Source organism: Streptomyces chlorus, from assembly GCF_042655885.1.
Lineage (GTDB): Bacteria > Actinomycetota > Actinomycetes > Streptomycetales > Streptomycetaceae > Streptomyces > Streptomyces chlorus.
In genome coordinates this window covers 1-50380 of the sequence record NZ_JBHSOA010000094.1, presented here as the reverse complement: position 1 = coordinate 50380, position 50380 = coordinate 1, and the positions used below count along the sequence as shown (strand labels likewise).

Annotated in this window: 46 protein-coding genes and 3 pseudogenes; 21 read left to right on the top strand and 28 right to left on the bottom strand. The window is 71.5% G+C overall.

Annotation, left to right across the window (positions count from 1 at the left end):
• Nucleotides 1-104: 104 nt before the first annotated feature.
• Nucleotides 105-1691 carry an acyl-CoA mutase large subunit family protein gene (locus tag ACFPZI_RS31715; RefSeq protein WP_381370455.1) on the bottom strand — a complete coding sequence of 529 codons (1587 nt, stop codon included), beginning with the start codon at nucleotides 1689-1691 and terminating at the stop codon, nucleotides 105-107.
• Nucleotides 1692-1791: 100 nt separating this feature from the next.
• On the opposite strand from ACFPZI_RS31715, the gene ACFPZI_RS31710 reads away from it, so the two are divergent.
• The 3 genes and pseudogenes from ACFPZI_RS31710 to ACFPZI_RS31700 form a co-directional block, all read left to right on the top strand.
• The gene (locus tag ACFPZI_RS31710) at nucleotides 1792-2475 is read left to right on the top strand and encodes a TetR/AcrR family transcriptional regulator (RefSeq protein ID WP_355898817.1); all 684 of its coding nucleotides are present in this window, start codon (nucleotides 1792-1794) and stop codon (nucleotides 2473-2475) included.
• Between the two features lie 173 nt (nucleotides 2476-2648).
• A complete protein-coding gene (locus ACFPZI_RS31705) occupies nucleotides 2649-3449 on the top strand; it encodes an electron transfer flavoprotein subunit beta/FixA family protein (RefSeq protein WP_381370452.1) in 801 nt (266 codons plus the stop codon).
• A 64-nt stretch (nucleotides 3450-3513) separates the two neighbouring features.
• Nucleotides 3514-3642: pseudogene (locus tag ACFPZI_RS31700) on the top strand (electron transfer flavoprotein subunit alpha/FixB family protein); the annotation flags it as partial.
• A gap of 243 nt (nucleotides 3643-3885) precedes the next feature.
• Here ACFPZI_RS31700 and ACFPZI_RS31695 read toward each other — a convergent pair.
• The gene (locus ACFPZI_RS31695; protein WP_381370449.1) at nucleotides 3886-5232 is read right to left on the bottom strand and encodes an IS701 family transposase; all 1347 of its coding nucleotides are present in this window, start codon (nucleotides 5230-5232) and stop codon (nucleotides 3886-3888) included.
• A gap of 1091 nt (nucleotides 5233-6323) precedes the next feature.
• Complete coding sequence (locus ACFPZI_RS31690; protein WP_381370446.1) at nucleotides 6324-7289, bottom strand: pirin family protein; 966 nt, start codon at nucleotides 7287-7289, stop codon at nucleotides 6324-6326.
• A gap of 138 nt (nucleotides 7290-7427) precedes the next feature.
• Here ACFPZI_RS31690 and ACFPZI_RS31685 point away from each other — a divergent pair, with 138 nt between their 5' ends.
• The 3 genes from ACFPZI_RS31685 to ACFPZI_RS31675 are packed head-to-tail and all read left to right on the top strand — an operon-like array spanning nucleotide 7428 to nucleotide 8823.
• The gene (locus ACFPZI_RS31685) at nucleotides 7428-7943 is read left to right on the top strand and encodes a MarR family winged helix-turn-helix transcriptional regulator (RefSeq protein ID WP_381370443.1); all 516 of its coding nucleotides are present in this window, start codon (nucleotides 7428-7430) and stop codon (nucleotides 7941-7943) included.
• Nucleotides 7940-8398, top strand: coding sequence for a MarR family winged helix-turn-helix transcriptional regulator (locus ACFPZI_RS31680; protein WP_381370440.1), 459 nt, complete (start codon nucleotides 7940-7942; stop codon nucleotides 8396-8398). Before ACFPZI_RS31685 ends, ACFPZI_RS31680 begins: the two co-directional genes overlap by 4 nt.
• Before the next feature lie 50 nt (nucleotides 8399-8448).
• Nucleotides 8449-8823, top strand: a complete 375-nt coding sequence (locus ACFPZI_RS31675) for a tetratricopeptide repeat protein (protein ID WP_381370437.1) — start codon at nucleotides 8449-8451, stop codon at nucleotides 8821-8823.
• Nucleotides 8824-8943: 120 nt separating this feature from the next.
• Here ACFPZI_RS31675 and ACFPZI_RS31670 read toward each other — a convergent pair whose 3' ends face one another.
• Nucleotides 8944-10410, bottom strand: a complete 1467-nt coding sequence (locus ACFPZI_RS31670) for a PepSY-associated TM helix domain-containing protein (protein WP_381370434.1) — start codon at nucleotides 10408-10410, stop codon at nucleotides 8944-8946.
• A gap of 145 nt (nucleotides 10411-10555) precedes the next feature.
• Here ACFPZI_RS31670 and ACFPZI_RS31665 point away from each other — a divergent pair, with 145 nt between their 5' ends.
• Entirely contained in the window at nucleotides 10556-11200 is a 645-nt protein-coding gene (locus tag ACFPZI_RS31665; RefSeq protein WP_381370431.1) for a peptide deformylase, read from the top strand.
• A 172-nt stretch (nucleotides 11201-11372) separates the two neighbouring features.
• Here the strand turns inward: ACFPZI_RS31665 and ACFPZI_RS31660 are convergent, their stop codons facing one another.
• A complete protein-coding gene (locus ACFPZI_RS31660; RefSeq protein WP_381370428.1) occupies nucleotides 11373-12824 on the bottom strand; it encodes a dihydrolipoyl dehydrogenase family protein in 1452 nt (483 codons plus the stop codon).
• 120 nt (nucleotides 12825-12944) lie between these two features.
• Between ACFPZI_RS31660 and trxA the strand changes: the two genes are divergently transcribed.
• The gene (gene trxA / locus ACFPZI_RS31655; RefSeq protein WP_381370425.1) at nucleotides 12945-13352 is read left to right on the top strand and encodes a thioredoxin; all 408 of its coding nucleotides are present in this window, start codon (nucleotides 12945-12947) and stop codon (nucleotides 13350-13352) included.
• A gap of 60 nt (nucleotides 13353-13412) precedes the next feature.
• On the opposite strand, the gene ACFPZI_RS31650 is transcribed toward trxA, so the two are convergent.
• The 3 genes from ACFPZI_RS31650 to ACFPZI_RS31640 all read right to left on the bottom strand — a co-directional run bounded on the left by ACFPZI_RS31650 (nucleotide 13413) and on the right by ACFPZI_RS31640 (nucleotide 17049).
• A complete protein-coding gene (locus ACFPZI_RS31650) occupies nucleotides 13413-14849 on the bottom strand; it encodes an aldehyde dehydrogenase family protein (protein WP_381370422.1) in 1437 nt (478 codons plus the stop codon).
• A 275-nt stretch (nucleotides 14850-15124) separates the two neighbouring features.
• A complete protein-coding gene (locus ACFPZI_RS31645; RefSeq protein WP_381370419.1) occupies nucleotides 15125-16264 on the bottom strand; it encodes a LacI family DNA-binding transcriptional regulator in 1140 nt (379 codons plus the stop codon).
• Nucleotides 16265-16383: 119 nt separating this feature from the next.
• On the bottom strand, nucleotides 16384-17049 hold the full coding sequence (locus tag ACFPZI_RS31640; protein WP_381370417.1) for a TetR/AcrR family transcriptional regulator: 666 nt from the start codon (nucleotides 17047-17049) through the stop codon (nucleotides 16384-16386).
• Between the two features lie 157 nt (nucleotides 17050-17206).
• Here ACFPZI_RS31640 and ACFPZI_RS31635 point away from each other — a divergent pair, with 157 nt between their 5' ends.
• Nucleotides 17207-17770 carry an NADPH-dependent FMN reductase gene (locus ACFPZI_RS31635; RefSeq protein ID WP_381370414.1) on the top strand — a complete coding sequence of 188 codons (564 nt, stop codon included), beginning with the start codon at nucleotides 17207-17209 and terminating at the stop codon, nucleotides 17768-17770.
• 142 nt (nucleotides 17771-17912) lie between these two features.
• Here ACFPZI_RS31635 and ACFPZI_RS31630 read toward each other — a convergent pair whose 3' ends face one another.
• Genes ACFPZI_RS31630 through ACFPZI_RS31615 form a run of 4 tightly spaced genes read right to left on the bottom strand, consistent with a single transcriptional unit; the run spans nucleotide 17913 to nucleotide 22774 of the window.
• A complete protein-coding gene (locus tag ACFPZI_RS31630) occupies nucleotides 17913-19046 on the bottom strand; it encodes an XdhC family protein (RefSeq protein ID WP_381370411.1) in 1134 nt (377 codons plus the stop codon).
• Nucleotides 19039-21171: a xanthine dehydrogenase family protein molybdopterin-binding subunit gene (locus ACFPZI_RS31625; RefSeq protein WP_381370463.1), complete on the bottom strand. Its 2133-nt coding sequence runs from the start codon at nucleotides 21169-21171 to the stop codon at nucleotides 19039-19041. The genes ACFPZI_RS31630 and ACFPZI_RS31625 overlap by 8 nt, the downstream gene beginning before the upstream one ends.
• Nucleotides 21172-21227: 56 nt before the next feature.
• On the bottom strand, nucleotides 21228-22220 hold the full coding sequence (locus tag ACFPZI_RS31620) for an FAD binding domain-containing protein (protein WP_381370408.1): 993 nt from the start codon (nucleotides 22218-22220) through the stop codon (nucleotides 21228-21230).
• Complete coding sequence (locus tag ACFPZI_RS31615) at nucleotides 22217-22774, bottom strand: 2Fe-2S iron-sulfur cluster-binding protein (protein ID WP_381370405.1); 558 nt, start codon at nucleotides 22772-22774, stop codon at nucleotides 22217-22219. Before ACFPZI_RS31615 ends, ACFPZI_RS31620 begins: the two co-directional genes overlap by 4 nt.
• A 305-nt stretch (nucleotides 22775-23079) precedes the next feature.
• On the opposite strand from ACFPZI_RS31615, the gene ACFPZI_RS31610 reads away from it, so the two are divergent.
• Both ACFPZI_RS31610 and ACFPZI_RS31605 read left to right on the top strand, forming a co-directional pair.
• A complete protein-coding gene (locus ACFPZI_RS31610; protein ID WP_381370461.1) occupies nucleotides 23080-23703 on the top strand; it encodes a TetR/AcrR family transcriptional regulator in 624 nt (207 codons plus the stop codon).
• 392 nt (nucleotides 23704-24095) lie between these two features.
• On the top strand, nucleotides 24096-25238 hold the full coding sequence (locus ACFPZI_RS31605; RefSeq protein WP_381370402.1) for a peptidoglycan DD-metalloendopeptidase family protein: 1143 nt from the start codon (nucleotides 24096-24098) through the stop codon (nucleotides 25236-25238).
• Between the two features lie 89 nt (nucleotides 25239-25327).
• Here the strand turns inward: ACFPZI_RS31605 and ACFPZI_RS31600 are convergent.
• A pseudogene (locus ACFPZI_RS31600) lies at nucleotides 25328-25657 on the bottom strand (P1 family peptidase); the annotation flags it as partial.
• 46 nt (nucleotides 25658-25703) lie between these two features.
• On the opposite strand from ACFPZI_RS31600, the gene ACFPZI_RS31595 reads away from it, so the two are divergent.
• On the top strand, nucleotides 25704-26894 hold the full coding sequence (locus tag ACFPZI_RS31595; RefSeq protein ID WP_381370458.1) for a CaiB/BaiF CoA transferase family protein: 1191 nt from the start codon (nucleotides 25704-25706) through the stop codon (nucleotides 26892-26894).
• An 86-nt stretch (nucleotides 26895-26980) separates the two neighbouring features.
• Here the strand turns inward: ACFPZI_RS31595 and ACFPZI_RS31590 are convergent, their stop codons facing one another.
• From ACFPZI_RS31590 to ACFPZI_RS31580, 3 genes are all read right to left on the bottom strand, one after another.
• Entirely contained in the window at nucleotides 26981-27409 is a 429-nt protein-coding gene (locus tag ACFPZI_RS31590; RefSeq protein ID WP_381370399.1) for a VOC family protein, read from the bottom strand.
• A gap of 400 nt (nucleotides 27410-27809) precedes the next feature.
• Nucleotides 27810-28034 (bottom strand): hypothetical protein, encoded by a 225-nt coding sequence (locus ACFPZI_RS31585; protein ID WP_381370396.1) that lies wholly within the window; start codon nucleotides 28032-28034, stop codon nucleotides 27810-27812.
• 259 nt (nucleotides 28035-28293) lie between these two features.
• Nucleotides 28294-28833 (bottom strand): cysteine hydrolase family protein, encoded by a 540-nt coding sequence (locus ACFPZI_RS31580; RefSeq protein WP_381370394.1) that lies wholly within the window; start codon nucleotides 28831-28833, stop codon nucleotides 28294-28296.
• A gap of 308 nt (nucleotides 28834-29141) precedes the next feature.
• Between ACFPZI_RS31580 and ACFPZI_RS31575 the strand changes: the two genes are divergently transcribed.
• Both ACFPZI_RS31575 and ACFPZI_RS31570 read left to right on the top strand, forming a co-directional pair.
• Nucleotides 29142-29570 (top strand): pyridoxamine 5'-phosphate oxidase family protein, encoded by a 429-nt coding sequence (locus ACFPZI_RS31575; RefSeq protein WP_381370391.1) that lies wholly within the window; start codon nucleotides 29142-29144, stop codon nucleotides 29568-29570.
• Between the two features lie 118 nt (nucleotides 29571-29688).
• Nucleotides 29689-30135 (top strand): type II toxin-antitoxin system PemK/MazF family toxin, encoded by a 447-nt coding sequence (locus tag ACFPZI_RS31570; RefSeq protein ID WP_381370388.1) that lies wholly within the window; start codon nucleotides 29689-29691, stop codon nucleotides 30133-30135.
• Nucleotides 30136-30233: 98 nt separating this feature from the next.
• Here ACFPZI_RS31570 and ACFPZI_RS31565 read toward each other — a convergent pair.
• Nucleotides 30234-30490 (bottom strand): annotated as a pseudogene (locus ACFPZI_RS31565) (TIGR02452 family protein); the annotation flags it as partial.
• A 335-nt stretch (nucleotides 30491-30825) separates the two neighbouring features.
• Here ACFPZI_RS31565 and egtA point away from each other — a divergent pair.
• From egtA to ACFPZI_RS31540, 5 genes are all read left to right on the top strand, one after another.
• Nucleotides 30826-32190: an ergothioneine biosynthesis glutamate--cysteine ligase EgtA gene (gene egtA, locus ACFPZI_RS31560; protein ID WP_381370385.1), complete on the top strand. Its 1365-nt coding sequence runs from the start codon at nucleotides 30826-30828 to the stop codon at nucleotides 32188-32190.
• On the top strand, nucleotides 32187-33503 hold the full coding sequence (gene egtB, locus ACFPZI_RS31555) for an ergothioneine biosynthesis protein EgtB (protein ID WP_381370382.1): 1317 nt from the start codon (nucleotides 32187-32189) through the stop codon (nucleotides 33501-33503). The genes egtA and egtB overlap by 4 nt, the downstream gene beginning before the upstream one ends.
• Entirely contained in the window at nucleotides 33503-34321 is an 819-nt protein-coding gene (gene egtC / locus ACFPZI_RS31550; RefSeq protein ID WP_381370378.1) for an ergothioneine biosynthesis protein EgtC, read from the top strand. The genes egtB and egtC overlap by 1 nt, the downstream gene beginning before the upstream one ends.
• The gene (gene egtD / locus ACFPZI_RS31545) at nucleotides 34318-35280 is read left to right on the top strand and encodes an L-histidine N(alpha)-methyltransferase (protein ID WP_381370375.1); all 963 of its coding nucleotides are present in this window, start codon (nucleotides 34318-34320) and stop codon (nucleotides 35278-35280) included. Before egtC ends, egtD begins: the two co-directional genes overlap by 4 nt.
• Nucleotides 35281-35609: 329 nt before the next feature.
• The gene (locus ACFPZI_RS31540) at nucleotides 35610-35825 is read left to right on the top strand and encodes a dodecin (RefSeq protein ID WP_381370372.1); all 216 of its coding nucleotides are present in this window, start codon (nucleotides 35610-35612) and stop codon (nucleotides 35823-35825) included.
• Between the two features lie 95 nt (nucleotides 35826-35920).
• Here ACFPZI_RS31540 and ACFPZI_RS31535 read toward each other — a convergent pair whose 3' ends face one another.
• Nucleotides 35921-36412: a phosphatase domain-containing protein gene (locus tag ACFPZI_RS31535; RefSeq protein ID WP_381370369.1), complete on the bottom strand. Its 492-nt coding sequence runs from the start codon at nucleotides 36410-36412 to the stop codon at nucleotides 35921-35923.
• Nucleotides 36413-36518: 106 nt separating this feature from the next.
• Here ACFPZI_RS31535 and ACFPZI_RS31530 point away from each other — a divergent pair, with 106 nt between their 5' ends.
• Nucleotides 36519-37568: an LLM class flavin-dependent oxidoreductase gene (locus ACFPZI_RS31530; RefSeq protein ID WP_381370366.1), complete on the top strand. Its 1050-nt coding sequence runs from the start codon at nucleotides 36519-36521 to the stop codon at nucleotides 37566-37568.
• Nucleotides 37569-37602: 34 nt separating this feature from the next.
• Here ACFPZI_RS31530 and ACFPZI_RS31525 read toward each other — a convergent pair whose 3' ends face one another.
• The 6 genes from ACFPZI_RS31525 to ACFPZI_RS31500 form a co-directional block, all read right to left on the bottom strand.
• Nucleotides 37603-38661, bottom strand: a complete 1059-nt coding sequence (locus tag ACFPZI_RS31525) for a DUF2382 domain-containing protein (RefSeq protein ID WP_381370363.1) — start codon at nucleotides 38659-38661, stop codon at nucleotides 37603-37605.
• Between the two features lie 86 nt (nucleotides 38662-38747).
• Nucleotides 38748-39647, bottom strand: a complete 900-nt coding sequence (locus ACFPZI_RS31520; protein ID WP_381370360.1) for a lysophospholipid acyltransferase family protein — start codon at nucleotides 39645-39647, stop codon at nucleotides 38748-38750.
• Nucleotides 39644-40417, bottom strand: coding sequence for a GNAT family N-acetyltransferase (locus ACFPZI_RS31515; protein ID WP_381370357.1), 774 nt, complete (start codon nucleotides 40415-40417; stop codon nucleotides 39644-39646). Before ACFPZI_RS31515 ends, ACFPZI_RS31520 begins: the two co-directional genes overlap by 4 nt.
• Nucleotides 40418-40657: 240 nt before the next feature.
• Entirely contained in the window at nucleotides 40658-41407 is a 750-nt protein-coding gene (locus ACFPZI_RS31510; RefSeq protein ID WP_381370354.1) for a succinate dehydrogenase/fumarate reductase iron-sulfur subunit, read from the bottom strand.
• Nucleotides 41404-43353, bottom strand: a complete 1950-nt coding sequence (locus ACFPZI_RS31505; protein WP_381370352.1) for a fumarate reductase/succinate dehydrogenase flavoprotein subunit — start codon at nucleotides 43351-43353, stop codon at nucleotides 41404-41406. The genes ACFPZI_RS31510 and ACFPZI_RS31505 overlap by 4 nt, the downstream gene beginning before the upstream one ends.
• Before the next feature lies 1 nt (nucleotide 43354).
• On the bottom strand, nucleotides 43355-44026 hold the full coding sequence (locus ACFPZI_RS31500; RefSeq protein WP_381370350.1) for a succinate dehydrogenase: 672 nt from the start codon (nucleotides 44024-44026) through the stop codon (nucleotides 43355-43357).
• Between the two features lie 131 nt (nucleotides 44027-44157).
• On the opposite strand from ACFPZI_RS31500, the gene ACFPZI_RS31495 reads away from it, so the two are divergent.
• A complete protein-coding gene (locus tag ACFPZI_RS31495; RefSeq protein ID WP_381370347.1) occupies nucleotides 44158-45042 on the top strand; it encodes a LysR family transcriptional regulator in 885 nt (294 codons plus the stop codon).
• A gap of 9 nt (nucleotides 45043-45051) precedes the next feature.
• Here ACFPZI_RS31495 and ACFPZI_RS31490 read toward each other — a convergent pair whose 3' ends face one another.
• The 4 genes from ACFPZI_RS31490 to ACFPZI_RS31475 form a co-directional block, all read right to left on the bottom strand.
• The gene (locus tag ACFPZI_RS31490; RefSeq protein WP_381370344.1) at nucleotides 45052-45450 is read right to left on the bottom strand and encodes a nuclear transport factor 2 family protein; all 399 of its coding nucleotides are present in this window, start codon (nucleotides 45448-45450) and stop codon (nucleotides 45052-45054) included.
• 48 nt (nucleotides 45451-45498) lie between these two features.
• On the bottom strand, nucleotides 45499-47643 hold the full coding sequence (locus tag ACFPZI_RS31485; RefSeq protein WP_381370341.1) for a putative bifunctional diguanylate cyclase/phosphodiesterase: 2145 nt from the start codon (nucleotides 47641-47643) through the stop codon (nucleotides 45499-45501).
• Nucleotides 47640-48458, bottom strand: a complete 819-nt coding sequence (locus ACFPZI_RS31480; protein WP_381370338.1) for an SAM-dependent methyltransferase — start codon at nucleotides 48456-48458, stop codon at nucleotides 47640-47642. Before ACFPZI_RS31480 ends, ACFPZI_RS31485 begins: the two co-directional genes overlap by 4 nt.
• Before the next feature lie 407 nt (nucleotides 48459-48865).
• Nucleotides 48866-49792: an SCO0930 family lipoprotein gene (locus tag ACFPZI_RS31475; RefSeq protein ID WP_381370335.1), complete on the bottom strand. Its 927-nt coding sequence runs from the start codon at nucleotides 49790-49792 to the stop codon at nucleotides 48866-48868.
• Nucleotides 49793-50380 lie beyond the last annotated feature (588 nt).

The window sequence follows — 50380 nt, the reverse complement described above, 5'->3', positions numbered from 1 at the left end:
GGCGTGCGTCGCCTCGTGAATGCGACGCTGGAGATCCGCGAGCTTGCCCGCGGTCGTATGAATGTTGATGTCGGTCACTCGTTGCTCCACCCGGGGTTCCGTGATCAGAAGGTCTCGTGGGGTACGTGCACACCCCAGATGTCGCGCAGGGCATGAGAGATCTCGCCCACGGTGGCGCGCTGTCGCAGGGCTTCGCGCATCGGGGGCAGGACATTGTCGGTACCCTTCGCGGCGACACGCAGGGCGTCCAAGGCGCGCTCGACCGCATCGTTGTCACGTTCCGTGCGCAGGACTGCGAGGCGCTCGCACTGGTCGATCTCGATCTGCGGGTCGACCCGTAGCGGCTCGTACGGTTCTTCCTCGTCCAGGACGTACTTGTTGACCCCGACGACGGTCCGCTCCTGGTTGTCGATCTCCAGGGCGGTCCGGTAGGCGGACTTCTCGATCTCCGACTTCTGGAAGCCTTGCTCGATCGCCACCACCGCTCCCCCGCGGTCCTCGACGGCCTGCATGAGCTCCAGAACCGCGCCTTCCAGGTCGTCGGTCATCGACTCCATGACACAGGAGCCGGCGAAGGGATCGACGGTCTTGGTCACGTCGGTCTCGTAGGCGATGACCTGCTGGGTGCGCAGGGCCAGTCGCGCTGCCTTCTGGGTGGGCAGGGCGATGGCCTCGTCGTAGGAGTTGGTGTGCAGCGACTGCGTCCCGCCCAAGACGGCGCCCAGACCCTGCAGGGCGACCCGGACGAGATTGACCTCGGGCTGCTGCGCGGTCAGCTGCACACCGGCGGTCTGCGTGTGGAAGCGCAGCATTTGCGACTTGGGATTCTTCGCGCCGAATTCCTCGCGCATGACATGCGCCCAGATACGGCGGGCGGCGCGGAACTTCGCGATCTCCTCCAGCAGCGTGGTCCGGGCGACGAAGAAGAACGACAGGCGCGGAGCGAAGTCGTCGACGTCCAGGCCCGCGGCGATCGCGGCGCGCACGTACTCCTTGGCGTTGGCGAGGGTGAACGCGATCTCCTGCGCGGGCGTGGCTCCGGCCCCGGCCATGTGGTAGCCGGAGATGGAGATCGTGTTCCAGCGCGGCAGCTCACGGTGGCAGTAGGCGAAGATGTCACTGATCAGCCGCAGGGACTGCTTGGGCGGGAAGATGTAGGTGCCGCGGGCGATGTACTCCTTGAGCACGTCGTTCCGGATCGTCCTGGTCAACTGATCGCTCGAGACGCCCTGTTCGGCTGCGACCAGCTGGTACAACAGGAGCAGCGTGGAAGCGGGGGCATTGATCGTCATCGACGTCGACACCTTGTCCAGGGGCAAGCCCTGGAACAGCGTGCGCATGTCCTGGATCGAGTCGATCGCCACACCGACCTTGCCGACCTCACCGCGGGCGATGGCGTCGTCGGAGCCGTAGCCCATCTGGGTCGGCAGGTCGAAGGCCACGCTCAGGCCCCCGGTGCCGACGCCGACCAGCTCGTGGTAGCGCTCGTTGGACTCCTTCGCCGTGCCGAACCCCGCGTACTGCCGCATCGTCCACGGCCGCCCCGTGTACATCGACGGATACACGCCGCGGGTGAACGGGAAACGGCCGGGCGCGCCCAGCTTGGCGTCCGCGTCGAAGTCCATCAGCGACCAGCCGTCGTAGAGCGGCTGGATCGGCAGACTGGACTCGCTCGTTGCCACGGAATCCACACGGACCTCCTTTGGCACTGAATCTACTCTAGACGGTACTCAGTACCATTCAGGGTGGCAAGTGGTCTCCGAAGGCCGGGACAGGGAAGGATGAGCGCCCATGAGCAAGCCACCTGCGCGGATCCGACTCGCGGACGCCGCGTTCGCCCTCTTCGACGAGCGCGGATACGAGCAGACCACTGTTGACGACATCGCCGAGCGAGCAGGGCTCGGGCGTACGACGTTCTTCCGGCACTACCGGTCCAAGGAAGAGGTCATCTTCCCCGACCACGACCGGCTGCTCGCACTGATCCGGGACCGCTTGACGACCTCCAGCCATAGCACCGCCCTGGTCGCCGTCTCGGACGCGGTCCGCCTGGTGCTGCTGCACTACATTGAGGAGGGCGACCTGGCGCGCCGACGGTACCGGCTCACCAGCAAGGTAGCCGCTCTGCGGGACCGCGAGATCGCCAGTGTTGCCCGCTATCAGCGGCTGTTCCGGGAGTTCATCGCGGACTGGATGGGCGACCCCACACAGTCGGCGTCGCTGCGTGCCGAACTCATGGCCGCGGCGGTGGTCGCCGCCCACAACCATGTGCTACGCCGATGGCTGCGGAGCGAGTCATCCGATCCGGTCGCGGAGGTGGAGGACGCGATGCGTGAGGTGCTCTCTCTCTTCCCGGCACCCGGTTCCGCTCCGGAGCCCAGCGGCGGCACGACCGTAGTCGCGTTCAGGACGGGGCAAGACATTGACGTCCTGCTCCCTTCACTGCGACGCCTCGTCGAGGGCGGCGCCCAGCAGTGAAGAATCGACAACAGTGAGCCAGCAGCCCGCCCTGTGACCGACTACAAGATCGCCAATTGGCGCTCCGTGTACACAATGAGGTACCGAGTACCATTGGTGATCGTTGGCTTCTCTCTGCACCAGCACGAACTCGCGTCGACGGCACGCACATCAACACTGCAAAGAGGCGTTCGGTGAGCTTGAGGATCGTTGTCACCGTGAAGTACGTGCCCGACGCCACCGGCGACCGGCACTTCGCCGATGACCTGACCGTCGACCGCGACGAGGTGGACGGTCTGCTCTCCGAGCTGGACGAGTACGCGGTCGAGCAGGCGCTGCAGATCGCGGAAGACCGTCGGGACAAGGGAGACGGCGACGTGGAGATCACCGTGCTGACGGTGGGCCCCGAGGACGCCAGGGACGCGCTGCGCAAGGCGCTGTCCATGGGCGCCGACCAGGCCATCCACGTCGAGGACGACGACCTGCACGGCAGTGACGCGATGGGCACCCCGCTGGTGTTGGCCCGGGCGATCGAGAAGGCCGGCTACGACCTGGTCCTCTGTGGCATGGCCTCCACCGACGGCGTGATGGGTGTGGTGCCGGCGCTGCTCGCGGAGCGCCTGGGCGTGCCGCAGGTCACCCTGCTCTCCGAGGTCGCGGTCCAGGACGACACGGTCACCGGCCGCCGGGACGGGGATGCCGCCTCCGAGCAGCTGCAGGCGTCGCTGCCGGCGGTGGTGTCGGTCACCGACCAGTCGGGCGAGGCGCGCTACCCGTCCTTCAAGGGCATCATGGCGGCGAAGAAGAAGCCGGTCGCCTCCTGGGACCTGTCCGACCTCGACCTGCAGGCCGACGAGGTCGGCCTGGCCGGCGCCTACACCGTGGTCGAGGCCGCGACCGAGCGTCCGGCCCGCAGTGCGGGCACGATCGTCAAGGACGAGGGCGAGGGCGGTCGGCAGCTCGCCGCCTTCCTCGCGAGCCAGAAGTTCATCTGAGCCACCAGGCCCCCGCTCGCTTTTCGCCCCCTTCACACCTCTCAAGCAGGAGAGAAGAAGTCCCATGGCTGAAGTTCTCGTCTACGTCGACCACGTGGACGGCGCCGTCCGCAAGCCGACCCTGGAGCTGCTCACCCTGGCTCGCCGCCTCGGCGAGCCGGTCGCCGTCGCGCTGGGGGCCGGCGCCGCCGACGCCGGCCGGCTGCCCGGCCTCACCAACTTCGCCCGCCACCTCCTCCGGGACCTCGACGCCGTGACCGCCGGACTCACCCTGCACTGGAGTTCCGGCGGCACCGAAGGCGCCGTGAACCGCATCAAGAAGATCAAGGAACAGCTCTACGGACGAGCCGGATTCGAACCACTCCGCAAGATGATCCTGCTTCAGTGACCCTCCGCGACCGCTCCCCAAGATCTGTCACGACAGCTGTAGTTCTGGTCATGGCTGGTCCTGGAGAGCGTGTCGGCGCTGGTGGCAGGCTTGTGCGGTGGCTTGATTGTGGCGACGCCAGGCAATCCAGCGCAGGACGTGTTCCGCGTCCCGCACTGGTGGTGTGAGGACGAACGCCCGGAGGAGTCGGACGAGTTCGGGACAGGTCAACGGGACGAGACGGACCGGTCCGGCGGGGCTGGCCGTGGTCGTGGCGGCGGCGGTCAGGGCGAAGACGGCGGATGCGGCAAGGGAGAACAGCGTCCAGCGCATCCAGGAGTTCCAGCAGGTCACCTGCCCTTCATCCAGGCCGGTGAAGGTCTTGCCGAGTTGGAAGGTCTCCTCGATTTGCCACCGTCGGCAGATCACCTCCACCAGCTGGGCGAGGGTGACATATCCGGGCGACCAGCAGCGGAAGAAGGAGATCTCGCCGGTGTACCGGTACCGACGAGCGACCAGGACGCTGGTGCCGTCATCCTGGTGTCCGTTGGGGGCGTCGTCCGCGCGGACGTCGAGCCAGGCCCAGTCGTACTCGCGGGTGCCCTTCGTTCCGTGTCCGGTCTGCAGGCGCATCCACTGGCCGGGCAGCACCTTGTTGATCATCTGGCGGGCCTTCCACCTGCGGCCCGTTCCGTCGGTCACCACGTGCGTGTGGGACACGCCCACCGCATAGCCGAGCCCCAACGCCCGCAGTCTCACGCGCAGCTCCCGCCCCGAGTACACCTCGTCACCCGCGCACCATCGCGCCCTCACACCCAACTCGAGCGCGTTCTCGACCATGACGGCGGTCTGCTGCAACTTGGTGGCGAACATGATCTCGTCCGGGACACCGGTCATCTCGCGGCGTTTCTCGTCCGCGGCCCAGTCCTTCGGCAGATACAGCGCCCGGTCGCTCACCACCCGCACCGACGCGGTGCCCGCGGCCAGGTGCACGGCGACCTGACACAGTCCGACGCCTTTGATCGCACCGGAGTACTGGCGGCCGGCGCCAACGCAGTCGGTCGAGGACTTCGCGTCCCCGGTCTCGTCCGCGACCAGCACCACGTCCTGACCCGCGAGTTCATGAATGACCAGGCGGGCGATCTCCTCCCGGGCCCGGTCATGGTCGAACCTCGCCCGTGACAGCAGGTGCTGCAGCCGGTGCGGGCCTGGATGCCCCAGCGCCTGAGCCAGCGTCCAGCAGTTTCGCGGGTCCACCTCCGCGAGCAGCCCGGTGATCATCTCCGCGGCCGTCGCACGTGTCTCACGCCGCGCTAAGCAGCCCGCGATCGCATCCATCGCCGCCCCGAACAACCGACCCCAGGCGGCCTGGGCTATCGCGACCTCCGCGGCCACCGCTTCTTGAAACGTCGTCACAAACGTTCATGATCACGGTGGCCGTACCCATGCCCGAACCCAGCCCCCAAGCTGCTGAACAGCACAGACACCGGAACTACAGCTGCCGTGTCTGTGCCAGAACCGAGAAATGACAGCACAGTCGTGTCTGTAAGGCGTCGCGGCCGGCCCCCATCAGGGGATGGGCTTTGCGGGAGCGAAGGATACGTCCCTGTGGGCCGCGAAGAGTTCCCAAGTCGCATGCTGCGCATCGGCCGTGAGAGTCGTGTCGTCGACGCGCTCTCGCTTCGGGTACTCGCGAGAGGAGAACCCGAGTGCACCAGTGCCCACGGCGGACACTCAAACCCACCTGCTCAAAAGCCCCACCGGGCCGCACCTGCAAGGCTCCTCGTCGAACGCCGCTGTCACACGCCTGTCACCGACTGCGTCGACTCCCCCAGACCGAGAGCCTCTGACCTGGCATTACGTGCCCATCCTGGACCGGCTTGGACGCCTGCAGACGATCGTTACAACCTGTGCCATGTGGTACCGCGGCCCACTCGCTAGCACCACGTACCACTCATCAAGATCCGGACCAGGTGCGGACCGACACAGCCTGGCACTCGATGTTTCCACTCTTTGTCGCAGGTCAGGAGCGAGGTCAGGCGTGTACCACCAGCAGACGAAGAACCCATTGGTGGCGCTCGGACAGCACTTCTCTTACTGGATCAAGGAAAGCAGCGTTCACCAGCAGGCCTCTACGGCCCCCGAATCTTGTCGACTCTCCACAAGACGACAGGGCAAGTGCCGAGTTCACGCACCGGCACCCGGCTCAGCCGCCCGCCGGGTCAGCATTCGTCCGGCCGCCACCGGGTCCGCAAAGGCCACCGCGCGCGAGGGAGCTGCGAAAAGAGTGCCTCAATCGCAGCTGACGAGGCGTCAGGAAAGTCAGCATCAGGTCAGCAAGAGTCCTGCCACAGCTGCCCACAGACGGCCACACCGGGGAATCGCCCGCCCTCCCGGCTCCGGTCCGCACTCCGCTCAGCTGTCCTCCCGCGAGCGGGCGGACAGCGGGAGGCAGCGCCCGACCGCCGCCCGCCCGCCCGCCACCAGGGATCAGGCATTCCCGCAGGTCAGCGCACCCTCCCCCGCGGCTTCAGCCGCACCGCCGGCAGCTCGGGGGCCGGCAGCGGAGCGCCGTCGCACCCCTTCACCTCGCCGAACCGGGTGCCTTCCATCCAGTCCCGGCGGGCCTGTTCGATCTCTTCCTGGGTGCGGCCGATCCAGTTCCAGAACATGATCAGTTCCTCCTCGAACGGCTCGCCGCCCAGGAGCATCACGGACGCGTCGGACTCGGCCCGCAGCGGGAGTTCGTCGCGGCCGCAGCCGAGGTAGAGCATCGAGCCCGGGAGCACCGGTACGCCGTCCACGTGGACCTCGCCGGACATCGCGAGGACCGCGTACTCGAAGTCGCGCTCCAGCGGCAGGCGGACGTCCGCGCCGTCGGCCAGGGACAGGTCGGCGCCGACGATCGGGGTGTACGCCGTGCCGGGCGAGGTGGCACCGTCGAGGCTGCCGAGGATGAGCGTGGCGTTGACGCCCTGCGCCGTGACGACCGGCAGGTCGGCGTGGTGCTCGAAGTGGGGGTCGGTGTGGCGGTGGCCGTCCGGGAGAGCGACCCAGAGCTGGGCGCCGTGCAGGAAGCGGGCGTGCGAGCGGGGGCTCTCCTCGGAGTGGCTGATCGCCCTGCCCGACGTCATCAGGCCCAGTTCGCGCGGGCGGATCATCTGGAGGCTGCCCGTGGAGTCACGGTGCAGAACCTCGCCCTGGTGCAGCCAGCTCACCGTCTGCAGACCCATGTGCGGGTGCGGTGCCACCTGCATGCCGGGCTCGTCGGCGATGTCGTCGGGACCGTAGTGGTCGACGAAGCACCAGGCGCCGACCATACGCCGTCCCAGGTTCGGCAGCAGCCGCCGGACCTCGCTGGACTCTCCGAGCTTGACCTTCCGGGGACTGAGGAGTTCACGTACCGGCTCTGCCACCACGAAGCCGCGCCCACCGCACAGGGACGGAACGGCCTCCCGCTCAAGATTGCTCATGCCGCCCAACTTAGCCTCGCGAGGCGGTGCGTCAATCCGCCGCCGCGCCACGCGGAAGGCGGCGGGAGGCGTTGCAGCAGTACGAAGGACAACGTAATTAGTAGCCATAGCTATAGTTGCCATGTACTGTATCGACTCATGAGTTCGGTACATTCGGCGCCCGAGGGCGCGACGCCGGGGTTTCTGGTCTGGCGTCTGTCCATGAAGTGGTGCGTCGCGGTCGACCGCGCGGTGGCCCCGCTGGGGCTGACCCACGCGCAGTACTCACTGGTCGCGTCGCTGTACGGGATGGGACGTGCCGGAGAGCGGCCCAGCCAGCGCCGGCTCGCCGACCACACGGGACTCGAAGCGCTCTACGTGTCGAAGCTCGCTCGCGCCCTGGAGGCCGCCGGCCTCCTCGAACGCACCCGGGACCCGCGCGACCCGCGCGCCATGCAACTGGCGCTCACGGAACGGGGCACCGAGGTCACCCGCCAGGCGATCGACGTCGTGCACGTGCTCCTGGGGCAGTTGCTGGAGCCCCTCGACGGCCTCGACGGTCCGCGCACCCGCGCGTTCACCCGCGATCTGATGGCCCTCCTCGACACGCCCCTCGCCGCATCGGCGGACGCCGTCGGCGACAACGCCAACGCTCACGAGACGGAGCAGTCATGACCACCACCGCACCCCCTGTCGACGGCCGTGCCATCGGCCTTGCCCACTACGCGAGCCGCGCCGTCCTGGAGAGCGTGCTGGCCCATCACGGCATCTCCTTCCAGCAGTCGGTGACCCTCCGGCTCGTCGCCGTGGCCGAGGGGCCGGTCGACCGCGCCCGTCTGGCCGAGGACATCACCGGCGCCCTGAAGACCGGCCGCCCCGAGGCGGACGGCGTGGTCGACGGGCTGATCGCCGCGGGGCTGCTGGCCCCGGACGGGCATTCCCTGGTGCGGATCACGGACGCCGGGAGGAAGCTGCACGCTGCGACGTCCGCCGAGACCAAGGCGATCGCTGCCAGGATCTACGCCGGCATTCCGTCCGACGAACTCGCGGTCACCGGACGGGTACTGGCCCTCGTCACCGAGCGGGCCAACCGGGAGCTGGCCGCAGCATCAGCAGCTCCGGGCCAGTAGTGGAATATTCAAGCAACCTCGTCCGTTGTCGGCATCGAAGGAGGTCACGAGTGGACACCACGTACTACTACGACCACGGAACCCCGGCCGAGCGCTGGGAGCGTGCCGGGCTGTTCTTCGACGCCAAGGACTACGCCGCCGCGGCGCGCGTCCTGAGCGGGCTGGTCGAGGAGGTGCCGGAGCAGACCGGGCCGCGGCTGCTGCTGGCGCGTTCCTACTACCACTCGGCCCAACTGCGCCGCGCCGAAGCCGAGTTGCGCGTCATTGTGGAGCGTGACCCGGTGGAGCACTACGGCCGGCTGATGCTCGGCCGCACCCTGGAGCGGCAGGGTCGGAGCGAGGAGGCACAGTCCCACCTGCGGATCGCCGCCGCGCTGGCGGGCGACTTCGACGGCAGCGTCGACCGCGAGCCCGACCCCGCGTAGGCAGCGAGCCCGGGATCGGGCCGGCCTTGCGCGGTGCTGTCACGCGCGCCGGTGCCCGGTTCCCCCCGGAGGGAGGCCGGGCACCGGCGCGCGTGCGGTTCGTCCGGGGGTGCGCTCCGACTACGGCGTCCGCACCGCCCCGGCCGGTTCGCCTCCCTCGGCTCCGCCGGCTCCCTCGGTTTCCCCGGCTCCCCCGCCCCCTCCGTCCTTCCGGCCCCGCCGGTGTGCGATCTCCCCGAGGACGATGTCGACGGCGAGGAAGGCGGCCAGCGGGATGCCGAGGAGCGGGACGAAGTAGCCGAGTACGGCGATCGCCGCCAGCAGCGGGACGAGGATGTACGGCGGGACCTGCTGCCAGGCGCCGCGTGGGATCGGCCGGCCGAAGGCCGAGCCCCGGCCGCGCTGCCACCACATGCGGTAGCCCCACAGGATCAGCAGGATCAGGGAGGCCGCGAGCAGCATCAACGCGATCTGGTTGGGCAGGCCGAAGAGGCTGCCGGTATGCAGGTCGATGCCCCAGCGGCTGAGTTTGGCGAGCACCGGATAGTCGGCCCACCGCACGACGTCGGTGACCTGGCCGGTGGCCGGGTCGACGGCGACGGCGTCCTGCTTCTCGGGCCAGCTGCGCTGGATCTGCTTCACGACGTACGCGGAGGCCGCGTCGGCGGGCGGGACGATCTCCACCGGGTTGTCGAGCCGCTCGGCCCGTGCCGCCGCGAGGACCCGGTCGAGGCCGACGCCGTACTCCGCGTCGCCTCCCATGCCCCCGGCCGCGCTGTGCTCCGCGTGTTCGCCACCCGCCGCGGCCGACACCGAGGGCGTCTCCTGGCCGAGTGAGGTGCGCAGATCGGCGATGTTGGCGCCGGTGTACGTGGACCAGGTCAGCCCGGTGACGGAGAGGAAGATGAAGCCGACCGCGGCCCAGGCGCCGATGCCGCCGTGCAGTCCCAGGGTGCGCCGTCGGCCGCTGGTGCCGCGGATTTTGCGCAGGGCCCGGCGGCGGGAGAACCACAGCACCAGGCCGCCGCCGGCGATCACCCACAGCCAACTGGCCGCGAACTCGCTGTAGAGGCGGCCCGTTTCGCCGAGGTGCAGGTCGCGGTGGAACTCGTCGATCCAGGTGCGCAGCGGCAGCGCGCCGCTGGAACCGTACTGCTCCAGCGTGCCGCGCACCTCCCCGGTGTACGGGTCGACGAACACGGCGAGGGTGTGGTCCGGGTCGACGCCCTCCACGCCCGACAGCATCACCCTGGTCGTGGCGTCCGCCTCGGGAGAGGGGCGTATCGCGGACACCGTGCCCTCGGGGTGGGCCTTGCGGGCGGCGGCGACCTGTTCGGAGAGGGGCAGTTCGCGGTCGCCGACGGGGACGGTCAGCTCGTGGTCGTAAACGATCTTCTCGGCCTGGAAGGACGCGGCGTACAGCAGGCCGGTGAGGGCGGCGACGAGCAGGAACGGGGCCACCACCACGCCCGCGTAGAAGTGCAGGCGCAGAATCAGGGGGCGCAGGCTGCTCCAGCCGGATCTCTGCCGTGCGGGGGTGGGGGGTTGGGTGGCCTCGTCCGTGGTGGTCGAGGGGATGGCGGTCATCGGTGGGCTTCTCCCGAGGGCGTCTTGGCGGCCGTGATGCTGCTCCAGTGGTCGGGGCGGCGGGGCGCCGAGTTCCCGGGACGACCGTGTGAGCTGCGCCACTCACGACGGCGGCGGTCCGTCGGACACATGGCATCCTGACTCGATGGGAACTCCGAACGATCGTGAACCCCTGGCCGAGCGGGTCGAGCAACTCCTGGCCGGCGACGGGCCGTTGCCCATCGTCGCAGCCGGGGATCCGGTGCTGCGGCGGGCGTCCGAACCCTTCGACGGCCAGTTGGAGCCCGCGCTGCTGGCCCGGTTCGTCGAGGCGCTGCGGGTCACCATGCACGCCGCGCCGGGGGTCGGGCTGGCGGCGCCGCAGGTCGGGGTGGGGCTGCGGATCGCGGTGATCGAGGATCCGGCGCCCGTCACGGAGGAGGTGGCGGTGGCGCGCAGTCGGGTGCGGCAGCCGTTCCGGGTGCTGGTCAATCCGGTCTACGCGCCGGTCGGCGGTGAGCGGGCGGCGTTCTTCGAGGGGTGCCTGAGCGTGCCCGGGTACCAGGCGGTGGTGGCGCGACACGCCGAGGTGCGGTTGACCGGGCAGGACGAGCACGGGCGGGCGGTGGACGAGGTGTTCGGCGGCTGGCCTGCCCGGATCGTGCAGCACGAGACGGACCACCTCGACGGCACGCTCTACCTCGACCGGGCAGAACCGCGCTCGCTGTCGTCCCATCAGGCGATGGCGGAGCGCTGGGCGCAGCCCACGCCGGAGGAGGCCGCGCGGGCACTGGGCTTCGAACTGCCGTGACCGGGCAAGGGCCCGGAATCCGGATCGGGGAAAGGATCGGGCGCGGATTCGGGCACGGGCACCGGGCGGGGAAGACCCCCGTTCCGCCCGCCCACCACTTCCGAGTCCTCAGAGCTTTCCCAGTCCTCGGGGGATCTCAGAGTCCTCGTAGCCCTCGGAGTCCTCGTAGCCCTCAGGCGTCCCGGTACGCCTCCAGCAGCCGGAGCCACACCTCGCTGATCGTCGGGTACGACGGGACCGCGTGCCACAGGCGGGCGACCGGCACCTGGGCGACAACCGCGACGGTGGCCGAGTGGACGAGTTCGCCCACGCCGGGGCCGACGAAGGTGACACCGCGCAGGGTCTCGTTCTCGAGGTCGACGACCATGCGGGCGCGGCCCGTGTAGCCCTCGCCGTACAGCCCGGCGCCGGCGACCGAGGCCAGGTCGACGTCGACGGCGCGGACGCGGTGCCCCGCTTCCTCCGCCTCGGCCAGGGAGAGGCCCACCGAGGCCGCCTCCGGATCGGTGAACACGACCTGGGGGACGGCATCGTGGTCGGCGGTGGCGGCGTGCGCGCCCCAGGCCCCGTCGGCCACCGGCGCCCCCGCGGCCCTGGCGGCGATGGCGGCACCGGCGATACGGGCCTGGTACTTGCCCTGATGGGTGAGCAGGGCACGTTTGTTGACGTCACCGACCGCGTAGAGCCAGTCCTGGCCGGTCACTTGGAGACTGTCGTCCACCCCGAGCCAGGAGCCGGGTTCCAGACCGACGGTCTCCAGGCCGATGTCGTCGGTGCGCGGGGCGCGGCCGGTGGCGAAGAGGATCTCGTCGGCCTCGATCCGCTCCCCCGTGTCGGTGACGACCACGACGACACCGTTCTCCCTGGTCACCGAGGCGGCGGAGGTGCCGGTACGGATGTCCGCGCCGGCCTCGGTGAGCGCCTCGGCGACCAGTTCCCCGGCGAAGGGCTCCATGCGGGACAGCAAGCCCTTGCCGCGCACCAGGAGCGTGACCCGGGAGCCGAGCCCCTGCCACGCCGTGGCCATCTCGGAGCCGACGACACCGCCGCCGACCACGACCAGCCTGCCGGGCGCGGCCTGGGCGCTGGTGGCCTCCCTACTGGTCCACGGCGCGACCTCGTCGAGTCCGGGCAGACCCGGCAGCAGCGCGCGACTGCCGGTGCAGACGGCGACGGCGTGCCGGGCGGTGAGGACGCGCCGCGTTCCGTCGGCGGCGGTGACGGTCACCGTGCGCGGGCCGGTGAGCCGGCCGACGCCGCGGTGGAGGTCGACGCCGACGGACTCGAGCCACTGGACCTGGCCGTCGTCCTTCCACTGGGAGGTGTACTCGTTCCGGCGGGCCAGGACCGCGCCCACGTCGAGCGGCCCCTGCACCGACGCGCTCAGGCCGGGGAGGCGGCGGGCATCGGCCCGCGCGAGGACGGGGCGCAGCAGAGCCTTGCTGGGCATGCACGCCCAGTAGGAGCACTCGCCGCCCACCAGTTCACTCTCCACGATCGCGGTGGAGAGCCCTGCCGCTCGGGTGCGGTCGGCGACGTTCTCCCCGACGGGCCCTGCACCCAGCACGACGACGTCGTAGTCGAGGGATCCCGATTCCGGCGATTCCGTTTGCGTCTGTGTCATGAGGCCAGTCTGGTCGGTGGTGTGCGGGGTGGCTACATGGGTAGGGGCGCGGAATACGTGACCGGCCGACCGTGGTTGTACCGACGGCTCGCCCCGCTATCAGGAAGAGGGACATACGCAATGAGCAGCACTGTGGAGCTCACCAAGGAGAACTTCGACCAGTTGGTCACGGAGAACGAGTTCGTTCTGATCGACTTCTGGGCATCCTGGTGCGGGCCGTGCCGCCAGTTCGCACCGGTGTACGACAAGGCGGCGGAGGCGAACCCGGACCTGGTGTTCGGCAAGGTGGACACGGAGGCGCAGCCGGAACTGGCCGCGGCCTTCAACATCCAGTCGATCCCGACGTTGATGATCGTCCGCGACCAGGTGGCCGTGTTCGCGCAGCCGGGCGCGCTGCCCGAGGCCGCGCTGACGGACGTCATCGGGCAGGCCCGGAAGCTGGACATGGACGAGGTCCGCAAGTCCATCGCCGAGCAGCAGGCGGCGCAGGGCGACGGCAAGGCGGATGCCCGGAGCCGGGGCGAGTGACCGCCCCGGCTCCGGGCATCGCCGCGGCTTGCGGAACGGAGAACTCCGGATCGGCCGCTTCTAGAACGGGTACTGCGCGACGTCCCCGCGCACGGTGGTCCAGCGCACGTCGGTGAACGCGTCCAGGTTGGCGTCGCCGCCGAAGCGGGAACCGGTGCCGGAGGCGGCGACGCCGCCGAAGGGAGCGACGGCCTCGTCGTTCACGGTCTGGTCGTTGATGTGCACGATCCCCGTCGGGATACGCTCCGCCAGCTCCAGGCCGCGGGCCGCGTCCCGGGTGACGATGCCCAGCGAGAGCCCGTAGGGGCTCGCGGCGGCCAGGGCGGCGGCCTCGTCGGCACCGGTGAAGGACCGTACGGGTGCGACGGGACCGAAGACCTCCTCCGTGTAGGCGGGGGTGTCGTCGTCGGTGTCCGCCAGGACGGTGGGCCGGTAGAACAGCCGGTCGTGGGTACCGCCCGCGGCGAGTTTCGCTCCGCCGGCCGTGCTGGACTCGACCAGGGCGTGCACCTTGTCGAGCTGCCCCTGGTCGATGAGCGGGCCGAGGTGGACCTGGTCGCGGTGCGGGTCGCCGACGGCGAGCGAGTCGGCCTTGGCGGCCAGCCGTTCCACGTACTCGTCGTAGAGCGAGGCATGCACCAGATGGCGTCCGGTCGTCATGCAGATCTGGCCCTGGTGGAAGAAGGATCCCCAGGCGGCCGTGGAGATCACCGCTTCGAGGTCGGCGTCCTCGAGCACGACCAGCGCGGAGTTTCCGCCGAGTTCCAGGTGGGCCCGCTTGAGGTGACGGCCGGCGGCCTCGCCGACGTGCCGGCCCGCCCCGGTGGAGCCGGTGAACGAGATGACGGGGATCCGAGGGTCGGCGACGAGCGCCTGGCCTGTCTCCGCGCCGCCCGGCAGGACGTGCAGCAGCCCTTCGGGCAGTCCCGCCTCGGCGAACACCGCGGCGAGCGCCAGCCCGCCACAGACCGCGGTGCGCGGGTCCGGCTTCAGGACGACCGCGTTGCCGAGCGCGAGGGCCGGTGCGACGGAGCGGATGGAAAGGATCAGCGGCGCGTTGAACGGGGCGATGACGCCCACCACGCCTACCGGCACCCGCCGCGTGTACGACAGCCGGGGCCCCTCGGTGGGCAGCACCTGGCCGGCCGGGCGGGAGGCCAGGGCCGCGGCCTCGTAGCACTCCTGGGCGGCGACATGCAGTTCGAAGTCGGCCTTGCCGGTGATGCCGCCGGCCTCGCGGACCAGCCATTCCCGCAGCTCTTCGGCGTGCGCGCCGAACAGGTCGCCGGCCTTGCGGAGCACTGCGGCACGGACGAAGTGAGGGGCCCTGGCCCACTCGGCCTGTGCGGCGCGGCCCGCTTCCGCGGCGGCCTCGACGTCCTCACCGGTGGCGAGGGTGACGGTGGCCAGCTGTTCGCCGGTGGCGGGTTCCGTAACGGTGTGTTCGGGTCCCGAGAGGGGGCGGGACTGCCAGGTCGTGGGGTCGAGCAACGGCATATGACGGCTCTCCGATCGGTCACCGGGCTCCGCGCGAGCGCGAGCCCGGCTGTCCTTACGCGTACCAAATGGTTGAGCACGCAACATCCTAGTCACGCCGTACCAGGGGCACAGGGCGTGCCGTACCGGCGCCTCGGCTCCCGCCCGCCGGGGCGGTCCAACCTCCTCCCTCATCCGACGATGTGATCGCGCGCCACATGTCCACCCGGCCCGCACCGGCCGGTGTCAGCCCGCACCGGCCCGCACCGGCCCGCACCGGCCCGCGTCGGCCCGTGTCAGCCGGATTCGCGCCGGATCACTGACGCGCCCAGCACCTTGTGCGCCTCGGGGGCGGCGGCCGGGTCGCGCACCGCGCGGTCGACGAGTGCGGCGAGCTCGGTGCCGGACGGCAGGTCGAGGTGGACCGTGGTCAGCCGGGGCCGCAGCAGCCGGCCCAGCATGAGGTTGTCGGCGCCGACCACGGCCGTCTCCTCCGGAACGCGGACGCCGGCGTCGAGCAGCGCCCGCATCAGCAGCATCGCGTACTCGTCGTTGTACGTGAACACGGCGTCGAGGTCCAGGTCGCGCCATCGGGCGGCGAGCCGGGCGGCGGCGCCCTCGTCGTGGGCGAGGGGCAGTTCGGTGACCGTGGCGCCGGTGCCGCGCAGGGCCGCCCGCACTCCCGCGAGGCGGGGCGCGGAGAACGCCTCCAGACCGGGCTCGCGCGGGACGACGACACCGATGCGGCGCCGGCCCCGGTCGAACAGGTGCGCGCCGGCGCTGTGGCCGACGACGTCGTGGTCCATGAGCAGGGCGTGCGCGCCCTCGACGGTTTCCGGGCCGAGGGTGACCACGGCACGCGCGCCGGAGCGTTTGAGTACGGCGACGCCCTGGGGGCCTAGTCCCGAGCCGGGGACCAGCACGGCCACGGGACGCAGCTCGGCCCAGGCACGGGCGGCCTCGTCGTCGTGCACGCCGACGGTGCCGTACTGCACGACGGTGTAGTCGAGGCGGCCGAGAGCCACCTGGAGGTCGTTGATGAACTGGCTGTAGACCGGGCCGACCGGGAAGGCCGGGGCGGGCATCAGCACCATGCGGCTGTGCCCGGCGCGTAAGCTGCGGGCCGCCGCGTGCGGCACGTACCCGAGTTCCCTGGCGGCCTCGCGGACACGGCGGCGGGTGGGCTCGCTGATCCGGACGGCGTCGGCGTTGTTCAGGACGTAGGAGACGGTCGCGCGCGAGACGCCGGCCAGGCGGGCCACGTCGGCGCTCGTGGGTACCGCGCCCGCGGGCAGGGGACTCGTGGGCGCGGGGCTCGTGGGCGCACGGGGCGGGGGCACGGATCGCGCGGGCACGGCACCTGGGGGCACGGGGCGCGTCGGTGCGGTGGCTGCGGGGACGGGCGGGTTCGGTATCTGCACCATGACGTGAGGCATCCTTGCAGAAGCGCGAACGGGCCCGTCGTCCGGGGGAGTTGAGAGCGCGCGGTCCCGCGTCCGTCCCAGTTCAGGACGGTCCCGCGGGTCGCCGGCCGGGTGGGGGGCCGGGCCCTCGGTCAGTGTGCGGGGGCCGCGGGTCGCGTCACGCGGTCGATGAGGTTCACCCACGCGGATTCGAGCCGTGACAGCGGCATTCCGCACTGCCGGGTCAGGTGGTGCACCAGCGCGGGGTCGAGCGGCGCCATCAGGGTGTGGGCGAGGAGGTCACAGTCCGCCTCCGGGACGGCCTCGCGCAGCAGCAGCGTCACGTGGTGGTGCCGTACCCGGCGGGGCGGGTTGGTGAAGCGGCGGTCGGCGCAGGGTTCGGCGGCGAGCTGGAGATCCAGCTCGTCGACGGTGCGGCGCAGCAGGGCGACACCGAAGGCCCGCAGCCGCTCCGCGGGCGGTGCGCCCGGTCCCAGCGGCGGGGGGCCGGAGAGGAACGCGGCCTGGAACTTCTTCTCGGAGTGGTCGAGCAGTGCCGTCAGCAGTCCGGTGCGGTCGCCGAAACGCCGGAAGACCGTCCCCTTCCCCACCTGGGCCGCCGCGGCGACCGCCTCCATGGTCAGACCGTCCGCGCCGCGCTCCGCCACCAGCAGGGCGGCTGCCTCCAGCAGGCGTGCGCGGTTGCGCGCGGCGTCGGCTCGCAGGCAGGGCTCATCGATCTCGACACCGAGTTGCGGCAACTCCCGCGGCTCGGGGGGCTGCTGGGGCGGCGGGGCGGGCGACGGGACGGCGGACATGAAGCCAGCGTAAAGCATCGGGAAGAAACTGGACCGCGGTCCGGTTGAAGTGCTAGAAACGTAACCGGACCTCGGTCCGGATGATTGCGGCAATGTTTCGTCCGGTGCTTCGCCGCGCCGTTCCACCTTGACTTTCCACCCCCATTCGGGAGTTCTCATGTCTGTTCGCATCCTCGCCCTCGTCGGCAGCCTCCGCTCCGGTTCGCACAACCGCCAGCTCGCGGAGGCCGCGGTCAAGATCGCGCCCGAGGGCTCCGAGGTCGTGGTGTACGAGGGCCTTGCGGAGATTCCGTTCTACAACGAGGACATCGACGTCGAGGGCAGCGTCCCGGCCGCCGCGGCCCAGCTGCGCGAGGCCGTGTCCGGCGCCGACGCCCTGCTGCTCTTCACGCCCGAGTACAACGGCACGATCCCGGCCGTCCTGAAGAACGCCATCGACTGGCTGTCCCGTCCGTACGGCGCCGCCACCCTCGGCGACAAGCCCGTCGCCGTGGTCGGTACCGCCTACGGCCAGTACGGCGGTGTCTGGGCGCAGGACGAGGCCCGCAAGGCCCTCGGCATCGCGGGCGGCAAGGTGATCGAGGACATCAAGCTCTCCATCCCCGGTTCCGTGACCCGTTTCGCCGAGATCCACCCCGCCGACGACACCGAGGTCGTGGAGCAGCTGACCGAGGTCATCGTCCGTCTGAAGAGCCACGCCGCCGCGCCTGCCGCCGCCTGACGCCTCCCGCGCAAGACGCACCCGACCCGCGGCCGGAGGGGCCAAAGCCGTACCGACGACGGCTTTGGCCCCTCCGGCCGTACGGGCGGGCCGGCGTGGTCCCGGGGGCGGGGCCCAGCGGCCCTCCGCCCCCGGCCTCTGCTCAGACGCCCGCCGCCGCCCGCTCCTCACGGTGGATCGGTGTCCGCGCGCCGGTCAGCGGCGCGCCCGTGCCGCCTCGAAGGGTCGCGACGATCTCCGCCGCGATGGACAGGGCGGTCTCCTCCGGCGTACGCGCCCCGAGGTCGAGGCCGATCGGCGACCTGAGCCGGGCCAGTTCCCGCTCGCCCACGCCCGCCTCGCGCAGCCGCCGCTCCCGGTCCGCGTGGGTACGGCGTGATCCCATCGCCCCGACGAACGCCACCGGCATCGCCAGCGCCTCCGTCAGCAGAGGGACGTCGAACTTGGCGTCGTGGGTGAGTACGCACAGCACCGTGCGCCCGTCGGTGACGGCGGTACGCAGATAGCGGTGCGGCCAGTCGACCACGATCTCGTCCGCCTCCGGGAACCGCGCCGGGGTGGCGAACACCGGCCGGGCGTCGCACACGGTCACGTGGTAGCCGAGGAACTTGCCGGCCCGTACCAGCGCCGCCGCGAAGTCGACCGCGCCGAAGACGATCATGCGGGGCGGCGGCTGCGACGACTCCACGAACAGGGTCACCCCGCCGGGACAGTGCGATCCGTCCGCCGAGAGGCCGACGGTGCCGGTGCGTCCGCCGTCCAGCAGGGCCCGCGTCTCGGCCGCCGCCGTGCGGTCCAGCTCGGGACGGCCGGCCAGGCCGCCCTCGTACGACCCGTCGGGGTGGACCAGGAGGGCACCGCCGAGCAGTTCGGCCGGGCCCCGGACGATCCGGGCGAGCGCCGCCGGCTCACCGCGGACGACCGCGGACAGGGCCGCCCGCAGCACCTCGCGGGCGCGGGCGTGCGCGCCGATCGGGGTGACCGTGATGTCGATGGTCCCGCCACAGGTCAGACCGGCCGCGAAGGCGTCCTCGTCGCTGTATCCGAACCGCTGGATGCGTGTCCCGCCGTCCGCGAGCGCCTCGAGGCACAGCTCGTACACCGCGCCCTCGACGCAGCCGCCGGAGACCGAGCCGATCACCGTGCCGTCGCTGTCGACGGCGAGGGCGGCGCCGGGGCCGCGCGGTGCGCTGCCGCTCACGGACACCACGGTGGCGACGGCGAACTCCCGGCCCTCGGTGAGCCATTGATGCAGCTCACCGGCGATGTCAAACATGCGGCCCGCCCGCGGTGAGGATCCGGTCCGGGCGGATGGGCAGGTTCCGGTGCCGCACACCGGTCGCGTGCCAGACCGCGTTGGCGACGGCCGCCGCGGCCCCCACGATGCCGACCTCGCCGATGCCCTTGATGCCGACCGGGTCGTCGGGGTCCGGGTCGTCGACCCAGTCCGCCTCGACGACCGGTACGTCGGCGTGCGTGGCGATGTGGTAGCCCGCGAGGTCGCCGCCGTAGTGGCTGCCCGAGGCCCGGTCGCGGATCCCCTCCTCGTGCAGTGCCATGGAGATGCCCCAGACCATTCCGCCGACGAGCTGGCCGCGCGCGGTGAGCGGATTGACGATCCGCCCCGCGGCGAACATGCCGAGCATGCGGCGCACCCGCACCTCGCCGGTGGTGACGTCCACGGCGACCTCCGCGAACTGCGCCCCGAAGGAGTGCCGTTCTTTCTGCGCCAGGGCTCCGAGGGCCGCGGTGGTGTCGGAGCGCACGGTGATGCCCTCCGCCGGAATGCCGGTCTCCCCCGCCAGGCGTTCCCGCAGTTCGTCGGCCGCGACGGTGATCGCCCAGGCCCAGGAGCGGGTGCCGGTGGAACCGCCGGCGATCATCGCGGGGCCGAAGTCGCTGTCGCCGATCCGCATCCGGATCCGCGCGGGCGGCACCCGGAGCGCGTCTGCGGCGACCAGGGTGAGCGCGGTACGGGCTCCGGTGCCGATGTCGGCCGCCGCGATCCGCACGGTGAAGGTGCCGTCCGCCTCCGCCGTCACCGCGGCCGTGGAGGGGCCGGCTCCCGCGGGGAAGGACGCGGCGGCCGTACCCGTGCCGATCAGCAGGTCTCCTTCCCGGCGCAGGCCGGGGCGCGGGTCGCGGCCTGCCCAGCCGAAGCGCCGGGCGCCCTCCCGGAAGCAGGCGGCGAGGTTGTGTCCGCTGAACGGCATCCCGGAGACCGGGCCCCGTTCGGGTTCGTTGCGCAGGCGCAGCTCGATCGGGTCCACGCCGCACTGCTCGGCGAGTTCGTCGAGCGCCGCCTCCAGCGCGAACGCGCCCGGGGCCTCGCCCGGCGCGCGCATCCAGGTCGGCGACGGCACGTCGAGCCGCACCGCCTCGATCGCGGTGCGGTGGGCAGGGGCGTCGTACATCACCCGGGCCACGCCGGCGCTGGGCTCGACGAAGTCCCAGACCGTCGAGGTCTGGCTGAGCGAGCGGTGCTCCAGCGCGCGCAGCCGCCCGTCGGCGTCGGCACCGAGCCTGATGCGCTGGGCGGTGGGGCTGCGGTAGCCGGTGAGCGAGAACATCTGACGGCGGTTCAGGACCACGCGGACCGGGCGCCGCAGCGCGGTCGCCGCCATGACGGCGGACACCTGGTGGGCGCGCAAGCCCTTGCTGCCGAAGCCGCCGCCGACGTGCTCGGAGCGCACCCGCACGGCGGACGCGTCGAGGGAGAACATCCGGGAGAGTTCGTCGGCGACCCAGGTGGTGCCCTGGTTGGAGTCGACGACGTCGAGCCGCCCGCCGTCCCACCGGGCGGTCGCCGCGTGCGGCTCCATCATGGCGTGGTGCTCTTCGGGGGTGGTGTACTCGACGTCCACGACGTGCGCGGACGCGGCGAGTTCGGCCTCCAGGTCGCCCTTCTCGGTCACCGCGGGCATGTGTCCGTCCAGGGTGAACGCGTCGGGGCGGTCGCCCCTGAACTCGATGTCGTGCGGCTCCTGTTCGTAGGTCACGACAAGGGCCTCGGCCGCCTCGCGGGCCTGCTCGGAGGTCTCGGCGACGACGAGCGCGACGGGCCAGCCCGCGTGCGGCACTCGGTCGTTCTGGAAGACGGCGGCGGTCGGGTCCGGCCGGACACCCAGCAGGCCGATGTAGTCGAGGTGGAGGCGCGGGGCGTTCTTGTGGTGCAGCACGGTGAGGACGCCCGGCATGGCGAGGACGGGAGCGGTCTCGACGGAGCCGATCCGGCCGCGGGCGACGGTGGACAGCACCAGCCAGCCGTGGGCGAGGTCGGCGAAGGGGATCTCACCCGCGTAGCGGGCGGCTCCGGTCACCTTCTCGCGGCCCTCCACGCGCGTGTGCGCGGTGCCGACGGCGCCGGTCACGGTCGTGGTGACAGCCGTAGTGACAGCCATGGCGGCAGCCGTGGCGGCAGGTGAGGTGTCGGTCTCCGTGCCGGTCGTGGTGACGGTCATCGGGCGGCCTCCTCGGCGAGTTCGGACAGGACGGCCACCACGAGGTTGCGCATGAGGGTCACCTTGTAGGCGTTGCCGGGCAGCGGCCGGGCAGCGGCCAGTTCGGCATCGGCGGCTGCGGCGAAGTAGTCGGCGGATGCCGGGGCACCGTTGAGGACGCGTTCGGCGGCGTGCGCCCGCCACGGCCGGGACGCGACCGCGCCGAAGGCGAGCCGCGCCTCGCGTACGACGCCGTTGCTGATGTCGAGGGCCGCGGCGACCGAGCCGATCGCGAAGGCGTACGAGGCGCGTTCGCGCACCTTGCGGTAGCGGGAACGGGCGGCCGACGGCACGGGCGGCAGCGTGACGCCGGTGATGAGCGCGCCCCGGGGCAGCGCGGTCTCCCGGTGTGGGGTGTCGCCAACGGGCAGATAGAAGTCGGCGAGGGGCAACTCGCCCGGCCCGTCGGCTGTTTGGTACGAGACGACGGCGTCGAACGCGGTCAGTGCCACCCCCATGTCGGAGGGGTGGACGGCGACACAGTGCTCGGAAGCGCCCAGGACGGCGTGGTTGTGGTGCTCGCCCTCGACGGCGGGGCAACCACTCCCGGGGAGGCGCTTGTTGCAGGGCTTGGACACGTCGGTGAAGTAGCCGCAGCGGGTGCGCTGGAGCAGATTCCCGCCCACGGTGGCCATGTTGCGCAGCTGCCCGGAGGCCCCGGCGAGCACCGCCTGGGTCAGCGCCGGGTAGCGGCGGCGGACCTCGGGGTGGGCGGCGAGGTCGCTGTTGGTGACGGTGGCGCCGATGCACAGTCCGCCGTCACCGGTCGACTCGATCCGGTCCAGCGGGAGTTGGCGTACGTCGACGAGTCGCGCGGGGCGTTCGACGCCGATCTTCATCAGGTCGACGAGGTTGGTTCCGCCGCCGAGGTAGCGGGCGTCGGGGTCGGCGTCGAGCAGGGCGACCGCGCCGGGGACGTCGTCGGCGCGCCGGTAGTCGAACTCCCTCATGCGGCAGTCTCCTCGGTGGCCTCGGCGCTCTCGGCGGCGGCGCGGGCGACGGCCTCGACGATCGAGACGTAGGCGCCGCAGCGACACAGGTTGCCGCTCATCCGTTCGCGGATCTCCTGCGGGGTCAGCGGTGGCGGTCCCGCTTCGGGCCGTACGTCGTCGGTGACCGCGCTGGGCCAGCCCGCGGCGTGCTCCTCGATGACGGCGACGGCGGAACAGATCTGGCCGGGCGTGCAGTAACCGCACTGGAAGCCGTCCAGGTCGAGGAAGGCCTGCTGCACGGGGTGCAGCCGCTCCCCCTCGGCGAGGCCTTCCACGGTGGTGATCTCCCGGCCCTCCGCCGCCACGGCCAGGTGCAGGCAGGACACGGTCCGGCGGCCGTCCACCAGGACTGTGCAGGCACCGCACTGTCCCTGGTCGCAGCCCTTCTTGGTGCCGGTCAGATCGAGGCGCTCGCGCAGGGCGTCGAGCAGGGTGGTGCGGTGGTCGACGGACAGCGTGTGCTTCTCGCCGTTGATGTTCAGGGTGACGCTGCTGGACGTGGTGGGAGCCATGAGCAGCCTTCCTTCTCGGATCCGTGCAGGCCGGCAAGGCCCTCAGGTGGCGGACGAGTGGGAAACGGTCAGAGGGTCGACAGGTGGAAACTCGTCAACGGGCCGGGAGCGCGGGCGCCGGCCGGCCGCGTGCACGGGCATGCCCGCCCCCTCCCGCGCTGTCCGCGGCCACCGCTACGATGCACCGAAGTGGACGGTTGTCCGTTACCGGGAAAATTTAGTGGACAGCTGTCCGCTTAGCAAGAACGGGTTTCGGCCATGCCCGGGAGGAGGACGGACGAGTGGGTCGGGACGTGGAGCGGGACATGGGCCGGGATACGGGCGGCGAGGACACGCCGCAGGGCAAGGACGTGCCCCCGCGCGCACAGACATCCCTGAGATCGGACGCGCAGCGCAACCGCGAGCGCATTCTGGAGGTCGCGCTGGCCGAGTTGACCCGGTCGGCCGACACCCCGCTGAGCGTGATCGCCAAGAAGGCGGGCGTCGGCCAGGGCACGCTCTACCGGAACTTCCCCAGCCGGGAGGATCTCGTCCTGGAGATCTACCGGCACGAGATGCGCCAGGTGGCCGACAGCGCGGCACGACTGCTGGAGACCCGGGAGCCCGACCGCGCCCTGCGCGAATGGATGGACCGGCTCGCCCTGTTCGCGATGGCCAAGGCCGGACTGGCCGACGCCATCAGGCAGGCGACCGGCGCACCGGGCAGCCCGGCGAGGCCGGGACCCAGCCCCGTGATCGAGGCGGCCGAACTCCTGCTGCGCGCCTGCGAGGAGGCCGGCACCATCCGGCCCGGGGTGACCGCGGACGACATGGTTCTCGCGATCGGCGGCCTGTGGCAGCTCGACCCCACCGGCGACTGGCAGCCCAGAGCCACCCGACTGCTGGACATCGTCATGGACGGGCTGCGCGCGGGGGCACCCGGGCGATAGCCGGGAACCCGACGGCGGGGCGCCCGAGCGGCAAGGAGCCCGGCGGCGCGGCGGGCGCGAGGCCCACCCGCCCACGACCGTGAAAGCGCCCGCGCCGCCCCTGAGTGACCCTCGCGTGCGTTCCCCTGGACATCGAGTCCGCCCTTTCGGGCAATCCGCTGTGCCTCGCAGGCCGGTGACGTCTCGTCAGGATGCCGTTAGCATCCGAGCGTGAGTCTGAACTTCCCCCCGTCATCGCGGCCGGTCGCCGCACCTTCGCACAGCGGACACGACACGTGAACGAGGACGGAAGGAGCGCCGGGGCCGTTCACACGGCGGCCGCAGCCGAACAAGCGGGTGGCGAAACGGTGTCGGGTCGGCACGGGGCACGTCCGGAGTCGATCACGCCCACGATGCCGGTTGAACCGGCCGACAGCACGCCGCCTCAGGGTGACGTCGCCGATGAACCGCCGGGCCATGAACCTCCGTCGACGACGCCGGCTCCCGACGGAGCCCGCCCGCCACGCCGCCGCGGCCCCGGCCCCTTCCTCCTGATCGTGGTGCCCACCATGGTGGTGATCGTCGGGGTCTCGGGGTTCCTCGCCCTGACCGGCGTCCTCTCCCCCGCTCTGTCCGAGGGGTCGGGTCCGGCACCGACGTCCGTCAGCAACGTCGATGCCTCCTACGTCCCTTGGCTGCGCAAAGCCGCCGATGCCTGCGAGGTCGTCACCCCCTCCCTCCTTGCCGCCCAGATCGATCGGCTGTCCGGGTGGAACAACGACACCGCCAGCCTTTCCCAACAGGGAATCGCACGCTTCACCGACGCCCAGTGGCGAACCTGGGGCCGGGACGACGACGCCAACGGCCGCTCCTCACCCCTCGACCCGGCGGACGCCGTCATGGCCCTCGGCCGGTACGACTGTTCCCTCGCCAAGGAGGTGACCGACCTCAGGACGAAGGGAACCGTCAGCGGCAACCTCGTGGACCTCACCCTCGCCGCGTACGCGGAGGGGACGGACGCGGTGACGCGGACGGGCCACGTGCCGACCGCCGCACGCGCGTTCCTCGAGGAGGTCAAGGAACGACTGCCGCAGTACGACGCACTCGTCCGGCAGAACCCCGACCCGGCCGACGGCCGGAACGCCTCGGCCATCCTGGTCCCGCCCGCGAGCACACTCACCGTCACCTCGCCGTTCGGCTCGCGTGAGCACCCGCTCACCGGTGTCACCAAGCTCCACACGGGAGTGGACTTCGGCGCGCCCCAAGGAGCGCCGGTGTCCGCCACGCGCGACGGCCGGGTGAAGTTCGCGGACATGACCGCGGCCTACGGCAACCGTGTGGTGATCGACCACGGCACGATCGCCGGCAAGCGGCTGGAGACGACCTACAGTCACCTGTCGGCTCTCCAGGTCACCGCGGGCCAGACCGTGACCGCAGGCTCTCCGGTGGGGCTCGTGGGCTCCACCGGCCTGTCGACCGGCCCCCATCTGCACTTCGAGGTCCTTCTCGACGGGCAGTACACGGATCCGGTGCCCTGGCTCAGCACCACACACTGACCGTCACGGGGGATACCCGCCCTCTCGACGCGATCTCGCGCACCAGGATCCGCCGCCGGAGCGGGCCGATCAGGCGGGCACGGTCCCCGTCACCCAGCAGGGCCGGCAGCGGCGCGGCGGACAGAGGGCAGCGGGTAGCGGGTGTCACCGCCCGGGCCCGTGGTCGTGGTGGCGGTCGGCAGTGAGTTGAGTACGGCTTCCTCCATGGCGTCGGGGGCCACGGCGAACAGGGAACCAAGCAGGTCGTCGCGTACGACGGCGGGCCCGGCAAGTGCGCCCAGGAGGTGGGTGCCGAAGGCGAGGCCGTGCTCGCCGCTGCCGTGCCCGTACGCGGCGCCTACCCTGGTCGGGCCGGAGACTGCACGGCGGTCGGGCCGGGCCGGTCGTCTCGTGTCCAGCGGCGCGTCGGTCGCGGCAACTACCGTGCAGCGGTCTTTCTCAGGTCAGGAAGAACGAGTGGAAGACGTGGACGTGCAGAGACATCCCCTGTCCGGGGTCACGGTGGTCAGCCTGGAGCAGGCTGTGGCCGCGCCCTACGCCACCCGGCAGCTCGCCGATCTCGGAGCCCGTGTGATCAAGGTGGAGCGGCCCGGCGAGGGCGACTTCGCCCGCCGCTACGACACGACCGTCCACGGCCACTCCAGCTACTTCGTGTGGCTCAACCGGTCCAAGGAGTCCCTCACGCTGAACCTCAAGGATCCGCGGGGCCGCGAGATCCTGCACCAACTCCTCGCCGGAGCGGACGTGTTCGTGCAGAACCTGGCACCGGGCGCGGCCGGCCGGCTCGGCCTGGGCACCGACGACCTCGCCCGGCTTCACCCCCGCCTGATTCCATGCACCATTTCCGGCTACGGCACGACCGGCCCCTGGGCCGACCGCAAGGCATACGACCTGCTGGTGCAGTGCCAGACGGGCCTGGTGTCGCTGACCGGAACGCCGGAGGGGACCGCCCGCACCGGCATCTCGGTGGCCGACATCGCCGCCGGAATGTACGCGTACAGCGGGATCCTCACCGCGCTCTACACCCGGGCGACCGCCGGCACCGTCCACCCCGTGGAGGTGTCGCTGTTCGAGGCCCTGGCCGAGTGGATGGGCCAGCCCGCCAACTACACCCGTTACGGCGGCAGTCAGCCCCCGCGCCTGGGCACGCAGCACGCCACCATCGCCCCGTACGGCACGTACCGGACCGCGGACGGCCGCGAGGTGCTGTTCTCCATCCAGAACGAGCGCGAGTGGGCAGCCCTGTGCACCGAGTTCCTGGGCCGCCCCGAGCTGACCGACGATCCGCGCTTCGCGACCGGTTCCGCGCGCGTGACGCACCGCGAAGAACTCAATGCCGTGATCGCCGAGCGCTTCGCCCGCTCCGGCGCCGATGAGCTCCTCGAGGACCTGGAGGCGGTCGGTATCGCCTGCGCGGGGGTCAACGACGTCGCCGGCTTCCTCGCCCATCCGGTCCTCGCCGCCCGCGACCGCTGGCGCGAGGTGGCGGTCCCCGGCGCGACGGTGGATGCCTTGCTCCCCCCTGCCGACCTCGCGGGTCTCGCGCCCCGCATGGACCCGGTGCCCGCCGTCGGCGAGCACACCGAGTCCATTCTCGGCGACCTCGGCCACTCCCCCGCCGACATCACGGCCCTGCGCGCGGACGCCGTCGTCTGAACGGGCCGCACGGTGACCGCCGGAGGGACCGGTCCGGGTGGGCCGGGGCGCTTCCCCGGCCCACCCGGACCGGTCGCCCGGACGGATCAGACCGCCCCGGGGACTTCCTCCATGACGCCGTTGAGCGGGGAGTCGGGATCGGCGCCGTAGGGGCGGGTGATGACTTCCAGACCGTGTCCGGCCGGGTCGGCGAAGTACACGCCGTGGCCGCCGTCGTGGCGGTTGATGCGGCGCGGGTGGCGGCCGTGCGGATCGGCCTGGATGGGGATTCCGGCGTCCACGAGCCGGTCGAGGATGGGAGCGAACTCGTCCTCGGAGACGAGGAACGCGTAGTGCTGCACCGGGATGTCGGCGTCGATGGTCGCGAAGTCCAGGGTGACGCCGTTGGCCGTCGTCACGGGAAGGAAGACTCCGGCCGGTTCGCCGACCTCGAGCCCCAGGACGCGGGCGAGGAAATGGGCGGACTTCTCCCGGTCACGGGTGAGAACGATGGTGTGGTTGAACTCGACTGACACTGTTCAATGCCTCCACGGGCATCCGCGGCGCCTCCATGCCTCATCCGGTCGATGACCGGCACGCGATGCCGCACGGTGATGGTAGACAACTGCGTCAGGGGCCGTCGAGGGGTTTCCGCCGGGCCACGGGCGAGCGGTCGACGGACACCGGGGCGTGCTGGTGACGGCGGGCTGTTGTCGGGCGGAACATCCCGGGCGGGGTATCCCGGCAGGGTCGCAGGGCTGCGCCCCGGAGCTGCCCTGACATCTGTCAGGGACCCGGCGGGCGGACATCTCCCTAGGGTGCTGAGCACGGGCCGCGTCGGCCGACCGCGGCGCGTCGCGGTTCGGCGATCACCGCCCGCGCCGGCCTGCCGAACAGTGAACGCCCGGCGCAAAAGGCGATGGAGCGGTCGATGACCTACCAGAAGGGCGCGGACTCCGCCGGGTCGAAACTCACCTTCTCCGGCAGCGCCGCACCGGTGTTGAGGTCCAGCAGATAGCCGGCCCCGCCCGACGGGCGGGCGGCGAAGTCGGCTTCGTAGACCGCCAGTTCCAGACCGGGCGCCGGACACGGCGGTGCGGGATGGGCGAGCGCGTCGGCCAGTTCGCGCAGCGCCCTGCCGGGCAACGACGGGTCCACCACGACCGTGACGTCGACGTCGCTGCGCCCGTTCCGGTAGTCCCCAGCGCGACGGATCCGACCGCGAGGACACTCACCAGGCGGGGACCGCAGACGGTGCGGGTGCGGCGGAGCAGCTCGCCCAGATAGCGACGCAGCTCGGCGGGCAGGAGCTGCGGGGTGGAGGATGAGGAAGCAGCGGGAGGTCCTGCGGTACGCGCCATACGGCCAGTGTCGCGGTGCGACGCGTCCTGGCCCCGCGTCGACGAGACGGCCCGCGCCGTCACTCCGCCCACAGGTCGTCGCTGGCGCACACGTGTGCGCTCATGTTGCGTTCCATCATCCGCAGGGCGGCGTCCGCAAGGTCGGCGTGGATATGGGCGACGGCGTCACGCGGAACCACCACGTCGAGGTGGCGGATGTGGGCGTCCAGCGCGGAGTACAGCACGCACTGCTCCGTCACCTGGCCGCACAGGACGAGCCGGTCGACGCCCTGCTGGTGGAGGAGATAGTGCAACGGTGTCTCGAAGAAGATCGAGTGGCGGGCCTTGACCACGAAGAGTGAGGAGTCCGTCGGCCGCAGCGGTTCGACGAGGTGCGCGTGGGGCCCTGCGAGCGCCTTGTCGAGCAGCTCGCCGTGGTGCGATCGCCACTCTCCGAAGTTGTCGTTGACGTAGATCACCGGGACGTCCCGCCGCCGCGCCCGGTACAGCAGGCCCGAGATGACCGGTACGACCGACTCCGCGGCCGGCATCAGCAGCTCGGCGTCCTGATGGTCATAGGTGTTGATCATGTCGATGACGATCAGCGCGGCCCTGCCCATGCCACCAGTGTTCCCCTTTGTCCGCCCGAACTCGAACGGGGCCGACGGCAGGGCCCGGCCGTCCCTGCCGGACCCCACCGGCCCCCGAGGTACCCACCCACACCGTTTTCACGCGCCGGCCCCCACTCTCCGAGAGCCGGGGCGGCACAGGACGGAGCGGGCAGCCCGGGCGGCACGGCCGTACGGGCGGCGCGGGCCTGAGGCGACGCGCGGTGGCCCGCGCGGGAGGCCGAAAGCCCCGGATGCCGGTGGCTCATCAGGGCCGTCCGGCCCTAGCCCTGCCGGGATCAGCCGCCGACCATGGACTGATGTTCCAGAGCGATGGTTTCCGTGCACTCGAACGCCAGGAGTGCCTGCGCCTGCTGGCCAAGGCGCCGGTCGGTCGCGTCGTGTACACCCGGCAGGCGCTGCCCGCCGTCCTGCCCGTCAACTTCTCCCTGGACACGGACTCCTCCGTGCTGCTGTGCACCTCGCGGGACTCCGACCTGGCGCGTGCGATCGACGGGGTCGTGGTGGCCTTCGAGGCCGACGAATTCCACGCCGAGCACCGGGCCGGATGGAGCGTGGTGGTCACGGGCCGGGCCGCGGTGGTGACCGATCCCGCCGAGCACGAGCGGCTGCTGCGGACCGGTCCCGACTCCTGGATGCCGATGCGGGACGGGGTGTTCGTACGGATCGAGGCCGGGATGGTCTCGGGCAGGGAACTCACGGGCGCGAGCGTGCACGGCACAGCCTGAACCCTCCCACCACGTGCGCCACAACCGCCCTCTACCGCGGTCCACCGGGAGCCGTACGACGCCCTTGCCGGGCAAGGCAGTTGATCACGGCCCCGGTGCCATCCCGTACGGTACGCCTGTGACCGAGTACAGCACTGATGAAGTCCCCGGCCGCTTCGGCCCCAGCGCCACCACGGAGGCCGAACCCGGCGAGGTGGGCCGGGTACGCACGGAATACTCGCCCGAACGCGACGGTGACCCCGATCCGGGGGAAATAGTCTGGACCTGGGTGCCCTACGAGGAGAACGACGGCCGGGGCAAGGACCGTCCGGTACTCGTGGTCGCGCGGGAGCCGGCCGGGACCTTCCTCGCGGTGCAGCTGTCGAGCAGGCAGCGGGGCGGGGACCGGGACTGGGTGCCGATCGAGAGCGGGCCGTGGGACCGCTCGGGCCGCGATTCGTGGGTGGCCGTCGACCGGGTACTGCGGCTGCACGAGGACGGCATGCGCCGCGAGGCGTGCGCCCTGGACCGGATGCGGTTCAATCTGGTGCGTCACCGGCTGCGCGAGCGGTACGGCTGGGACTGAGCCGGTACGGCTGGGACTGAGCCGGTCCGGCTCCCTCCGCCGGGCCCGTCACTTCGTCACCGGGCCTCTCACCGGGCTGCCACCAGATCCTCGAACGTTCACTCGAACGCCGTCCGGACCCCGCTTCCACGCGTGCGGTTCAGCATCCCGAACACCATGTGCTCGAACACTCCCGCGAATCGTCCGCCCGGCTCCAGCAGCGCCCGGATCGCGGCCGCCACCTGTGCGGGATCGTTCCGGAAGACCCCACAGCCCCGGGCTCCCAGCACCAGTCGCCGGTAACCGTGGGCGCCGGCGGTCTCCAGCACCCGCTCCGCCCTGACCCCAGGGCGCGGGGCAGCTCGGCCGCGCGCTCACGCCGCGACCCCCGTACGCGCCGTGACCGCGCGCCCCGCGATCTCCCCCGTGCTCCCCGTCGGCATGTTCTCCGGCTTCTCCCCCGTCATGCCCATACGAGCATCGTGAGCGATGCTGGGGAGGCGACGCAACGGAGTTTCCCCTTCACGGAAGGCACGGGGAGGCTGTGGAAAAGCCCTCGGAAACGGGCTGGGAGGAGAGGTTACCGGCCCAAAACGCCCGCCAGGCGCCCTTGTGCCGGACGTCGTGAGGGTTTTGGCTGGACGAGTTGATGCCTGCCCGGCCAAAAGGCCCCGGGCCGGCGACATGGTGGTATCTCAGGAGGATTCCCACATGTCCGATTCGGTAAGTGGCTGTGTCGAACCATGCCCCGCCGTCACCGAAGCCGAGGTGGAGGCCCTCGTACGGGGCATCTGCTTCAAGACCGGACCACCGCGCCGCCTCGGTGTGGAGGTGGAATGGCTGGTCCACGAGCTGCGGGCCCCGCGGCTCCCCGTGACATCCGAACGACTCGAAGCGGCCTACGCCGCTCTGCGGACCGTGCCCCTGAATTCGGCGCTCACCGTCGAACCCGGAGGCCAGCTGGAGCTCAGCTCGCAGCCCGCCGCCTCCCTCATGGAGTGCGTCGGCACCGTCCGCGCCGACCTCGACGCCGTCCGCGCGGTACTGCGCGAGGACGATCTCTGCCTCGTCGGCCTCGGCCACGACCCCTGGCACACACCGCGCCGGTTCCTGCGCGAACCGCGCTACGACGCCATGGAGACCTGTCTCGATCGCACCGGCCCCGCCGGCCGCGCCATGATGTGCACGTCGGCCTCCGTGCAGGTGTGCCTGGACGCCGGGTACGAGGAACCCGGCACCCTCGGTCATGTGCGGCGCTGGTGGCTGGCGCACCAGCTGGGCGCGGTGCTGGTGGCCGCGTTCGCCAACTCCCCGATGGCCGGGGACCGGCCCACCGGCTGGCTGTCCACCCGGCAGCTGCGCTGGGCTCAGATCGGCACCGGTCGCGCGGGCGGCCCCGTGCTGGACTCCGAGCCGCGCGGCGCCTGGGCCCGGCACGTCCTGAACGCACCGGTGATGTGCGTACGGCAGGACAGCGGGCCGTGGGACATGCCGGATGGGCTGACCTTCCGCGAGTGGACCAGGTCCGGGGTGCCGAGGGCGCCCACCCGGGAAGACCTCGACTACCACGTCACTACGCTGTTCCCGCCGGTCAGGCCGCGCGGCCATCTGGAGCTGCGGATGATCGACGCGCAGCCCGGTGACGACGGCTGGATCGTGCCGCTGGCCGTGACGACGGCGCTGTTCGACGATCCGGAGGCCGCCGAGACGGCCTACCGGGCGGTGAAGCCGCTGGCCGAACGGACCCATGGCATGCCCGCGCCGCACAACCCGCTGTGGCGGGACGCGGCCCGCGACGGCCTGGCCGACCCGGAGCTGCGCGAGGTGGCCTCCGTCTGCTTCGCGGCGGCGCTGCGGGCCCTGTCCGGGCTCGGTGCCACGACCGAGGTCGTGGACGCGGTGGCGGCGTACCAGGAGCGCTATGTCGCCCGCGGCCGCTGCCCGGCCGACGACCTGCTCGATGCCCTTCGCGCCGGAGCCGACGGCACACCCGGCACGCACCCCGTCGGCACTCCCAGCGCTCCTGGCCCGCACGCGCACGGAGCGCATCCGCACGGGAAGGACACCTCCTCATGACCGACCCCGCCCTCGACGCCGAAACCCTGCGCGAGCGCGCGGTCGCCTCGCTGGTCACCGCGCGTGACCGGACCATCCTGCTGACCAGCTGTGTCGACGGGCCCGATCTCACCGCGCAGCACTCACCGCTGATGTCGCCGCTGGTGTGGGACCTCGCCCACATAGGCAACCAGGAGGAACAGTGGCTGCTGCGGGCCGTCGGCGGGCAGGAGGCGATACGGCCCGAGATCGACAGCATCTACGACGCCTTCGAGCACCCGCGTGCCGAGCGGCCGAAGCTGCCGCTGCTGCCTCCCGAGGAGGCCCGCCGCTACGCCTCGGACGTGCGCGGCCGGGCGCTGGACGTACTCGAGAGCACCGCGTTCCACGGCGAGCGGCTGACCGAGGCGGGGTTCGCCTTCGGGATGGTCGCGCAGCACGAACAGCAGCACGACGAGACGATGCTGATCACCCATCAGCTGCGCAGCGGCCCGCAGGCCCTGACGGCCCCGGACCCGCAGCCGGTGCCGCTGTTCACCGGTCCGTTCGAAGTGCTCGTCCCGGGCGGCCCGTTCACCATGGGCACCTCGGACGAGCCATGGGCGCTGGACAACGAACGTCCGGCGCACCGGCGCGAGGTGGCGCCGTTCCACATCGACACGACGCCGGTGACGAACGCGGCGTACCAGGCGTTCATCGCGGACGGCGGCTACGACGAGCCGCGCTGGTGGACCGCGGAGGGCTGGGCCCACATCCGCCGGAACTCCGTCACCGCCCCGCTGTTCTGGCGCCGGGACGGCGGGCAGTGGCTGCGGCGTCGCTTCGGCGCGACCGAGGCCGTGCCGCCCGACGAGCCGGTGCTGCACGTGTGCTGGTACGAGGCGGACGCGTACGCCCGCTGGGCCGGGCGCCGGCTGCCCACCGAGGCCGAGTGGGAGAAGGCCGCCCGGCACGACCCGGCCGGCGACCGGTCGGCGCGCTATCCGTGGGGCGACGCCGACCCCGGCCCGGAGCACGCCAACCTCGGCCAGCGCCACCTGCGGCCCGCGCCCGCGGGCAGCTATCCGGCCGGTGGGTCGCCGCTCGGGGTGCGCCAGTTGATCGGTGATGTGTGGGAATGGACGTCGAGCGACTTCCTGCCCTACCCGGGGTTCAGGGCGTTTCCGTACAAGGAGTACTCGGAGGCGTTCTTCGGACCCAAGTACAAAGTGCTGCGCGGTGGTTCGTTCGCGGTGGACGCGGTGGCCTGCCGGGGCACGTTCCGCAACTGGGACCATCCGATCCGGCGGCAGATCTTCTCCGGGTTCCGCACGGCCCGCTCGGAGAGCGTCTGATGTGCCGTCATATCGCGTACGTGGGTCCCGCGGAGCCGCTCGGCCAGCTCCTCGTGGACCCGCCGCACGGGCTGTACCGCCAGTCGTGGGCGCCCCGGCACCAGCGGTACGGGACCGTCAACGCCGATGGTTTCGGGGTGGGCTGGTACGCGCCCGGAGACCCGGTGCCGGCCCGGTACCGCAGGGCGGGGCCGATCTGGGGGGATCTGTCGTTCGCCGATCTCGCCCGGGTCGTCCGCACCCCGGCACTGCTCGCGGCCGTACGGGACGCGACCCTGCCGGGAGCGGACGGCGAGGCCGCGGCGGCGCCATTCGCCGCGGGGGCCTGGCTGTTCAGCCACAACGGGGCCGTGCGGGGCTGGCCGGGCACGCTCGCGCCGCTCGTGACGGGCCTGCCGCCCGAGGACGTGCTGTCGCTCGAGGCCCGCAGCGACTCAGCGTTCGTGTGGGCCCTGGTGCTCGCCAGGCTGCGGGCCGGCGACGAGGAGGGGCAGGCACTGGCCGACACCGTGCTGGAGGTCGCCGCGGCGGCCCCGGGGTCCCGGCTCAACCTGGTGCTCACCCAGGGCGACACGATCACCGCGACCGCGTGGGGCGACACCCTGTGGTACCTCGCCCGGCCGGGCGGCGGCACCGTCGTGGCCTCCGAGCCGTACAACGACGATCCGCACTGGCGCGAGGTCCCCGACCGCACCCTGCTGGCCGCGAGCCGCACGGACGTGCTGCTCACTCCGCTCAAGGAGCCGGGCGACGCCCTGGCGAGCACCGACACATCGGCACCGCACACACCGGCACCACCGAAGGAGCCCCGCACGTGAGTCCGTTCCGTCTCACCCGCACCCTGCCCGAGGACGCCACCGACGCCGCCCTGCGCGCCGACGTCCTCCACGGCCTGACCGGCAGCCCCAGAACGCTGCCGCCGAAGTGGTTCTACGACGCGCGGGGCAGTGAGCTGTTCGAGGAGATCACCGGGCTGCCGGAGTACTACCCGACGCGCGCCGAGCGCGAGATCCTGCTCGCCCGCTCCGGTGAGATCGCCGAGGCGTCCGGTGCCCGTACCCTCATCGAACTGGGCTCCGGCTCCTCGGAGAAGACCCGCCATCTGCTCGACGCCCTGACCGGGTTGCACACGTACGTCCCCGTCGACGTCAGCGAGAGCGCCCTGACCCTGGCCGGTCGGGCACTCGCCGCCGAGCGGCCGGGGCTGGACGTGCACGCCCTGATCGACGACTTCACCGACCGCATGACGCTGCCCGAGACCCCGGGACCGCGCCTGGTGGCGTTCCTCGGCGGCACGATCGGCAATCTGCTGCCCGCCGAGCGGGCCGCGTTCCTGGCCTCCGTACGTGCGATGCTCGCCCCGGGGGACGCGCTGCTCCTCGGCACGGACCTGGTCAAGGACGAGAAGGTACTGGTCCGGGCGTACGACGACGCGGCCGGGGTGACGGCCGCGTTCAACAAGAACGTCCTGACCGTCATCAACCGGGAGCTGGGCGCCGACTTCGATCCGGCCGCCTTCGACCATGTGGCCGCGTGGGACGCCGAGCACGAGTGGGTCGAGATGCGGCTGCGCTCGCGCGACCGGCAGACGGTGAAGATCCCGGCGCTCGGCCTCGCCGTCGACTTCGATACGGGCGAGGAGCTGCGCACCGAGGTCTCGGCGAAGTTCCGCAAGGAGCGCGTGCGGGAGGAACTGGACGCTGCCGGGCTGGAGTTGGCCCGGTGGTGGACGGACGAGGAGGGCCGGTTCGCACTGTCGCTGAGCATGGCGCGCTGACGGGGCGGGCGGCGGCGAGGGGCCCGGGGCCACCGGGCCCCTCCCCTCACCGAAGGCTTCCCGGACGCCGTTCGCCGGCCGGCGGGCAGGGCCAGGGCCTGCCCGCCGGATCAGGTCGGAGACAACCGACGGTATCTGTCCGGCTGGGGCGAGCGGGGGCCGGTGCGTTCGGCCGCAAGGCTGAGGAGGGCGCCGACGCGATGGGGCCGGATCCGGGCGCGGGGCCCGACATCTCGCGCGCGGTCACCACTTGGGGCACGGTGGAGTGACGTGCGGCACAAGAAGCGGCCCTCGTACCGGTGGGAGCCGCCGACGAAAGGAGCACTCGCGTGTCCAACCACACCTACCGGGTCACGGAGATCGTCGGCACGTCACCCGACAGCGTGGAACAGGCCGTCCGCAACGGCGTCGAGCGTGCCTCGCAGACCCTGCGCAATCTGGACTGGTTCGAGGTGACCCAGGTGCGCGGCCAGATCGAGGAGGGCCGTATCGCGCACTGGCAGGTGGGCCTGAAGGTCGGCTTCCGTCTGGACGAGCCGGCCTGAACCACCCGCCCGTCCCCGGAGGCCGTCGCGAGCATCCGGGCGCGTTCACGGCACGGGGGCCGTGCACACCCGGAGGGGAGCGGGAGGGGCGGACGTCACGTCCGCCCCTCCCGCTGCTGTGCCGCCCTCAGCTCTCCCGACGGGGCCGTCCAGCGGGCGTGCACCACGGTGAATCCCGCGCGCCGGGCGTCCGCGCAGACCAGTTCGTCGTCGTCCACGAGCACCCGGATCTCCCGGGTGCGGGCGAGGCGGCGCAGGATCGCGAGCTTGGTGTACCGGGCGGGCCGCCGGTCGGCGTTGCCGCGCATGTGCAACGGCCCTTCGGGCAGCCCGTGGGCGGCCAGCCAGTCCAGCGTGTCGCGCCGGCAGCGCTCGGGGCGTCCGGTGAGGTAGACGATCTCGCACTCCCGCGCGCTCTCGTGCACCAGCGCGATGCCCTCCGCGAGGGACGTGTCCTCGGGCGCGGCGGCGAAAAAGGCGTCCCAGTCGCGCGGCCTGCGCTCCAGGAAGCGCTGCCGGTGCCCGGTGTCGGCGAGGGTGTTGTCCAGGTCGAACACGGCGAGCGGGCGCTTGTCACGGTTGGTCACGCCGCCCAGCCTAGACAGGCGACGCGCTCCTGCCCGCGGCGCCCGGAGGGGGTGCTCCCGTCGCGCCCGGAGGGAATGCCGCGGCCGCCCGGACGTTGAACCGGATGTGACCCCCCTGACCTCCCGGACCCGTTTCTCCGTCCTCGACCGCTCCCGCACTCGTGAAGGGCACAGCGGTCCCGAGGCGCTGCGCGACACCGTGCGCCTGGCGCGGGAGCTGGAGGAGTTCGGCTACCACCGCTTCTGGGTCTCGGAGCACCACGGCGTGCCCGGGGTCGCCGGCTCCGCGCCGACGGTGCTGGCCGCCGCCGTCGCCGCGGCGACCCGGACGATCCGTGTCGGCACCGGCGGGGTCATGCTGCCCAATCATCAACCGCTCGTCGTGGCCGAGCAGTTCGGGGTGCTGGAGTCGCTTTTCCCGGGGCGCATCGATATGGGCCTGGGCCGCTCCGTCGGCTTCACCGACGGGGTGCGCAAGGCGCTGGGACGTGACAAGGACGACGCCGAGGACTTCGGCGCCCAGATCGACGAGCTGCTCGGCTGGTTCCGCGGCACCTCCCCCACCGGCGTGCACGCCCGTCCGGCCGAGGGGCTGACCGTGCCGCCGTTCGTGCTGGCCATGGGTGAGGGCGCGGCGATCGCCGCCCGCGCGGGCCTGCCCATGGTCATCGGCGACCTGCGCGGCCGCGACCGGATGCGGCGCGGCATCGACCACTACCGGGAGCACTTCCGCCCGTCGGCCTGGGCGAGCGAGCCGTACGTGGTGATCTCCGGGACGGTCGCTGTGGCGGACACGCCCGAACAGGCCCGCCGGCTGCTGATCCCGGAGGCCTGGTCGATGGCGCATTCCCGGACCCGCGGCACCTTCCCGCCGCTGCCCCCCGCCGGGCGCGTCGAGTCGTTCACCATGACGGCCAAGGAACGCGGCCTGTACGAGTCCGGGCTCGGCGGCCACATCGCCGGCACCGAGGAGCAGGTGGCCGACGAACTGGAAACGGTACTGAAGGAGACGGACGCCCAGGAGGTCCTCGTCACCACCAGCACCCACGACCGTACGGCCCTGCTGGACTCCTACCGGCGGCTCGCCGCCCTGACCGGCCTCGCCGGGCCCACAGATCTCACGGACACAGAGGGCGACGGCGCGGCGCGCCGGTGAGCGGGCCCACCGGCGCGCACGCGGTGCCCTCCGGTCATGCGCGGCCCCGGCGTGGAACGTCGCGGCCCCGTCCGGCGGCGTCGTCCCGCCGCATGGTGGCGTCCGGAACGCCCTCGCTCTCGATGCGCTCCTTGCGGACGCGGCCCCGTACGGTCTCGTTCTCGGTGCGCTCCTCCATGGTCAGCCGCACCCGCTCGACGGGTACCGCCCTGGTTTCCACGATGGGCCGCTCCTCGTGCAGCGTGACCTCGTAGTCGGCCTCGCCCATCTCCGCGCCGGACAGCGCGGCCTCGCGCTCGGCCTCCGTGATGGGCTCGCGCACCAGGCGTACCTCCTCGTGGCGCACGGGCACGATCTGTTCGACGTCTTCCGTCACGACGTACTTGTGGAGCCTGGCCCGTCCGGTCTCGCGCCGCTCGACGCGAACATGCATCTCCTCCTCCATGCGCGTCATGGACTCGGCGCCCTGCCCTGCCCGCACGCCGGTCCCGCCGGCGGTCGCGGCGGCACCCGTGGGACCGGTCCTGCCGACGGTCGCCGACGTTCCCGCCGACGCCGTCCCCGCGGTGGTGGTCGTCCTGGTCGCCGTCCGGTCCTTGCCCGACGTACGGGCCGTACCGGCGGCACCTGCCGCTCCGCCCCGGCCCGCCGCGCCCGCCGCCCCGGCTACCCCGGCGGCACCGGCGGCACCGGCCGCACCGGCCTTGCCCATGCCGGGGCTCTTGTCGGTCCGGCCCTCACCGGAGCTCTTGGGATCGTCGCGCAGCACGCCGCTCCAGTCGATGCCGTAGTAGTCGTACAGCCGGTGTTCCTCCGACTCCGACAGGTGGCCCTGCGGGTCGACGTCGACGCCGGGTGCGCCCTTGATCTTGTCCTTGGGGTACGGGACTTCGAGGTGGTCCTCCACCAGTTCGGCGTCGCGGACGGGAATGAACGACTCGCTGGTGCCGAACATGCCCGTCTTGACGCTCACCCACTCGGGGCGGCCGCTCATGTCGTCGAAGAAGACGTGCTTGGCCTCACCGATCTTGTTGCCCTCGCCGTCGTAGACGGGGTGATCCAGGAGGATCCTGGCCTCATCGCGGGTGATCATCTGGCCTCACCCTCCTTTCAGGTGTCACTCCCGTCCGGATGTCCTCCTCAGCGCGGTAAAAACTTCGCATAAGGCACAAAGAGCGCTTAACTTTCGACAGCGCTCACTTCCGGTGGCCGCGACCGGAGGTCCTCGACCGGATATCGGGCCTGATGTCCGACCCTGTGCCCGGTCCGCTGACCTGCCCGCTGACCGGCCCGATGGTCCCGCCCCGGACCGCCGTGCGGTTGCGCGGCGGCGGCCAGGGCGCGGCGGTCCGGGTGGCTGCCCGGCGGGATGGCGGCCCGTATCTCGACCTCGGCGACCAAGCCCCGGGCCGAGACCACCCGCCACAGGGACGCGAACAGGGTGTCGTCCCCGACGAAGGCCGGGGCGGTGGCAGGGGTTTTGCTCGCGTCGCGGTAGTGGATGCGGACCGGCTGCACCGGGACCCCGGCGTCGATCGCCGCCTGGAAGGCCGCCCGGCGGAAGGAGCCCTGTCCGCGGCCGCACCAGGTGCTGCCCTCGGGGAAGACCCCGACGGCCGAACCCTCCCCGAGCGCCGCGGCGATTCGGGCGACCGTGCCCGGAAGAGCGCGCAGCCGGTCGCGGTCGATGAACAGAACGCCGCTGCGCGCGACCAGCGGCCCCGCCAGCGGCCACTGCCGGATCTCGGCCTTGGCCAGCATGCGCGCCGGACGGACCGCGCTCAGCAACGGGATGTCCAGCCAGGAGATGTGGTTGGCGACGAGCAGCAGCCCGCCGGTGGGCACGGCGGCTCCGGTGATACGGACCCGGACCCCGGCGGCCCGTACGATCCACCGGCACCACCGGCCCACAAGACCCGCCGGGATCCGCCGCCCGACGGGCAGCAGCAGGACCCCGGCGAGCACCAGGACGACGACCGCGGCCAGCCGCAGCACCGCCCCCGGTACGGCCCTCGTGGTCCCCGTCGGCACCACGCAGCCGCTCGGGGTGCAGGGCGCGCCGGGCAGCCAGACGCTCATTTCGCCGGTACGAGGGAGAGGAAGTGCCGCAGATAGCGCTGGTTGACCCGGCTCATCGGCAGCAGCACATACAGGTCGGCGACCCCGAAGTCCGCGTCGTGCGCGGGCTCGCCGCAGACCCAGGCGCCGAGCCGGAGGTAGCCGCGCAGCAGGGCCGGCAGCTCGGTGCGGGCGGCGGGCGCCGCGGTCGTCGGCCGCCACGGGTGCAGGGGGCGTACGCGGTACTCCTCGGGGGCGAGGTGCTTGCCCTGGACGCGGTCCCAGGTGGCGGCGGCGAGCGCGCCGCCGTCGGCCAGCGGGATGGAACAGCAGCCCGCGAGCCACTCGTGGCCCCGGTCGATCATGTAGCGGGCGATGCCGGCCCAGATGAGGCCTATGACCGCGCCGTCGCGGTGGCCGGGGTGCACGCAGGAGCGGCCGACCTCGACGAGGCCCGGCCGGATCGCGCCGAGGGCGGCGAGGTCGAACTCGGTCTCCGCGTACAGGCGGCCGGCGACCGCGGCGCGCTCGGGCGGCAGCAGCCGGTAGGTTCCGACGACCTGGCCACTCACTTCCTCGCGCACGAGCAGGTGGTCGCAGTAGGCGTCGAAGGGGTCGACGTCCAGGCCCGGCTGCGGGGTGGCCAGCAGGGCACCCATTTCACCGGCGAAGACGTCGTGCCGCAGCCGCTGGGCGGCACGCACGTCGTCCTCGTCGCGGGCGAGGGTGACGGTGTAGCGGGTGGGCGCCGCGGGCTTCGCGGGGTGTTCTACGGTCAGGACGCCGGTCATGGCTCTCTCCTGGTCACGCGCCGGAGCGGGGGAAAGTGGGGACTCCCTCTTGTTCTGCCGATGCCGGTTGGCGTGCACGTGACCTGAGCCGGGAATACGGATGTGGGGATGCTGAATGCCAGGCGTTGCCCGCACAGCGACAGGCGTTGCCCGGACAGCAGACGGGACCGGGGATGAGCACCACTCCCGGTCCCGCCCGTTCGCCCCCTGGCGAACGTTTCCCTGCTGCCCGCCCGCCGGCTACCGGCCGGCTCCCTTGGCCGTGGCGCGCAGCCACTCCTTGTTCATCCCGGTGATGGAGGTCAGCGGGATGCCCTTGGGGCAGGCGGTGGCGCATTCCCCGGCGAGGGTGCAGCCGCCGAAGCCCTCGTCGTCCATCTGCGCCACCATGTCGAGCACCCGGGTCTCGCGCTCGGGCGCGCCCTGCGGCAGCACGTTGAGGTGGTTGATCTTCGCCGAGGTGAAGAGCATCGCGGCGCCGTTGGGGCAGGCCGCGACGCAGGCGCCGCAGCCGATGCACTCGGCGTGCTCGAAGGCGAGGTCCGCGTCCGGCTTCGGAACGGGCGTGGCGTGCGCCTCGGGCGCGGAGCCGGTGGGGACGCTGACGTAGCCGCCGGCCTGGATGATCCGGTCGAAGGCCGTCCGGTCGACGACGAGGTCCTTCACCACCGGGAAGGCCGCCGCCCGCCACGGTTCGACGTCGATGGTGTCGCCGTCCTTGAAGGACCGCATGTGCAGCTGGCAGGTGGTGGTGCGCTCGGGGCCGTGGGCGTCGCCGTTGATGACCAGCGAGCAGGCGCCGCAGATGCCCTCGCGGCAGTCGTGGTCGAAGGCGACCGGGTCCTCGCCCTCGAGGGTGAGTTCCTCGTTGAGGGTGTCGAGCATCTCCAGGAAGGACATGTCGGGTGAGATGCCGTCCACTTCGTACGTGGACATGGCGCCGTCGGCGTCGGCGTTCTTCTGCCGCCAGACGCGCAGGGTGAGCTTCATGCGTAGCTCCGCTGAGTGGGGTGGACGTACTCGAAGACGAGGTCTTCCTTGTGCAGGACGGGAGCGTCGCCCGTGCCGGTGAACTCCCAGGCGGCGGCGTAGGTGAACTCCTCGTCCCGGCGGGCGGCCTCGCCGTCGGGGCTCTGGGACTCCTCGCGGAAGTGGCCGCCGCAGGATTCGGCGCGGTGCAGGGCGTCGAGGCACATCAGCTCGGCGAGCTCGAGGTAGTCGACGATGCGGTTGGCCCGCTCCAGGGACTGGTTGAACTCCTCGCCGGTGCCGGGGACCTTGATCCGCCGCCAGAACTCCTCGCGGATCTGCGGGATGCGCTCCAGCGCCTTGCGCAGGCCCGATTCGGTGCGGGCCATGCCGCAGAACTCCCACATGAGTTCGCCCAGTTCGCGGTGGAAGGAGTCGGGGGTGCGGTCGCCGTCGACGGACAGCAGCAGGTTCAGCCGGTCCTCGGTCTCGGCCAGTACTTCCTGCACCGCCGGGTGGCCGGCGTCCACCTCGTCCCGGTGCGGGTTGCGCGCCAGGTAGTCGTTGATGGTGGCCGGAAGGACGAAGTAGCCGTCGGCCAGGCCCTGCATCAGCGCGGAGGCGCCGAGCCGGTTGGCGCCGTGGTCGGAGAAGTTGGCCTCACCGATGGCGAACAGGCCGGGGACGTTGGTCTGCAGGTCGTAGTCGACCCACAGGCCGCCCATCGTGTAGTGCACCGCGGGGTAGATCCGCATCGGCACCCGGTACGGGTCCTCGTCGGTGATCCGCTGGTACATGTCGAAGAGGTTGCCGTACTTGGCCTCGACCGCCTTGCGGCCCAGGCGCTCGATGGCGTCGGCGAAGTCCAGGTAGACGCCCTGGCCGCCGGGGCCGACGCCCCTGCCCTCGTCGCAGACGTTCTTCGCGGCGCGGGAGGCTATGTCGCGGGGCACCAGGTTGCCGAAGGACGGGTAGATGCGCTCCAGGTAGTAGTCGCGCTCGTCCTCGGGGATCTTGTTCGGCGGGCGGTCGTCGCCCTTGGCCTTGGGCACCCAGATGCGTCCGTCGTTGCGCAGCGACTCGCTCATCAGCGTCAGCTTGGACTGGTGGTCGCCGGTGCGCGGGATGCAGGTGGGGTGGATCTGGGTGAAGCAGGGGTTGGCGAAGTACGCGCCGCGCCGGTGCGCCCGCCAGACGGCGGTCGCGTTGGAGTTCATGGCGTTGGTCGACAGGTAGAAGACGTTTCCGTAGCCGCCGGTGGCCAGGACGACGGCGTCGGCGAAGTAGGTGTCGGTCTTCCCGGTGATCAGGTCCCGGGCGACGATTCCGCGGGCCCTGCCGTCGACGACGATCAGGTCGAGCATCTCGGTGCGCGGGTGCATCTCGACGTTGCCGGCGGCGATCTGCCGGGAGAGCGCCTGGTAGGCGCCGAGGAGGAGCTGCTGACCCGTCTGGCCACGGGCGTAGAAGGTGCGGGAGACCTGGACGCCGCCGAAGGAGCGGGTGTCGAGCAGGCCGCCGTACTCGCGGGCGAACGGCACGCCCTGGGCGACGCACTGGTCGATGATCTCGACGGAGATCTGCGCGAGCCGGTGCACGTTGGACTCGCGCGAGCGGAAGTCGCCGCCCTTGACGGTGTCGTAGAAGAGGCGGTGCACGGAGTCGCCGTCGTTGCGGTAGTTCTTCGCCGCGTTGATGCCGCCCTGGGCGGCGATCGAGTGGGCCCGGCGCGGGGAGTCCGTGTAGCAGAACTGGACGACGTTGTAGCCCTGTTCGGCGAGCGTGGCACCGGCGGAGCCGCCGGCGAGGCCGGTGCCGACGACGATGACGGTCTGCTTGCGCCGGTTGGCGGGGTTGACCAGCTTGGCCTCGAAGCGGCGCTTGTCCCAGCGCTCCTCGATCGGCCCGGACGGGGCCTTGGTGTCGACGACCGGCTCAGCGGTCGCGTACTCGGCATAGGTAGTCATATCAGCTCACCACTCCGGTCATGACGCCCACGGGGACGGCGAGGAAGCCGATCGTGAGCAGCAGCGCGAGGACGTTCGCCAGGGCCTTCAGGGCGCGGTCGCGGGCGCGGCTGCCGACGCCGAGGGTCTGTGCGGCGCTCCAGAAGCCGTGCCGGATGTGCAGGCCGAGGGCGAGCACCGCGACGATGTAGATGACGTTGCCGTACCAGGTGGAGAAGGTGTCCACGACGTTCTGGTAGGGCTTGCCCGCCTCGAAGCCGCCGGAGTGCACGTGTCCGGTGGTCAGGTCGAGGATGTGCCAGACGATGAACAGGGCGAGGATGATCCCGCCCCAGCGCATGGTGCGCGTGGCGTAACCGGCCCGCGCCTTCTTGTGGACGTACTTGTTGGGGCGCGCCTTGATGTCGCGGCGGCTGAGCTGGTACGCGGAGACGGCATGTGCGACGACCGCGACGACGAGCACGACGCGGACCACCCACAGGGCCCACTCGTAGTGCAGGAGGGGCTCGCCCATGGTGCGCAGCCAGTGCGCGTACTCGTTGAACTCGAGCGCCCCGAAGTAGATCTTCAGATTGCCGAGCATGTGGGCGACCAGATAGAGCAGCATGATCAGGCCGCTGACGGCCATCACTGTCTTCTTGCCGATGGTCGAGTCCCACACGGTGCGTGCCATGGACGGTCGTCGGTCCGTCCGCGTTGCCAGAGCCATGCCACAGAACGCTAGGGCCAAAGGCCCCCATCGGTCCAAGACATGGAATACCTCGTTTCCATAGGCTCCTCCTATGGCGGCACTATGCTGGGCACATGCAGTTCCAGCAGCTCCAGTACTTCGTGGCGGTCGCCGAGACCCGGCACTTCACCCGGGCCGCGGACATGGTCCATGTCGCGCAGCCGTCCCTCTCGCAGCAGATCAAGGCGCTGGAGCGGGAACTGGGGGCGGATCTGTTCCTACGGGCGCGCGGCAACATCACGCTGACCGACGCGGGCGAGGCACTGCTGCCGCTGGCCCGGCGCATCCTGGCCGACGCGGACACGGCCCGGCACGAGGTGCAGGAGCTGGCGCAGCTGCGCAGCGGCCGGGTCAGGCTGGGGGCGACCCCGAGCCTGTGCACCGGTCTGCTGCCGGACGTGCTGCGCGCCTTCCACGACCGCTATCCGGGCGTCCGACTGCTGATCGAGGAGGGCGGCTCCCACGACCTGGTAAGGGAGCTGGCCCGGGGCGCCCTGGACCTGGCCCTGGTCGTGCTGCCCCTGCCGACCCCCTCCCCCGCGCTCACCACGGTGGAGCTGCTGCGCGAGGACCTGGTGGTGGTGTCCTCCCCGGACGCCCCCAGGCCCGGCCGGGGCCGGCGCACCGTGCGCGTCGCCGATCTCGAGGGCGAACGTCTGGTGATGTTCCGGCACGGCTACGACCTGCGGGAGCTGACGGTGGCCGCGTGCCGCGCGGAGGGATTCGAGCCGGACTTCGCGGTGGAGGGCGGGGAGATGGACGCCGTGCTGGGCTTCGTCCGGGCGGGCCTGGGCTTCGCCGTGGTGCCCCGCATGGTCGCCGCGCGGTCCGGTCAGGGCCTGCGGGTCACCCCTCTGGCCCGCCCCGGCCTCTACCGCACCATCGCCCTGGCCCACCGCAGCGACGTGGCCCCGCCCAGGGCGGCCCGGGAACTCCAGCGGATGCTCCTGGAGCGGTGAGCGTGCCGGTCAAGCCACCTCCGGAGGCACCGGAGTGCCCTGGTGGTAGTACATGCGCCAGCCCGTCCCCTCGTCACGCTTGCGCCACAGAGAGCTGCGCCTGGCGCGGCGGCCGTCGAAGCGGGTCTCGTAGGTGAGGTGCACCAGGCCGGGCGCGAGGAGGACGCCGCTGATCTCCGACGGCTCGTAGACCGGCCCGTCCACCGATCCGCCCGGGTGGTCGGGCAGCTCGGCCACCATCTCCGCGTGGGTGTAACGCCGGCCGGAAGCGCCGACCTCGACGAACTCCGGGTCCAGCAGTGGGGCGGCGAGGACGTGGGAGGCTCGGACGGCGGGGTCCATGAGGCGCAGTTCTGCCGTGATCGCCTCGTGCACGTCACCGTTCACGTCGTCTGCTTCGTGTGTCATCCCCACAGACTCACCTACGGCCCGGTGGGGCTGCGACCGAAATATGCCTCACCCCGTCGCGTCCACCAGAGCCAGTTCGTGCAGCCGCTCCGGGGGGCCGGGCCGGGCGTAGTACCAGCCCTGGGCGGTGTCGCAGCCGAGTATGCGGAGCTGTTCGGCCTGGGCCCCCGTCTCGACGCCCTCCACCGTCACGGCGAGGTCGAGGCTGTGGGCCAGGGAGACGATCCCCTCGACGATCTTGAGGTCGACCGGGTCCGCCGGGAACTGCTGCATGCTCTGGGTGAAGGAGCGGTCCAGCTTGAGAACGCTCACCGGGAGGCGGCGCAGGTTGGCGAGGTTGGAGTAGCCGGTGCCGAAGTCGTCCAGGGCGATGTCCACGCCCATCTCCGCGAGCCGGCGCAGCGGCTTCAGCAGGTCGTCGTCCGCGCCGATGAGCGCCGACTCGGTCACCTCCAGGCACAGCGCGTCCGGCTCGACGCCGGTGCGCTCCAGGATGTCGACGGTGTCCTGGACCAGGCCGGGATGGGTGAGCTGGCAGGGTGAGAGGTTCACGTTGATGCGCAGCGGGCCGAGCGCGTCCGCCCCGCCGTGCCGCTCCTGCCAGGCGCGGGCCTGGCGCACGGACTGCTCGAGCACCCAGCGGCCCAGCGGGACGATCAGCCCGGTGTCCTCGGCGAGCGGGATGAACCGGTCCGGCGACAGCACCCCGTGCTGCGGGTGCAGCCAGCGCACCAGCGCCTCGGCGCCCCGGACGCTGCCGTCGCCGAGGTGGACCAGCGGCTGGTACTCGATGAAGAACTCGCCCCGTTCCAGTGCCGCGGGCAGCGCCGTGGTGAGGCCGTGCCGGGTGATGGCGCGGGCATCGGACTCCGGGTCGGCGAGCTCGAAACGGTTGCCGCCCGCCGCCTTGGCCCGGTACATGGTGATGTCGGCGCTGCGCAGCACCTCTGCCGGGCTGCGCTCCCCGGCCGGTCCCTCGACCACGCCGATGCTGCCGCGCACGGTCAGGTCCCGGCCGTCGACGCCGATGGGGGCGAGCAGCACGTTCATGATGCGGGCGGCGAGTTCATCGACCGTGTGCTGGGTGTCCGGGCCCGTGGTCAGCGCCACGAACTCGTCGCCGCCGAGCCGGGCGACCATCTCTCCGGGCGCCGTGGCGCAGGACTGGAGCCGGTCGGCGACCTCGACGAGCAGCCGGTCGCCGGCCGCGTGCCCGAGGCTGTCGTTGACGGTCTTGAAGCCGTCCAGGTCGAGGTAGCACAGGCCGAAGCGCTGTCCCTCGCCGCCGTTCAGCGCCTTCTCGAGACGCTCGAAGAAGAACGTCCGGTTGGGTAGACCGGTCAGCGCGTCGTGGGTGGCCTCGTAGCGCAGCCGGAGGTTGAGCAGCCGCCGCTCGGTGGTGTCCTCCATGAGCGCGAGCTGGTACTGCGGTTCGCCGTCGGCGTCGCGCAGCAGGGACACCGTGAGGTTGGTCCACAGGACCGTGCCGTCGGGCCGGTAGAACGCCTTCTCGAGGTGGTAGTGCTCGCGCTCGCCGCGTACCAGCTCGTCGTAGAGGGCCCAGGTCTGCGGGGCGTCGTCGGGATGCGTCCACTCCAGGGTGCTGCGGCTGCGCAGACTCTGCTCGGACAGGCCGAACATGCGCAGCAGGGCGGCGTTGACCTGGAGGACGTTGCCCTTGAGGTCGGCGATGCCGATGCCTATGGCGGCGCCCTCGAAGACCGCGCGGAACCTTGCCTCGGTGGCGTGCAGGGCCTGTGCCACCACGCCCTGCGCCCGGAGCGCGGCCTGGGCGATGGCCTCCTGCTCGGCCAGCGTCCGTTCGCGCAACGCCTGCGCGTATCCGGCGGCCATGGCGTGCTGCAGCCTGGCGCTGCGCGCCCTCAGGCCCTCTCCGTCGCCGTCCCCGCCGCAGTACAGGACGAGGTAGGCGTCCACGCAGTCCAGGGTCCGGCTGAGCGCCTCCGGGTCGGTGCAGTGCGCCTCCACCAGGGCGGCGCCGGCCGCCTTGCCGGTGTCCGGGTCGAACGCCCTCGCCCGCAGCGCCTCGCTCAACCGCCTGGCCAGCGGGAGCAGTTGTTTCTCGAACTCCGGCCGGGTCGACGAGGTCGAGGTCACCGGGAAGACCGCCCGGCTCCAGATCGTCGCGAACCGGCGCAGTCTGTCCTCCGGCCCGTCCGGCTCCGCGCTCACGCTGTACGCCCCACGCCCACGCCCGCGTAAGCGGAGAAGGCGTAGGGTTCCTCGTCCTCCGGTGCGGTGTCCGGCCGCCACTTCGGCATCGGCACCAGTCCGGGTTCCACCATGTCGTACCCCTCGAAGAACCGCGCGATCTCGTCGCGCGAGCGCATGATCAACGGGTTGCGGATGTTCTTGTACACGTCCACCGCGCCACCGGCCCGCTCCTGCGGCAACGGAATTCCCTCGTACGAGGCATGGGTGAGCATCAGCATACTGCCGGGCGCGAGCGCGTCACGCAGCTCGGTCACCGCCGCGTACGGGTCGTCCGCGTCCTCCACGAAGTGGAGGACGGCAACGAGCAGCAGCGCCACCGGCCGGTTCAGGTCGATCAGGCGTCCCACCTCGTAACTGCCCAGAATTTCCTGGGGCTTTCGGAGGTCCGCGGCGACAACGGCCGCGTCCTCGTTGCCCTCGAGGACGGCCTGGCTGTGCGCGACGGCCACCGGGTCGTGGTCGACGTAGACCACCCGCGCGCCGGGAACGGCCGCCTGTGCCACCTCGTGCACATTGCCGAACGCGGGAATGCCGGAGCCGATGTCCAGGAACTGGGTGACGCCTTCACCGGCCGCGAACCGCACCGCCCGGTGCAGGAACGCCCTGTTCGCCTGCATGATCTTGGGCAGTCCCGGCATGAACTCCATGGCCCTGCGGGCCGCTTCCCGGTCGACCTCGAAGTTGTGCGAACCGCCCAGGTAGTAGTCGTACATCCGGGAAACGCTGGGCACCGTGATGTCGATGCTCCGTGGGGCCCAGGCAGGACGCTCCATCTATCTCTCCACAGCGTAGGCGATCCGGTGTCCGAGCCGAGGCTACTGATCGCTTGCCAATGGAGCGACCCCAAACGGAAATTGACCATCCGTTCCCGGTCACTGCCTACGGCATGTGCCGAATTGGCAACCGTGCGCACACCACGAAAGGCATGTGCGGCATTCCGGAGAGTTCCGATACACGGAGAAGTCCGACACGTGGAGAAGCCGGGCGCATTGAGAAGCCGGGCGCACGGAATGGCGCCACGCGCGGAGAAACGGACGGGCGGCGCAGGAAAGGTGAAGAGCGCCGGAAATTACATGAGTTCCGGCGAATCACAGCAAAACGGTCCGCCTCTCCGCGGGATGCGGAGAGGCGGACCGGGGACGGCGGCGCCGGACGGAAACGACACCCTGGGGAGGTTGCGCTACTTCTCCGGCGCGCCGACCGGCTCTCCGTTCGGCCGCACCGCGTACCACGTCCCGCCGACGCCCTGGCCGTTGGTGTCACCGGCGGCCTTGTCACCCGCGAAGGTGTAGATCGGTGAGCAGCTGATCGTCTGCTGCTCGGCCTTGTTGTCTGGGCGGGTGAAGGTCATGTAGTTCTTCTTCTGGATGCCCTTGGTGTCGTTGATGTCGACCGGCGCCACCGCCGGCCACTTCTCCAGACAGGCACCGGTGCAGGCGGAGACCGGCTTCGGCCAGGCCTCGTCCTTCATGAAGCGGTAGACCGTCCTGCCATCCTTGTCGACGACGATCTCGCCGAGTTCGGGGTCCTTGCGGGTGGACAGACCGGGCTGGTCGGCCGTCTCCTGCGCCTTCTTGCCCTCGGGGGTCAGCGCGAACCACTTGCCGCCCACGCCCTGGCCCTTGACGTCACCGGCGTTGACGTCCTTGACGTAATGGTAGGCGGGCCAGCCGCCTACGGTGAGCTGCTTGGCGCCGTCGGCCCGGGTGACCTCGCCGAGCAGGGACTCGTCGATGCCCTCGCCGGCCGCGGCGTCGTCGGCGAGCACCGGCGGCCAGGTCTCGGCGCAGTCACCGTCGCAGTTGGACTTGGGAGGCTCGGCGGTGTCCTGGTCGAAGCGGTAGAGCGTGAGGCCGAGCTCGTCCGTCACCAGCTTGCCGAGTTTGACGTTGGTGGCGACGGCCAGCTCGCCCGCGCCGCCGTCCGGGCTCGTGGAGGCCCCCGCGCCGGCCCCGGTGTCGATGCCTCCGAGGTCTCCGGGCACGGCCGAGGCGCCCACGTTCTGACTGCTGGCCGGCGGCGGGGTGTCCTGACCGCACGCCGTCGTCAGCGTCAGCACCGCCGCGGCGCTCACCACCAGTGAGGCGGTCCGCCAGGAGGTCTTCATCTCAACTCCAGATCATCGCAAGGGTGTTGCAGCGCCCTGCTGCGCCGCCGCTCGACGTGGAGTACGCACGACAGCACCTGCCGTGTTCAACGCGGGCCAATATTTCTTCCGGAGTCCACGGTTCCTCCCCTTCTCGCCCTGTCCGTCCCTCCCGTATCGCACATCCGCGCACGCTCCCCCGACGGGTGATCAGCGCCGGGTTAAACGGGAGTTGCCGGTTTTACCTCCATCGGGGCATTCACCCGGCACTCGCGTGTGTCCCCGCGGAGCACGGCTCATGATCTTCGTCGTGCAAGGACTCGTACCGACCCGATCCGCCTTCGTCGCCCGCGTGTTGGCGACGGCGACGCTGACCTGGGCGCTCGTCGGCGCGCCGGGCGCGGCGATGGCCGACGCCTGCGCCTACGCCTCGACGGGCCCGGGGGGAACGGAGGCCGTGGCGATCGCCGGAGACACGACCTGGCCGCTCCCACCGCCCTGTTCACCCCCCGCACCCACGCCCACACCCCCACCGACCCCACCACCACCTCCGCCCCCTCCACCGCCCGAACCCACTCCGACCCCGCCACCACCCCCTCCCCCACCGCC

What these genes read in the sequence shown, in the direction of transcription:
- ACFPZI_RS31710 (WP_355898817.1), top strand. Translation starts at nt 1,792, where the DNA reads ATGAGCAAGCCACCTGCGCGGATCCGACTCGCGGACGCCGCGTTCGCC.
- ACFPZI_RS31690 (WP_381370446.1), bottom strand. Translation starts at nt 7,289, where the DNA reads ATGAGCAATCTTGAGCGGGAGGCCGTTCCGTCCCTGTGCGGTGGGCGC.
- ACFPZI_RS31685 (WP_381370443.1), top strand. Translation starts at nt 7,428, where the DNA reads ATGAGTTCGGTACATTCGGCGCCCGAGGGCGCGACGCCGGGGTTTCTG.
- ACFPZI_RS31680 (WP_381370440.1), top strand. Translation starts at nt 7,940, where the DNA reads ATGACCACCACCGCACCCCCTGTCGACGGCCGTGCCATCGGCCTTGCC.
- ACFPZI_RS31670 (WP_381370434.1), bottom strand. Translation starts at nt 10,410, where the DNA reads ATGACCGCCATCCCCTCGACCACCACGGACGAGGCCACCCAACCCCCC.
- ACFPZI_RS31665 (WP_381370431.1), top strand. Translation starts at nt 10,556, where the DNA reads ATGGGAACTCCGAACGATCGTGAACCCCTGGCCGAGCGGGTCGAGCAA.
- ACFPZI_RS31660 (WP_381370428.1), bottom strand. Translation starts at nt 12,824, where the DNA reads ATGACACAGACGCAAACGGAATCGCCGGAATCGGGATCCCTCGACTAC.
- trxA (WP_381370425.1), top strand. Translation starts at nt 12,945, where the DNA reads ATGAGCAGCACTGTGGAGCTCACCAAGGAGAACTTCGACCAGTTGGTC.
- ACFPZI_RS31650 (WP_381370422.1), bottom strand. Translation starts at nt 14,849, where the DNA reads ATGCCGTTGCTCGACCCCACGACCTGGCAGTCCCGCCCCCTCTCGGGA.
- ACFPZI_RS31645 (WP_381370419.1), bottom strand. Translation starts at nt 16,264, where the DNA reads ATGCCTCACGTCATGGTGCAGATACCGAACCCGCCCGTCCCCGCAGCC.
- ACFPZI_RS31640 (WP_381370417.1), bottom strand. Translation starts at nt 17,049, where the DNA reads ATGTCCGCCGTCCCGTCGCCCGCCCCGCCGCCCCAGCAGCCCCCCGAG.
- ACFPZI_RS31635 (WP_381370414.1), top strand. Translation starts at nt 17,207, where the DNA reads ATGTCTGTTCGCATCCTCGCCCTCGTCGGCAGCCTCCGCTCCGGTTCG.
- ACFPZI_RS31630 (WP_381370411.1), bottom strand. Translation starts at nt 19,046, where the DNA reads ATGTTTGACATCGCCGGTGAGCTGCATCAATGGCTCACCGAGGGCCGG.
- ACFPZI_RS31625 (WP_381370463.1), bottom strand. Translation starts at nt 21,171, where the DNA reads ATGGCTGTCACTACGGCTGTCACCACGACCGTGACCGGCGCCGTCGGC.
- ACFPZI_RS31620 (WP_381370408.1), bottom strand. Translation starts at nt 22,220, where the DNA reads ATGAGGGAGTTCGACTACCGGCGCGCCGACGACGTCCCCGGCGCGGTC.
- ACFPZI_RS31615 (WP_381370405.1), bottom strand. Translation starts at nt 22,774, where the DNA reads ATGGCTCCCACCACGTCCAGCAGCGTCACCCTGAACATCAACGGCGAG.
- ACFPZI_RS31610 (WP_381370461.1), top strand. Translation starts at nt 23,080, where the DNA reads ATGGGCCGGGATACGGGCGGCGAGGACACGCCGCAGGGCAAGGACGTG.
- ACFPZI_RS31605 (WP_381370402.1), top strand. Translation starts at nt 24,096, where the DNA reads ATGCCGGTTGAACCGGCCGACAGCACGCCGCCTCAGGGTGACGTCGCC.
- ACFPZI_RS31580 (WP_381370394.1), bottom strand. Translation starts at nt 28,833, where the DNA reads ATGGGCAGGGCCGCGCTGATCGTCATCGACATGATCAACACCTATGAC.
- ACFPZI_RS31575 (WP_381370391.1), top strand. Translation starts at nt 29,142, where the DNA reads ATGTTCCAGAGCGATGGTTTCCGTGCACTCGAACGCCAGGAGTGCCTG.
- egtA (WP_381370385.1), top strand. Translation starts at nt 30,826, where the DNA reads ATGTCCGATTCGGTAAGTGGCTGTGTCGAACCATGCCCCGCCGTCACC.
- egtB (WP_381370382.1), top strand. Translation starts at nt 32,187, where the DNA reads ATGACCGACCCCGCCCTCGACGCCGAAACCCTGCGCGAGCGCGCGGTC.
- egtC (WP_381370378.1), top strand. Translation starts at nt 33,503, where the DNA reads ATGTGCCGTCATATCGCGTACGTGGGTCCCGCGGAGCCGCTCGGCCAG.
- ACFPZI_RS31525 (WP_381370363.1), bottom strand. Translation starts at nt 38,661, where the DNA reads ATGATCACCCGCGATGAGGCCAGGATCCTCCTGGATCACCCCGTCTAC.
- ACFPZI_RS31520 (WP_381370360.1), bottom strand. Translation starts at nt 39,647, where the DNA reads ATGAGCGTCTGGCTGCCCGGCGCGCCCTGCACCCCGAGCGGCTGCGTG.
- ACFPZI_RS31515 (WP_381370357.1), bottom strand. Translation starts at nt 40,417, where the DNA reads ATGACCGGCGTCCTGACCGTAGAACACCCCGCGAAGCCCGCGGCGCCC.
- ACFPZI_RS31510 (WP_381370354.1), bottom strand. Translation starts at nt 41,407, where the DNA reads ATGAAGCTCACCCTGCGCGTCTGGCGGCAGAAGAACGCCGACGCCGAC.
- ACFPZI_RS31505 (WP_381370352.1), bottom strand. Translation starts at nt 43,353, where the DNA reads ATGACTACCTATGCCGAGTACGCGACCGCTGAGCCGGTCGTCGACACC.
- ACFPZI_RS31500 (WP_381370350.1), bottom strand. Translation starts at nt 44,026, where the DNA reads ATGGCACGCACCGTGTGGGACTCGACCATCGGCAAGAAGACAGTGATG.
- ACFPZI_RS31495 (WP_381370347.1), top strand. Translation starts at nt 44,158, where the DNA reads ATGCAGTTCCAGCAGCTCCAGTACTTCGTGGCGGTCGCCGAGACCCGG.
- ACFPZI_RS31490 (WP_381370344.1), bottom strand. Translation starts at nt 45,450, where the DNA reads ATGACACACGAAGCAGACGACGTGAACGGTGACGTGCACGAGGCGATC.
- ACFPZI_RS31480 (WP_381370338.1), bottom strand. Translation starts at nt 48,458, where the DNA reads ATGGAGCGTCCTGCCTGGGCCCCACGGAGCATCGACATCACGGTGCCC.
- ACFPZI_RS31475 (WP_381370335.1), bottom strand. Translation starts at nt 49,792, where the DNA reads ATGAAGACCTCCTGGCGGACCGCCTCACTGGTGGTGAGCGCCGCGGCG.